This is a genomic window from Leptospira tipperaryensis, assembly GCF_001729245.1.
In the GTDB taxonomy this organism is placed as follows: domain Bacteria; phylum Spirochaetota; class Leptospiria; order Leptospirales; family Leptospiraceae; genus Leptospira; species Leptospira tipperaryensis.
The window spans coordinates 173015-229312 of record NZ_CP015217.1; the positions used below are offsets into that span (position 1 = coordinate 173015).

Below are 56298 nucleotides of genomic sequence, written 5' to 3' on the forward strand. Positions count from 1 at the left end.
CAGGAACTCAGTCCTCAGCTCAAGACGATCAACGAGAAGTTTGCGAACGATCCTAAACTGCGTCAGCAAAAAACGATGGAGCTCTATAAGAAGAACAACGTCAATCCGGTCGGGGGTTGTCTTCCGATGGTGATTCAAATTCCGATTTTTATCGCGCTTTATACCGCTTTCTCTGATACAATTGATCTCTGGAATTCTCCGTTCTTATGGGTAAAAGACCTTAGCGAACCGGACGTAATTTGGACTTCTCCTGCGATTCCATATTTTACACAAACCGGACTCGGTTTAAATCTTCTCGCACTTCTGATGGTTGGAACTCAGATCTTCCAAACAAGAATGACTTCAGTTTCTATGGATCCGAATCAGAAAATGCTAATGTATGTAATGCCCGTGATGATGTTATACATCTTCTGGAACATGCCTTCCGGTGTTACTCTTTACTGGACTTTCCAAAACATTCTTTCCATCGCTCAGCAGTGGATTACCAATCACTTGAAAAAGACCGAGGAAAAGAAAAAGGCAAAAGCCTGATCTCGCAACGAACTCATTATCGAGGATAAACACATGGAAAATTACATCTTTGAAGCAGAGGCCAAATCGAAGTCCGAAGCCGAAGATTACACTCTCAAAACCCTCCGACTGAATTCGGACGAGGTTCGTTTTGAAACCGTTGATTCCGGAAAAGGCGGCTTTTTCGGAATCTCACAAAAAAAGCCGGCAGTAGTCCGGGCTTACGTTACTTCTCGGGATCTTCCCGCGGAGAAAATCATTCACGGGGTCGTTCTCACCGTTCTTAAAAAAATGGGAATCGAAGCCGAAGTGGTAGGAATGGGCGACGTGGATGGAAAAATCTACGTTGAAATCGCAAGCAAAGAATCCGGTTTGGTGATTGGAAAAAGAGGAGCTACGTTAGACGCTCTTCAGTTCATCTTCAACTTGATGGTGGATTCTAAAATCAGACACGGAAGAAAAATCGTTCTGGATATCGAATCCTACAGGGACAAAAGAGAATTATCTTTGGTTCGTCTTGGAAAATCCGTAGCGGCAACCGTTGCAAAAACCGGTAAATCCAAACTTTTAGAACCAATGAATCCTTTTGAAAGAAGAATCATTCACATGGCTCTTCAAGAAAACGAGAAAGTATTCACGAGATCCGAAGGGAACGGAACTTACAAAAAAGTAAGAATCATTCCTATGAAAGACAAACACAAATACAAAGACGTTGCTGAGAAAGGTCCTAACAACGACCTTCTCGAAGAAGCGAACTTTGAATGATACGATAGCAGCTATATCAACTGCTTCCGGATCCGGAGCCATCGGTATCATCCGAATCTCCGGGCCGGGAGCCCTTACGATTTCTTCCTCATTTCTTTTTTCTAAAAATAATTTTCTATCTCCTGATAAAATCCAACCTCGAGTTGCGATTCAATGCGTGTTCCAAGTTGGAGATAGAAAAGTAGATCAGATTTTATTTTTTTACTTCAAAGCTCCCAATTCTTATACCGGAGAGGATCTCTGCGAATTTCATTTTCACGGTAATCCGATTTTGTTAAGAGAAGCGTTAGACGCCATCTTCAGGGCCGGCGCCCGTCCTGCGAAACAGGGAGAATTTTCTCGCAGAGCATTCTTAAATGAAAAATTAGATCTGACCGAAGCGGAAGCGATCGGTCGTTTGATCTCGGCTCGTTCCCGTTTTGAACTCGAGCTCGCTCAAAAAAATGTTTTTGGCGAAGTCTCTCGTTTTACTTCCAACCTGAGAAGCCAGCTCATTTCTCTCAAAGCGGAGTGCGAGGCAGAGATCGATTTTTCAACCGAAGATCTTACATACGAATCCTTGGAAGAAAGAAAAGCAAGAATCGAAAAAGTCAGAACCTTGTGCCAGGCCGTGATTCAGAAATCGGATTCCGCAGAAAAATTGATTCAACAACTTAGAATCGTTCTCTATGGGGAACCGAATACGGGCAAATCGAGTCTGATGAATTTGATCTTAGGAAAGGATCGTTCCATCATTTCCGAAATTCCGGGAACCACCAGAGATTATATCAGTGAAGAAATTTTACTCGAAGGCATTCCAGTTCGACTCGTCGACACTGCCGGTGTTCGTGAGACCGAAGACACGATCGAAAAACTCGGAATCGAAAGAAGCGAGAAAGAATTTCAATCCGCAGACATACGACTCGTCTTGGTAGATACTTCAAAAAAAGAAGATTGGAAAGAATTTATCGAAAAGAATCGGATTCGTCTTCAGGGTTCGATTCTTGTCGCGAACAAGATCGACATCCGTGATTCTTCCTGGGATCCGAATCTTTTCGAGAGTATAGAAGACGTCACTCTTTGCGAAATTTCATGCAAGACAAAGGATGGTATCTCCATTCTTCTGAGCGCGATCAAAGAAAGGGCGGGAAGTCTGGGTCATTCCGAAGATTATGTCCTCTTGGAAGAAAGACAGAGATATCATTTTGAAACCATCGTTCGTTGTCTAAACAACACGTTACATCTGATCGCGGAGGGCGCTCCTGCGGAAATTTATATCAAAGAAATCGATTACGCTCTCTCCGAAATCGGAGAAGTAAACGGCCGAGTGGACACCGAAGAAATTTTAGGGAGAATCTTTAGTAAGTTCTGCGTTGGCAAATGAAATGTTATGGTCTCACGGTCTGAATTCAAAAATATGGGAAATATCGTATGAGGGAAAAATCACTACAGTATCACTCGCTTCATCCTAAGGGAAAAATAGAAGTGGTTCCAACGAAACCAACTCTGGATTCTTATGATCTTTCCCTCGCGTATTCTCCCGGTGTCGCTTATCCTTGTTTGGAAATCAAAGAGACGCCGGATCTCGTTTATGAATACACAAACAGAGGAAATTTAGTCGGTATCATCACAAATGGAACCGCGGTTCTCGGTCTCGGCGATATCGGAGCCCTTGCCGGTAAACCCGTGATGGAAGGCAAAGCGGTTCTCTTTAAAAAATTTGCGGGCATAGACGTGTTTGATATCGAAGTCAACACAAAGGATCCCGACGAATTTATCAACGCCGTGAAACTTCTCGAACCGACTTTTGGTGGAATCAATCTGGAAGACATCAAAGCTCCCGAAAGTTTCTACATAGAAGAAGAACTCATCAAAAAAATGAACATCCCCGTGTTTCACGACGATCAACACGGAACCGCGATTATTACCGTTGCCGGTCTTCTCAATTCTTTTGAAATCACCGGTAAAAAAGCCGGAGACGTTAAAGTCGTTATCTGCGGAGCCGGAGCTGCGGGAATTGCAATCGCTGAACTCATTCAACATATCGGAATCAAAAAAGAACAAATCTTTATAGTCGATACGAAAGGTGTGATCCATCACAATCGTACCGATCTCAACGAGTCGAAGAGAAGATATGTTCAAAAGACGGATTCTACAACTCTCAAAGACATTATGAAAGGCGCGGATATCTTTGTTGGAGTTTCAGTTCAAGATATGGTCGACGCCGACATGGTTCGTTCGATGGCTAAAGACCCTGTGATTTTCGCATTAGCAAATCCGGATCCGGAAATTCCATATCAGGTCGCCAAAGCTGTTCGTTCCGATCTAATCATGGGAACCGGAAGAAGCGATAATCCGAATCAGGTGAACAACGTATTAGGTTTTCCTTTTATCTTCCGTGGCGCTTTGGATGTCAGGGCCCGCCACATCACTCTCGAAATGAAACTGGCTGCCGCTCGTTCTCTCGCGGAACTTGCTCGTTTGGAAGTTCCGGACGCAGTAAGTCAGGCTTATGGCGGAGTGAAATTTCAGTTTGGTCCGGAATACTTGATTCCGAAACCTTTCGATAAACGAGTTCTGTTTCACGTAGCTCCGGCCGTCGCAGAGGCGGCGGTTGCCAGTGGATCCGCTCGGATTCCGTATCCAGGAAGAGAAAAATATCTCGGATTTCTGGAAGGAATAATTCGGAGCTGATTTTTTTTCTCACTTTCGAAATCCGATATTTATAAAGATACGAGACTTTTACGAATTTCTAAAGTCTCTTAACAATATACCCTGAATTGGGTACGGTGGATTATGTCCAAATCTGAAAATCAAGTCCCTACTCCCGAAACCTCCGCTATCAGTACGGAGGATACTCAGGATATGATCACCGATCAGGAACTCAAAGTCCTGATGCTTCAATTTAATCCGGGAGCTTTTAAAGATATCGATTTGGTGGAGAAGGGGGTTGAGAATTATTTTCTTTTCAACAATTCTCCATTTGCGCTTACAAAGATAGAACAGCTTCAACACCTTAAACTTCAGGATCTTAAATTCCTCGAGGAAAGAAGAGGAATTCAAACCTATCAGTATCTTCACTTTCAAAAAGAAGTCAGAGAACTTCAGATTACGAACGTAATCATTCGACCAGCTTCCTTAAAGGCCGATCAGATCGTAAAAGTAAAACGAGGATGTCTTTTACAAAGCGTCGCCTCGATTTTAGAAATGCTTCACGCAAGAGATCAGTTTATTTTAAACGTTTCTAAGAATTCTGAAATCGAAGTATGGGTTCAACAAAATTATATCAACGTTGACGATAAGGGAATGCCGATCAATCTTTCGGATTCTAAATTTCTCGAAAAGTCCATGCAAAATTTGGAATCTCTTTCACTTGAATCTCTTTTGAGTAGATTGCAAGTAAGAGGCGATCTTTTTAGTAATATCTTTCAATTGTTGGATCAAAAGCCCGGAGAAATTTTAAATCAACTTTCGATTATAAAAGTAGAACCCGAGGTCTTGCCGGTTCTCGAAAAAAGAGGATCTCGTTCTCCTCTTTTACAACTTCATCCCCGCTTTCATCTTTTTCAACCTTCCTTAGACGAACTTTTGAGTTTTAGACACGCGAAAGAAAAAGACGAACAAGGCAGAACCACCGAATTAGAAGTGATCTTTGAATTGTTTACGGTCATTGGCCGCAAAATTCTTCTACAAATCCTGCCGACCGAAGAATCGTCTTGGATCGAGCTCACTGGAAATGGACAGGCCGAACGATACGCACAAGAATTAAAAAAACATCCTGCGTTTATGTCCGGAAAGAATTGGGTCGGCGGCGGAGATTATATCAAAGCTTACGAAATTTTGATTCAAACGATTCGAGCCCTTTCCAATCTAAAAAAAGAATCTCTAATCAATCTTATCACGGGCGAAAATCTATTTCGTTTTAAAGAATCTAAAGAGCCCGTTCACTTTGATCTTTCTAATTTCGAAGTCGACGAGGTCGCACTCAATTCGGTGGGAATGAGTCGTAACGAATTATTCAAAGAAGTATTGGAACGGATTCGGGCAAGAGAAGACTTTTTAAAGAAAGAACGAAAAGGTCCGGGCGGCGACGTGATCGGTCTGCAAATTTTAGCGAAGAGTATGATCTTACGAGCCTTTACGGAAATTCGTCCGAGAAGAACTTCGATTCATAATCTTGTAAGACAAAACGGATATTCAAGAGGAATTTACGAATTCTTAAGAGAAGTTTCGGACGTTAAAGACGGTCAAGTCGCCGTAGACGAACAGATAAGACTCAGCAAAGCGATCGCAGAATGGGAAGAGGATACTGAAAAAGAAAGAATCCGTTCGGAACGCGCTTCGAAATCGATCATAGAAAGAATCATCGAATTTATATTGAGCCTTTTTGGAATTTCAGTCGCTCCAAAAGAAAGGGAGATTTCGAATAAAGGTTTTGTTCGAAAAGATCTGAAAGTTTCCGATCCTGATAATCCTCCACAAGATTCTTCTAAACTTAAAAAGAAACTTTCTTTGGGTGTGATCGTTGGACCGAAAGAAAAGGAAATGATAGTCCCCGCTCGACTTCAGAAAGCGATTGATTACGTGGATCGTAAAAACAATGGTTTGATTTGGCTCGACGAAGTTGTGGTCGCAGTTGCCTCACCCGAATTCGGAAAAGACAAAGTGGCCGACCTCATTTACTATGACCAGAAGCGGAGATATCTGGAAATCAGAGCGATGAATCAGGTTCGGCACGTTTTTATTCGAAGAGAATTAGAATCGGATCCTACTTGGATTCAATCCACTCTGGATTACCTCGATAATGTTTCCGCAAAAAAACCTGAGTTTTCCGCGCTTGCGGACACTCTGAGACGATTTCGAGAAGAATGACGATTCTTATTTGATTTTAAATCATATTAGAATTTATTTAAGAACCTTCTATCTTCTTCGGAAAAATAATATTCTAATTAACTTGTAACCATTCGGAGGCTTCATGAAAACCAGAATCGAAACGGATTCAATGGGTGAAATCGCTGTAGACGATTCGAAATATTGGGGTGCACAAACGGAACGTTCCCTTCATCACTTCCATATCGGGAACGATCGATTTCCAAGAGAAATGATTCGTGCTTTGGGCGTTCTAAAAAAATCCGCTGCGATCGTAAACGCAGAGCTCGGATTGTTAACCGAAGAGAAAAAGAATCTCATTATACAAGCTGCGGATGAAGTTATTTCGGGTAAGTTGGACGAGCATTTTCCTCTTTCCGTTTGGCAAACCGGATCCGGTACTCAAACGAACATGAATTCAAATGAAGTCATTTCAAACCGGGCGATTGAAATTGCAGGCGGCGTAAAAGGTTCGAAAAAACCAATTCACCCGAATGACGACGTAAACAAAGCTCAATCTTCCAATGACACATTTCCTACTGCAATGCATATTGCGGCGGCGGAACAGTTGAATCAAAAGTTGATTCCCGCACTTGTGCAACTCAAAGATACTTTAAAAAAGAAAACGGAAGAATTTCAGAATATTATAAAAATCGGAAGAACACATCTTCAGGACGCGACCCCTTTGACCTTAGGACAGGAATTTTCCGGATATGTTCAGCAATTGGAATACAACATTGCAAGGGTGAAGGCGGTCCTTCCTTCCGTTTATAGGCTCGCGTTAGGCGGAACTGCGGTTGGAACCGGTCTTAATACACATCCTCAGTTTGCCGTAAAAGCGGCGGCGCAAATTTCAAAAGAAACCGGACTTCCTTTTGTCAGCGCCGAAAATAAATTTGAAGCGTTAGCCGCTCACGATTCTCTTGTTGAAGTAAGCGGTGTGTTAAAAACGATCGCCGCTTCCCTGATGAAAATCGCAAACGACGTACGCTGGCTTTCTTCCGGTCCTCGTTGCGGGATCGGTGAGATCAGTATTCCTGAAAACGAGCCGGGTTCTTCGATCATGCCTGGAAAAGTGAACCCGACTCAATCCGAACAAATGACGATGGTTTCGGCGCAGGTAATCGCAAACGACGTTGCGGTCAACATAGGAGGAGCGTCCGGAAACTTTGAGTTAAATGTCTTCAAACCTCTGATTATCCATAACGTTTTGAATTCGATTCGACTTCTTTCCGATTCTTGTGTTTCTTTCGAAGAACACTGCGCGCGCGGAATCGAACCGAACAAAGAAAAACTCAACGAACATTTGAATAATTCCCTGATGCTCGTTACGGCTCTCAATCCTCATATCGGTTACGACAATGCGGCTAAGATTGCGAAGAACGCTCACAAAAAAGGAAGCACTCTAAAGGAGTCCGGAATTGAATTGGGGCTCTTGACGAGTGAGCAGTTTGATCAGTGGGTTCTTCCGGAAAAAATGATTTCTCCTTCTGTAGATTGAATTTAGAATCAAATTGAAACTTTCGTGGAAGCCCGTTTCGAAAGAGCGGGCTTTTTATTTTTTTCTAATGTTGGTTCTTATTCCCCAAATTCAGAATCGATAATAAAGACTGGGCTGAAACTTGAATGTGACCAATAGAATTCAAATGAAAACAAGGTAATTCTGAAAAAATAAAAATAGAATATTTAAAAATATTAATATAGAATCGAGTTCGTCTTGAAATCGATATCGAAACCAATTTCAAAACGAACTCTATTGATCCTTTACTTTTTTTCCGAATCCTTATAGATAAGAATTAAGAAAAACCAGAGACAGGCGGCGAACGCTCCAATAAAAAACCAAACGAAGAACGTCCAAAAGACAGTATATCCGAATACTAACGTCATTATTTCAAATGTTTTCACGGAGCGACTTCCCATTCTTTTGTTTCGTCTTTAGGCTTCGCGGACGATTCTCCGAACCAGCGGACAAATTGATAAACGTAATTTGCGCGAAAGAAATTCATTCCGTCTTCGAGACAAACCTCTTTGAGGATCGCGTCGGCCGATTTGCGATAAATCTTGCGATCTAGTTTTTCCTCCCGCATCAACTGATAGAGAGCGTCGTGAATGAGCGAACCTCTCATGAAAGTTTTTGTATCGAACGTGGGTCCGCTCGGGCCGTCCCAGGCGTAACCGGATTCGATTTTTAGAATACCATCGGAAGAAAGTTCCACGAAAATTTTGACCTCCGGGATTCCGATCTGAAGAGGGGAGCTTACTCGTATCGAAGTCTGATAATCATAGTTCTTCATCAGCTGATACTTGTAGTTTCTAAGATTTTTAAAAGTGATCTGATTCATCTTGTTCCTCCTTTTCAAGATTTAAGAATGAATTGAAGAGTTTCTTTTTGTTTCCGAGATTTTCTCGATCGTTGTTTGAGAAACTCCTAGTTTCTTTTTTGCAAAGAGAGTCATCGTTGCAATGTTTACCATTCCGAACTCGTCTAGAACGGCATCGCTGAAATCGTTAAATTCCAAATCTTCAAATTGAATTTTAAGCTGAGCTTTAAACGTCGATAACATTGTATTCTCCTTGTTGTATTTTCCAGATCGAATTTTTGAAATAACGTGCTATGAGAATTTTTACATACTCAGTGCTCTCGGAAATTTCTATAATGAAGTTCAGTTTGTCGATCTTTACGTTCAGACTTAAAACTTCTTTGTAAGTGAATCGTGAAAACCTTTTAGAATATTCGATAAAGGATTTCCAGTCCACTTCTTCCTTGTAAGATTCTATCGACATCATGCGGCATCCTCGACGGCTTCGATTTCTATCTCGGTTTCGTTAGGAGTTATATAAAGCCGTTCGGATTCTTCATTAAATTCAATGCCGATCTTTTTCATCGCTTTGAGAGGTTCCGCTAGAATTAGTTCTTTATTAAGTTCTAATTTTACGCGGACATAAACTCCTCCCAACTTTGAAATCAAAGTATTGATTCTTTTCAGGAGGCCGTTTTCAGAAAGAATCCTTTCAAGGAATTTTGAGCTCCCTCTTGTTTTTACCGATGCGGGAATCTTTCTAAGTTTTAAAACTCCCGTGGTCAACTTGCAGGTTTTGTATTCAGGGTCAGGAAAGAGCTCTTCCATATTATGATCTACGAAATATTTGATTCCGGAAGCTATGTGCTGGATTTTAAGATCCAAAGGTAAGACCTCATCCTGAAGATTCAATTGAAGCTTGCTGATTTGGTCGTCGGTCTTGCTCTTGATCCGATCTCTTTCTCGTTTGATCTCTCCGAGCGACTGGATTGCTTGCGTAAGGTCGGCGCGATGTTTGTAGTTGTTATCAGGCAAATCTATAAGATGCGTTTTTGTGTTTCTTGGCTTTGACATACAATTCTCCTATTTTGAAGTCATCTCGACTGCTACACCGTTAGTTGAAGACGGTAGAACTTTCGCCGTTGGAATTTTTTTTACGGAAGAACTTTTTTTCTTTCCGGTATTTTTAGTTTTACTCGTTTTCTTTTTTGATTCTTTCATAACCATTTCTCCTTTTGAATTTACGATATCGGTTCGATATTTTTTAAATCTCGCGGTTTCCGTCTTACAGTTTGAGTTTTGCCAAATGGATCCGTAGTGATTCTTTGTTTATTTGATTCGCTTATCGATCTCTTTAATTCCGCTTTTACGAAGCGACTTTAGTTAGGAATATAAAGCTTTCTTAATTTATTATTTATTGCGCGCAGATAGAATTAAGAACGCCGGAATACCAAATTGCAAATTCCCTTATTGAATCCGGATCCAAAGACTGCCCTTGTTTTTCTCTTTCCTTGTCTTCTTGATAGATTTTTCGAATCGTTTCAATGGGAAGCTTCCAAGATTCTTCGATCGCAATCACATAACGCGCAGTATTACGAATACCCTTGATCACCTCCGCTAAGTGTTCCCGGTAAAGGGGACCCGAAGTTTCAACGGGCTGATCGTTGGAATCGAAAGAATATTTGAAGGCGATATCCCTAAGATTCAATTTGGATTCGATAACGACTTGTTCCAAACGTTGCGATAAGGATCTTCCTCTTCGCCAAAATCTTTTGTAGTGAACGATTTCACCGTTCACGATAAATCTTTTCGGTTGAATAGAATTCATTTTCTTTTACGCGATTGCGATCTCCTTTTTACAAACAACCTTCCGAACGTATGAAGCGCTTATAATTCTTCTTCTTTCGATTACGGGGATAACGTGCCGTATCATATAATCCGCCAGTTCTTCGGCTTTCAATTTACGAATCATGTGATCGGGAACTTCTTTCCAAGCCTCTTCGAAGACATCCTTGGCTACGCGAATCGATCTAAGAATCTTTTGTTTTTTAGTAAGATTCATGCGGCGCCCTTCGGTTCTTTTGGAGACGAGAATCGAGAAAACGTAGGATGCAAAGTTCGAATCGTATCGATCATTGGAATCAATTCTTTGAATTTGTCTCTTAAACAATCTTTACAGAGATCCGTTTGAGACAGGGAAATGTTTTGTTTGCATTCGGCGCAGGCTTCAGTTTTCATATTCTAAATTCTCCTTAATCTTTTGTTCGTTTATCCATTCCGAAAATTCTCCTTCCAATCTGTTGTCTTGCAAGAATGCGTCCATGATGGCCGAGCGACTCAAAAGGCTTTCGATAATCTCAAAATGATTTCTTCTGCTTCCGTCCTTTTTGTAGAGTTTTGAAAGAAGAATTCCTCTTCTCAATAATGTGATCCGTTGTCTAATCTGAATCATTCTCCGTATTCCTCCTCTATGATATATTCAAGAATTCTAATTAATTCTTGAATTTTGTTCGGATCATTCTCACAGATCTGAACGATGTCATTCTTAACTAGGAAAAGCGAGGTGACCGCTTTATCCGACATCTCGGAATGATCGTCCCATCTCCAATCGAAGGTGGGAAATTGATCCTTGACGAATTCGGCGATTTGTCCGATCATTTTGTCTTCAATGTCCGCAAGGACGATCGGATCCAAATTATCGCGAAATAAACTTCTTTTTATATCGATTGTAGTCGATTCAACTTCTCTCATTATGCGGCTCTCCTTGATTTACGTTTGTAGGATCTCGGTTGACGATCCATACGAAACGGAACATTCCATTTTTTGAATGCTTCTCTGATCTCAGTGTAAGAATGTTGTCCGTTTAAACTCTTAGAAAGATAGTCGTAGTTGACTTCAGCCTCTCTTGCGAATTTCGCTAAGGTTTTCATTCGAAGTGTGATACAGATGAAATCCTTACACTCGTCTCCATTCGTGATGATCATTAAGCCTCCTTTTTGTGATTGCGATTTCGCTTCCGTCTGCGAGGTTTGGGTAGTGCGATTGACCGAACCCCGTTCCGAAAGCGAAATGAATCTGGGCGGGTCCAGTCCCGCCTGAAATGACCATACGTTAAAAATGTATTTTGGTCAAGTAAAAAATACGGTAAAAATGTATAAAGCGGATAAAAAATTTCCTGAGCGGTTGAAGAAGCTTATCGAAACGTTGGGATTGTCTCAGGCGGAATTTGCAAGATCGGTCGAGTTAAAGCCCGCGTTTATCAGCGATCTTATCAACGAAAGAGCTAAAAGTTTCTCACAAGATTCTTTATTACGACTTCGAATGGAGCACAGCGTAAACCCGCTTTGGCTGATAGCAGGAGAAGGGGAAATGTTGATTTCCGACGCAGAGATGAAGTCGGATCGTGAAACCGATCGCTATCGAACGATCTTACGAAAGATAAGAGCGAGACCGCAAATTGAAGAGTTATTGGAAAATCTTTTAGAAGTTCCGGATTCAGAATTAGAAGCGTTAAACGTAGTAATTGAAAAATTCCGCCGTAAGAAATAATTATTTTTTTTCGAGAGTTGCGAATACTTTGCTTACGATTTCAAGCGCGTACGTATGTCTGAGAACTTGGATCGGCTCCGGAGATACTTGAAAGTCGTATTCGAACTTTTTAAGAGTCTCTTCCACTTCCCAAAAAAGATAATCGCGTAAATCTTTCGTAGTCTCCAAATTCTTGCTCCAACAATGTCGCTATATATATGTTTAGTATATTTTTTACCCCTGACAAAATCCATCCTTAATCCGAAAGTGTGGCTCTTTTTTGTTCACTTTGAATCAGTTTTTGGAAATTCTATGAAAAGAATCCTTGTATAAACCAAAATGACAATAATTTCAATATGTCTCATTATCAGCTAAGAATTGGCATTCGTAAGAATCCGCATTCTATCCGAGCAGACAAGTTCTGAGTTTAGAAAAAAATTTTGAAAACGAGTTCGTCCGCTTTTGAGTTTCCTCGAAATCATAGAAAACCTTTCTATTCTTAAATAATAACTCCGCTTTGTTCTATGCAATTGACGACGAAAGAAATGGGACCTTATCTTTAGAAATAGTAAATTGCAAAATTAGAATATTCTAAAAATATACTATATTTTGCTTGAATGGAATTTTCTTTTTGGGACCCAGCTTTACTCTATTAATAACTACTTGACAAAATGAGCGGTATCAAAATAAACCTGGTTTCTATGTCACAGATAAAAGGTAATATAAGAAACGGTTCTTTATTAAAGAGTGTTCAACCCGCTCTTGCGATAGACGAAAGGACGCCAAAGGAAGAACAAGAACTATTAATTTCAAAATATAAGAATAATGTGTTAAAAACAAAGGAAGCGGCTAAGTATCTAAATCTTCCAGTAAGAACGTTCACACAATATGTGATCGATCATGAAATTCCTTTCATACAATGGAGCCCGCGAGTTCGGAGATTTTTTGTTTCCGATCTTGATAAGGTTGCTCTTTCTTTAAGAACGAAAAAGCAAATCTATTAAACCGAAATCGATTTTCGGTCCCAATTCCCCGTAGATCTTTTTCCCCACTGCTCACAAAAAATAGCGGCAGATTCGACGGATAAGATCGTGTTAACACCTTGGAGGCGAATGAAATCCGTGTTATTCTCTCTTCACAATCGGAAGCGATTGAGTAGCATTTCAGCCCGCCACCGTGCGGGTCATTTTTTTGAGAGGAAGAATGGAGAATTCAAAATTGAGTCAGATTAAACTTGGGATCAAAGATTTTCTCGTGATCCTCGGTTTTCTAATCTCCGCCGTATTTCAATATAACACGATGTATAAGGACCATGAAATTCGCATCGTAAAGATCGAGACCGAGATGACCTCCATATCCAAGGACTTAGCTGAGATTAAAGCCGATGTAAAAGATTTAATTAAGCTGACTTCTGCAAGAGGAAGGAAAAGCGAATGAAATTTCTTTGGCACGACGACCGAAGCGGAAGAAGATCGGATACGACTCTTCGTACTTGGATTGTTTTCTTTTTAGTAATCTTTTATTTGATGGCGCTCTGCGTTTTGTCCATCGTCTCTCCGGATTCTTTGAGAGCATTACACATGGATCTCATTCAATGGCTCATTATTTTTTACGGAACCGTTGGGAGTTTATATCTGGGTAAACGGGTGAACGAAGATCTAAATTCCAAAAGTAAAGTTTTTGAGAATGTTTTGAATAAGGTCAACGAGCCAAAGGATCCGGATTCTTTCGGAAAATACGACGTTGAAAGTAGGAAGTTATGAGTTCATTTCTTCTTTGGTGGAACCTACTTCCACTCAAAACAAAAGTTTATGCAATTCTAATATTTGGAACTTTGCTAGTTCTGACTTTCGTAAGAGGTAGAGCCATCGTTTCCCACATCATTTATGGAGGAGAGTATGATGAAGTTCAAGAAATTCAATTGTCTCCCGGCTCTGATTATGATTCTGATTGCGTGCCAGAGCCAAGGAAATCGTGTCCGTGAGCAAAGAAATGACGAGTGTAAGGGGAGTTTTCGTTCTAACGGTTTTAGTTTGGTTAAACCCGTTGAAACCGGAGGAACGCCGGCGATACAAATCAACGATGAATGGTATGTGACATCAAAAAGATACAATGCCTATCGTCTTCACGCAAAAGATCTTTCTCGTTGTCTTTACAGAGAACAATGCGTTCGAAAATGGACCGAGTGGGAAAGGGATTGCGCGGAAGATCGAATTAAAATTTTAGAATCAAGTCTACTTCCCGGTATTTTCTCGATCCGTAGTAGTTGCGTTATCAATCAACCAGTTTGTTAAACGAAGAGGAAATAAAAATGATCTCTCATATATCTCATCCGATTGCGCCTTGGAACCCTCAGAGAAAGGATCCTACCACACCTCTTCTTTTTCTTCGCGACTATCAGCAGTGTATGGGAAATGTTTTTCAGGACTTTATCGTCTACATCGGTTTGATTTATAGGATTCCGGATTTTATTCGTTTAACAACTTACAACTACTACGCTCTTTTAGAAGATTGGGTGATTAAAAATCGTAAGAACGTTTACGATTCTTTTGATCATGCGGAACACTTCAATCGATTGATGAATGCGAATGAAATTCCGTTTCGAATCGTCAAAAAGAAGGGTGATAAGTATGAGCTTTGCAAGTATTTTGAAGTCGGAAACTATCCTTGCGGTTTAGGAACGTTTCTCACTCCCAAAGGACATATCATTCGAGGAATTGGAATCGTGGAGTCGAGTGAAGGCAAGAAATTCTTAAAAGCCTCCGATCCTTATGGAATTGGACCTCGTTATATCGATCCTTACGGCCACATGATTCAATACGATTTAGATGAATTGTTTGAACTCGGAGTTCCAAGCATATTTTATCTGGAGAAAATCTTCGATCAGATCTAAATCAAAACAACGGAAGTTTGTAGCATAATTTTGGTGAAATTATTTCCCTCTGAGATTGCAAATTTTAGAAGGGCTTTTAGACCATAGCTGCATTCTTTCGGGAAAAGATGTGATCGAAGTTCTTTAAAATCGATTTCAACTCCCACTATTATAGATTACGAAGTAATATTCCATTTTTCTAATTTTTAAAAATTAAATCGGATCGGCCCGAAACGATCTTTCGATTCTATTTTATAGAATCTGAAATTAAATTTAACAATTCTCATTGTTTCAAAATCAAAAATAGAATTTCCGACCTCTAAATTCCTTAGCGGTAATGTTTCAAAAAAGAGCGGCAGATGACGTAGGTTCGCGCCTTGTTATATTGAGAATATATCGTATTCTTCTCTCATATCCGAAACACCGATCGTTCGAAAAGGAACGAAGATCTGAATTCTTTTGATTCGTGTGTTAGAAGTTGAATACGTTCGTACAAAGTGAGTAAACTGAAAAATTAAATGATGAGATCCAGTCATATAGATTATTTAAAGTCTTTGATCGATTCGATCAAAACAAAGCCGGAGCTTCCCGCTACGGAACTGGTATCCTTATTTCCGGAAGATAAAATTCTTCTTGTGGCGCCGATAACGGCCGATTATCCGAGTCTGTTTCCCTTTTGTCTCATTCAACTTTCTCCACTTACATCGATTCCAGACGGCAGGAGATTCCAAAAGTTATCTCCTGCCGTCTTAAGCGGTATCAAAAATCTACGTTATCTGAAACGTCATTTCTCACAAGAGTTTACGTATTCGCTTAGTTTTTGGATGCAAGATTCTTCTAAAGACGTTTTGTCTACGGGATCCGTTGGATCCGACGTAAGTCAACTTGGGATTGTAGATCAGATTCTTTTGTATATTGCAAATCATCAAAAATACAAAACGTCTCAAGATGTAACTCTGGAAATTCGAACCGGGAATGCAACGGTGGTCGTCGATCCACTCGAAAATCTCGGCTATTATAAATTAAATGTAGAGGTCGTTTTTCAGGACGGACTTTTTGAAATAGAATCGGTTCCTACTCTGGCTCAGGGAATCTTTGAAATCGAAGAGCCAACTGAAATTGGAACACCGGAGGAACAATGAAAGCAGTTGAGTTTATTAAAAAGTACGAATTGAGTTCCGCACTTGCGGCGGGATTTCTGGATCATCTTCGGAGAGATCCGGAAGAAGATGTGAAAGAGGAAATTCTTAAGAACGCGTTTCAAGAATTCTCAGGAATCAATCCGGACAAAAACAAAAATGGAAAACAATCGGAAATCAACGAAAACGCGGATGAAAAATCGAACGTCAAAACAAACGATTCGATTTCAATAACTCAAACAATGAAGTAATCAATATAAAGAGCGGATCATCCGCCAATTCTACTCAGTTGCTCTTAATATTAGGAGCGAATCATGTCAACAGGCGATGTGACAACCTATCATCAAGATGGTGGGATCAACTTCAACGACGTTAAACCGGATCGCGTTGGTTCCAAAGTTGGAACTGCGGAGAACGGTATAGCGAACAGGATCTATGTCATCAATAACACACCTCAGGCAAAAGACGTCTTTGGTCGAGGAGAACTTGTAGATTCTTTAGAACAATTCTTTGAGGAATTCGATGAAACAAAAGGTCAGAAGCCGGTTCCGGTTCTTTGTGTTCGTCCTGAAAACGACGTTGCAGGAATCGCTGCTGCTCCGGTGAAAGTAGGAACCGGTGAAGCCGTGCTTCCAACCACAACGGGTACACCAACGGGAAGCAGAGTTGTAATTTTGAAAATTACTAAGGCGGGCGCTTCCGGTGTTGCAGAGTATCGTAAGTCCGTAGATGGAGGAGCGAATTTTTCCGCGCCTCTTATTACTCCGGCAAGCGGTTCTCCTATTTCATTGGATGCAGGCGTTACTGCAACTTTTACAGATGCTTCAACCCCCGCAAATACCTTCAAAGTAGGGGACGTTTACACTTTTACTATTACGGGGGCAAGCGCGTCTAACGCGTCTCGTCTTACCGCGATCGAAGCTCTCAAAAGAGAATACGGAGCTTATTGGATTCACGTATTAGGACCCGCGACCAGAGCCTTTGCCATGTCGTGCAACGTGATTCTCGAAGAAATGGAAACAGAACATCACCTACCTTCGTTTATTATTTTGGAAGCTAGAGGTAAAAATCAGAGCGAAACTCTTCCTGAATACTTTCAGTTTATCCAAGACGAGTTTGATCCTTTTGCTTCTCCAAAAGGTAGAGTGATGATCGCGGTTGGAGAAGCTCGTTATATCAAAGGAGGAGTCAACGCCTCCGGTGGTTATTTCGCGGTTAAGTCGGTAGGAGATTCCATTGGAGAATGGAGAAACTTCGCTACTATGGCTACCGCAAAAATTGCAGCGGCTCCCGTAAACGTTTCCATCGGTTATGTGAAAGACATGCGCTCCTTAACTTTTTCTGAAATTCGTTATTGGGATGAAGGATACAGAAACTATATGGATCTTCTTCACGATATGGGGCTGATGGTTCTGAAACAATACGACGACTACGACGGAATTTTTATTGCAAGAGATAAAATCAAGGCCGCGAGCGCTTCGGATTTCAAAGAACTTCCGGAACGTAGACGTGCTGATAAGATGCATCGAATTCTTTATCGTGAGTCTCTTCAATTCTTAAACATGGATACCGAAGTGGATTCCGGATCCGGCGGATTGGATTATTTAAAAACTTACATCGATTCAAAAATTTCAGCGGAGATGGAAGCTCCCGGGAGAAAAGAAATTTCAGGACATGAAATTATTTTGGACCCGGATAAAACTTTCAATACGGACCGCATTCTCAAAGCGAAGTGCAAGATGTTTGTGAGCAACAGAACAAAAGCGATAGAGTGGGAAACATCTTTCGCTACACCTAAATAGGAGTTAACAATGGCCTTAGAAGTAGTAAAAGAAAACTATAGCTTTACAAATCTTGAATTAAAGCTCTTCGGGTTTGACATGGTGAATTTTTCATCTTTCACCTTCGATCACGCGGTTGAAATCGAATTAACCTATGGTAAGTCCGGCGAGATCGTCGGCTATACGACCAAGAATTACAAACGAAGCATCAGCGCCGAAATCTATTTCGAAGAGCTGGATCGTTTGATTCTTCTTGCCGCTCCGTACGGTGGGTTGATCGAAAAACTTCCTCCCGCTCCGTTGACGGCGATCTTAAAGGCGGAAGGAAGACCCGACTTTAAATACATCGCTCCCGCGGTTAAGATTACGAAATACAACGCTGACGTAAAAAGCGGGAACTCAGGGGCGATTGCCGTTCCATTGGAAATCGCACTTTTGTCGATTCCAGTGATCACTTTCGCATAAGAGATTTTTAATGTTCGTTTAAAAACTAAGAATAAAAGGAAAAAAGATGAACCCGTTAATCAGTTCAATTCCAGCTCTCAAGGAAGCGTTTGAAAAACTTCCACAACCATATCAGAGCATCGACGATGATTTTATTGCTCGAAACAAGGACGCCATCGAATCCATTAAATCTCATTTTTCGGATAAAGGTGGAGTTCACGTTCTCGATGCCGGCGAAGGAAGAAAGATCATCTGCAGAGTTCCCAATAAAACTCAGGTGGACGAAACCCTTGAGAAAGCGAGAAAGGAAAAGCAAACCGATGTCGCACAACGTTTGACGGGTCAGTGTTGTCTCTATCCGAGTTTCGAAGTAGTGAACGAGTGGGCTCAGGATTCTCCGGGAATTTTTATTCCCATCAGCAATAAGTTGATTGAGCTGACCGCGACCACACAAGAAGTAACTGCAAAAAAGTTATAGGCGAGAAGCTTCGACTTCTTCGATCCGGAAATGGTGCATTGGAAGTTCTTCTGATGTATTATTTCCCCGGGAGAAAGATCGAGTTTCCGGAAGACGGAGACGAACGCGACGAATACGAAAGTCAACTGGCTGCGGAATTGGAATTCATCCAACAGGTTGAAATCAATACTCTACAACGGGCGATTGTAAAAGCGTTTAACGGTGATTAAATTTTATTGGAGGCGGGAAATGGCGGATACGGACATCAATAAACTCAATTTAGTATTTACTATCAAAGATCTCGCTTCCAATAAAATCAGCGAGATCAACGAACAATGGGATCAAATGAGCGCTAAGATTGGAGAGAATAAGAACAATGTCGATAAGCTGAATTCTGCAATCGAAAAAATCAATGTCGGAAGCCAGCTGATAACGCTGGGAATATCTCTCGGAAAATTCTCCATGGAACTTCTCCATTCAAGGATACAAACTTCAAAGCTGGAAGGAAGTCTTAGATCGCTCGGGATGACTAGTAAAGAAGTTTCTAATATTTCAAATTCAGCATATTATCTGTCCGGTAAAACCGGGATTCCGGTGGATACAATATTAACCGGCGTAAAAACGATTAAGTCGGCTTTCAAAGATCTCAATAAAAGTGATCTCAATCATCTTACTTCCAAAATAGCGATGGCAAGCGTTGCTACAAAGGAAGATTTTTCGGTAATTGTTAATGCACTGATAAAAAGTGGAAAGAATCTCAAGAACTTTAACGGTGAAATTAACGGCCTTGACTTCTCCAATTTAGATCATCTGAAGGTTTACGAAGATTCTTTACAAAGTTTTCCCACACAAGTTCAGCGTCTCAGTAATAGTTGGGAAAATCTCAAGAAAAAATTCGGTGGCGGGCTTGAAACTTCTAAGTTCGGCAAAGTCTTCGAAATATTAAGCGACGGAATAGAAACGATAAATGAATTACTTGCTGCAAATCCAAAGCTCGCCGAATTTGCCGGGACATTTATGATGTTAGGTAGCGGCGCTTTGATAGGAGTCGGAGGAGTTCTCTTACTCAATGGGGCGATTCTTGCCCTCAAAACTCTGGCAAGCGCGGGTTTGATCACAAATCCATTTGGTTGGATCGTCCTCGGTGCGATGGCGGCTATCACAGTGATTGCGCTGATTGTCTCTCAGTGGGACAATATTAAAGCGGCCGCTTCCAACGCTCTTAACGTCGTATTAGTAAAATTTGATTCATTTGTAAATTTCCTGAAAATTGGATGGAATAAGATTAAATCGACTTGGTCGGAGATGCCCGACTGGGCGAGAGGATTGATTGCCGTCATCGGTCTCATTATTACCGGACCTATTAAGCCGATGATAGTTGCAGGTATTCTAATATACAAATATTGGTCTGATATAAAAGCCGCGGCTCTTTCCGTTTACAGCTATGTAGCAGGGCTTTGGAATAATTTTTCTAACGTGGTATCCGCGATTTGGTCGAATATTCTCGCAGGCTTCGATAGCGCTTGGAATACGATTGTAAACTTCGGAGATAAGATCGTTCAAAAGTTCCAATCTATTTGGAATGCAATTCCATTATCTGCTAAGAAGGCGGGGATGGATTTATTAAAGGCGTTAGGGTCCGGCATTTTAGCCGGAATCAATTTCGTAGTTACTCCGATTAAAAATGTTTTAGCAAGAATCGGCAGATTTCTTCCACATTCTAATGCGTTGGAAGGCCCTCTTTCCAATCTAACGGGTTCAGGAAAATCCTTTGTCGAGACGTTCGCGCTTGGAATTAAGAATGGAAAGAATACAATCCCTGTAACTATCAATCAAGTTATGACCGGTTTTGAAAATAGTTTAGGGATGGCAAAAGATTCCGGTTTGTCTTTTGCGAAGACGGTCTCCAGTGGAGTTTTATCCGGAATTACAACATTAAAAAATGCTGGTGAGAATTTATACAGAAAAGGATTGGATGTCATCTCCAACCACTCCGACGCAAAAGAAGGACCTCTCGTAAATACATCCGGTTATGGCCGCGCATTTGTCAACACCGTAGCTCACGGTATCGAATCCGAAACTCCTAAGATGAATCCAGTTCTGCAAAGATTCAATCAGGCTCTGACTCCGGATTCGAAAGGAATTGTTAAGCGAACATTAGAAAATCGTGAAACATCGGAAATCGTTTCCGGAAATTCCAAATCGGGAAGTAATATCAGTATCGGCTCCATTGTTGGTCAGTTGATTGTCGGCGATAGAAAAGCAAACAAAAAGAAAATCGGAGAAATTCTTATCGAAGCTCTCTTCGAAGAATTGGATCGTTATGAGGAGATGGAGTTAGCATGATCGGAGGAATTACACCACCCGCCACACCCGCAGGATACATTCCTCCGGAAATTATCACCGGGGATACGGATCGTTTAGTCATAGGCTCGGATATTCTTAGCGAATATGAGTTTCCTTCAGCGACAAAAATTAAAGTGAGTCAGGAAAAGAAAATCGAAGTTACCTCGATCCCCGGAGGGAAGGGAACCGTGAAAGAGCTTACGGGTTACGGGGATTGGAGAATCACCGTTGATTTTACGATTCTCGCCGCGGTCTACGGAGCCGGTCTTTTGGCGGCTCCTTCGAATCCGTTGGTAAAAACGATGATTCAAAAAATGAAAGAATTAAAAAAACTCTGGGAAACTGATGAAACTCTCTATTTGAATCATTCGATGTTAAACGCATTAGGAATTAAGAATGTAGTTTGCGAAACTTTTAGCCTTCCTGACGGACCGATTCAGTATAGCCAGGAAGTAAATATAACTTTCTTATCGGACGAGGAATACGATCTCGACCTCGCTTCCTTGGATTCAAAGAATCAAAATGTGGAGTCTTCTTTATGAGTCAGTTTTACGTTTTGAAGAATTCGGATACTTTACAGAGGCTCTCCGCTAAATTTTACGGGAAATGGGAGTTGTGGAGACTCATCTTGGATAAAAATTCTCAAGTCGAGGATTGGAAAAATTTAAAACCGGGAATTAGAATCGAAATTCCAGATCCGCTTACTGAGGACGTATTTCATACGATTCAAATCGGCGACACATACGAATCGATAAGCCTTCTTTATTATGGCACCGAACATTTCTCGGGAAAAATTCGCGAAGATAACGAAAATATACAGCCGTATGAAAACATAGGTTCCGATCTTTTTGTCGGCGCCCTTATATCGAGCATCGAACTCAAGAGTGCGGTTAGGAGGAACTCTTTTTAATGTTAGCCTTAATCCAAGAATTAGAAATATCGAATACTAAGTTTCCGGCTGTGACGGAAGTTACTCTTGAGTCTTCGAGAGAGATTCCTACGGACACTCTTATTGTAAAACTTCCGAAATATAAAAATCTTAAAAAAGATTCTATTACGAAGTTTGCAAAAGTCACCTGGCGGGCAGGATATTCTGAATACGGCCTTATTTCGGAATTTAACGGTTATGTCCTTGAGATCAGTCCTAAAATTCCACTTGAACTGAAATGTGTGGACCCATTCTTTTTTTGCCAAAGAAAAATTATGGATCGAGATTATCATCAAAAACCTTTGATGACTTTTCTGAAGGATTGTATTCATCCTCAAATTAAATCCGACATTACGATTGTTGTCAGAGATTCGGATATCGATCAGACCGTCGATATCACTTGTGCCAAGAAGACTGCACGTTATGCGTTATCTATTCTTAAAAAAAATCAAGGAGTCGATATTTTTTTCCATGATTGGAAGTTGATCGTTCAGAAGGCGTATGTGCATCCGAATTTATCAATTCAATCGAAGGCAAAGAAAGATAGCGACTCTTCCAAAACATATCCGATTTTTCGATTTGGTTTTAACGTTATTGAAGACGACCTTATTCCCAAAGAAAGTAAGCCGTTTCAAATCGTAGTTCGCGGAGAAAATCCGAAAACGGGACAAAGCTACAAAGGAACTCATGGAAGCGGGGAGGCAAGATACTTTGAAATCGATGGGTTAGATTCTCAAGAAGCGACGAAAAGGGCAAAGGAAATTTACGAAGAAAAATGCGGCTCCGGCTTTGACGGAAAATTCGTAACGTTCGGTTTTCCATCGGTAACACATTCACAAATCATAAATATTCAAGATTTGGAAGATTCTTCCAGAAGTGCGAAAACTTTCGTAAACAAGGTGATAAAAAAATTTAATATCAACGGTTATAGACAAGAAATTTATCCGGGTTTTTACCACGAGCCTCCTAAAACGAGCGCCGCAAAATCAAAACGTAAAAAATAATAGGAAGGCAATGGCAGAAAAAACTTTTATACAAGCGATTGTTCAAGCCTGGAAAATCGGGTTTCCTATGCATTTTCCAAAATCCGGAATCGTAGATTCAATTAACGAGAGCGATAAAATTCTTACGATCAAATCGGGCGGAGATTTTATCTACAATGTTACTTGGATAGAACCTGTAATTCCAAGATTAGGATCAAAATGTCTTCTTGTCGCACGCGATAATCTCGATAAACGTTATACGGCGTTTGCCTTTGAAAAAATAGATTCTCTAAAAACTAAAATTGCAGATCAAGTCGAGATTGAAATTAAAGAAAGCAAGGTTTATATCAATTTTAAGAATTTAATCAAAATTACTTTGGATGAAGAAGCCCTTTCTTTGGATTTGGGTTCAAAAAAACTTAAGATCAAAGGGGACATTGAACAGGACGGAGACTTTAAAACTAAAGGTAAAGTCGAAGCTGAAAAAGAAGTAACAGCAAAATCTAATTCTTCGGAATCAGTCGGGCTTACTACTCACTTAACGGATTATACCGATACTCCGATCGGTCCGTCCGTATCTAACAAACCGAAGGCGGGCACCTGATGATAGACTTAGCGAATGATCCTGTAGTTTTTGGAGATCTTACTTTAGACTCGTCTAATGACGATTTAATGGTCGATTCAAGTTCGATTCGATTGGTTCTTTCCGAGATTCGAGAGATGTTTGAGATGACGATAGCCGATGATATCGATTATCCGGAAATCTACAGTAGACAGAGAGCGGCGGCCAATTCTACGGAGTACGCGGATCAAGCTGCGCGAATTCGAGACGCGGAAAAATTTCTAAAATTTCATCCTGCAATTGATGCGCGTTCGATAGACGTAAGTTTGAATTCTGAAAACCGGATTTTAGTGAGTTTTTTTCTCAAAACAGGAGAATCCTTAAAAGGATTTGTGATGAGCGGTTCATAAAGTTAAATAATATAATTTTATTATATTCTAAATCATTCCTAAACGGGAATGAAATTTTGTTCTATTTATAGGAGCTTATAGATGAATTTAAATACGACAAAGGAACAGGTTCTTAACGATCATTTACAAATGGTGAAGGCGTCCGGCGCGTTTAAGAATCATACATTTAGTCCAACTTCGAAAACATTCTCTTTGATTAGGGCGCTTTCCAATGCAGTCTTTCTTTTCATTGATTCGGATTTAGTTTCTGTTCAGAAAGCGATTCATCCTCATACTGCGGAAGACGACGCTCTTCACGAACATTTGATTCGGAGAGGGATGCAATGGAAACCGGCGCTTCCGACCATTCTTAAGGTAAGAATCGGTTCTTCCGTTCAGCCCGCGATGGATCGGGAAATACCTCAGACTCTGATCGTAACAACTTCCGGTCCGGAAGATCAAAAGATTCGATTCTTTTTACAAGAATCACTGGTTCTACCGGCTGGAATTCCGGCTGACGCTCAAGGAAAGTATTCGATCGAAGCTCTCGTAGAATGTGTGTTAGACGGTCCTATCGGTAACGTTGTGCCGGGCTCGATTGTTTTGATCGAAAATCCTCCGGAGGGAATCGACTACGTTGCAAACTTGGAAACAACTCCCGTTCAACAAGGTCAGTTTAGAGAAACGAGAACTTCCGTTCGTTCGAGACTGATGAACGCGGAAGGTGTATCTTCCAAGTGGACTCCTGCTTGGTATATATCCGAAGCTGAAAGTTTTTCATTTATCAAAAGAGCTATTTTTAAAAGCGCAAAAATTTTAAACACCGACGGCGAAGTAAAAATTCTTCTTCAAGGATCCGTGGGCCCATTGTCGAATTCTCAATTGATTCAAGTGAAGGATCACTTTAACGCGGAAGAGAATGATCCGGGTGGAGTCGCCCATGTTCTAGTAGAAAACATAAATGAGACCGTGATTAATAAAACCGTAACCGTAAAGTTTTCATCTTCGGATACGATTCCAAGCCAGTCCGTTTTGGATCAGATCAAGGAAGAATACTTTCTGTCACTTTCAGAAGGTCAGGACTTTATTGACGCTCAATTAAAAGCTCTGTATCAAGCTCTTCCTAATTGTATCGATGTGGAATTCAATCCGCTGGGGAATGTGGATGTGTCGGCCGGTTCTTTGGCCAACGTGGGGCCCGGCTTTCAGGTGTTAGGTGCCGTCTATGTCTGATCATTTTTACTTTGATTTCAATTCTTCCGTTTGGAAAAATCAGAGAAGTCTAATTCGAAAATTAGGAATATCAAGTCTTTGGTATAAGATTCTAAAATCTTTGCTTTCTATCTTAGAAGAACGCGCTACAAGATTGAGCTGGTTGTATCGACAGATGTGGTTGGAAACTAGCGACGGTTTCGGACTGATCCTATGGGGGGCTCGGTATAAGATTGCAAAGCTCCCTGGAGAAACCGATGAGTCTTATAAAAATCGGCTTCTCTTGGCGAAGACTTTTAAACTTTCGATCGCATCCGTCTCTTCCAAGAGGCAAGTCATCCAATATTCTACGGAAGTCGACGTGAACGAAATTCAATACTCAAAAGTTTACGAAAGCGAAGATGCAAAAAATTGTTTCGTTATGGGAGGGGCTTTGGATGGGAGAATGATGTCGCGAAAATATACGCTTTATCGATATCGATTTTTATTTCCAAAACTCTCTACCTCTTTTGATAGAGAAGCGTTGATTCGATCTATGGAGAATGTGAATATTGGAGGAAACGTCTGCGAATTGTGGGAGGATCAAGGTTCTTTCGAGCCTTTTATAATGGGAGGAGCTCTTACGAATCAATTTCATTCTAGACGAGCTGAAAAAATCAGAGAATATTTAATTTATTAAATATACAAAGAGCGGAATATTCCGCCTACGCTACTCAGACGCTCCAACAAGGAGCAATCATGGAAAAAATATATGTTTACTCTTCCGTGTCTTTGGATGAGTTTCCATTGTCGAACTTGCATGCGATACAGTTAGAGGTCGAATTGTTCAATCGCGATAAGAGCGAAATCGAAAAGAAAAAAATCTATCAGGGGATTTTTTTTCCTCCGGAAGGATTAAAATTCGAAGCTGGAGAGTTGAAACCTTTTTCTCTTTCCGAAAAAGCGGATCGAGGGTTGATATCCGTTCCGGAAGATCAAAAAATAGAAGACGATAAACTTGTTCCAAAAAATCCGCTTGAACTTCTTCAATGCGGACTCCTAACGATTTCAGAATACAAAGAGAAGAAAATACAGCAGATCAATTCTAAGTTCGATGCAGCGATGGAGAAGATTCTTTGTCGTTATTCGAAAACGGAGCCTCTTTTTTGGCCGATTCTTTCCACGCAAGCAAAGGTTTGGATTGAAGCGAATTTAGAAGAGAAAGAAATTTTAAAACATACCTTAGTCGCACTTACAAGCGAATCAATGAGCGAAGAAGACGATGATATTACAGAACTTGCAAATACGATTCTTACTAAATCTGGTTCTTTTGAAGCCTATAACGGAATCTGCAAACGTATGAAGAAGGAATGGATTACACAAGTAAAGAATAATACCAAAACGAATGTGACAGTTCTTTACGATGAATTGGAATCCATTGCGATCGAGTATCCTGTTTTTGAAGGAGCAAGTAATGGATAAATTATCAGGAATAGAATTTCCGAACGTAGGTAAAAGAGTTTTTCCGGAAGACTGGAAGAAGGAACAAGAATCTAAATCACAGGAAATTATCAACCGAGATCTGGATCTTTTGGGATGCGGAATCCAGAAGGGGGGTACGATTGTTGTCGGTTCCGATTCTAATCGAGTGGATTTGATCGACGTTCTCGTTGCCTATGACGTCGACGGAAAGCGGATTGAAGTGGCTCCTATAACTGGGATCCCGGTTCCGGATAACGCAAGCTGTACGCTCGTTGTTCGTCATAAGTTTCAAGAAACTGAATATGATAGCCCTTCTAATCTTCCAAGCGATGGGCCGAATGTTTGGAGAGATAATTCTTTCGAGATCATTGCAAGACAAGGATCTCTTGCGGTAGGTGACATCCCTCTTCGTACGATATCTTCGAATGTTTCCGGCGTAGTAACTTTAGGAACAGACCTCAGAGTTTGGAGAGGAGTTGCTACAAACAATCTTAAAGACGGACAAGTTACTGAAGAAAAGCAGGCAAGCACGGTTAAGTCCGGTTTGGTGACGGACCTTCACGTAGATCTCATTGCAGCTATCAACCCCGATGCAAACAATCCTTTGAAGTTAGTAAAGGGAATCAACCAAGCCTATCTATATTCTAAAAACTTTACGGATGTTACTTTCAAACAAGAACGAAAATTCTTAGGTGAGATGTTTTGGATGGATGATTTGAGAACTCCGTCCACAGATTTTCCTGCGTTTTGTTTGGCTTCTCCGGATCAATTGATCAATGCGAGTGGAACCGGCGGAATGCCTGATTTAGTGAGTTACTGGCTGGACAAACCTTTTCGTTACGATCCTCTTGGAACCAACGTAACGGACTTTGACGCGATCAGCTATACAATCGCGAGTAACGTTCTTACCGTTACTTTTGCAAACACGACCGCGTGTCAAAAGATGATCGACGCACTTGCAGAGGATAATCTTGTTCACGGTTCTTTTACAAATTGGATTACGGGAACTCTTCTGCAAACTATCGGTGGTGTTCCTGCAAACGCGACTCTTGCAATTACGGCCCTTTCTTCTACGAGCAGGACCATCAGTTTTTCCTGTGCCGCCGCGAATTCCAGCGGGTCACTTTCAGGAGTGAAAGTAAGGTTCTACAAACACAGACTTCCTGACGTTTCCGCTGGAGCAACGATTGCAAATCAAGTTAGACACTTCGCAGTTCAAGGGAGAGGTTTTGTTTCCGTAATGGATTCGGATTCTGACTGGATCGGTGGACTCAGGAGAAGAGATCGATTCCAAGGGCACACGGTGAAGGGACAATTTGAAATGGGTGCAGTTGGTGCCTCAGGATCTACCGCGTGGGTTTTCACAGGCAATGATAAATCTTGCGGAGTTCCCGTTGCTTACGGATCTTTTGGAACACCTCGCTTTGGAAACACCACCGACGCTAGAGGTCTTTCCGGATTTCCATACATATTTGTAAGAAGAGTTTTGTGAAAGAAAAGTTGGTTTAGTTTAGAATTTAGTACACAGAGCTATATTCAGTATTTCGCATAAACAAATAAAATATAGAAAGAGCGAGTAAATTCGCCCTGCTACTCAAAGGCCTCCCCGTTCGGAGCAACAGATATGAATCGAATATACATTTACTCTTCTTTTTCCAAAAAGGGGTCTTCCTCTTTGATTGTGCATTTTGCAGATGAAGAAATTCTTCGAGTAAAATCGAAATTACCTCTGATTGGACATTCTGTTTTTGAAGGAGTGAATCATGGATAAGTTATCAGGAATAGAATTCCCGAGCGTAGGTAAGAGAGTTTTTCCGGAAGATTGGAAAAAAGAACAAGAATCTAAATCACAAGAAATCATCAACCGTGATTTGGATGCGTTTGGGGCTGGTGTAGATATCGGCGGAGCGATTGCAGTTGGAGCGACTTCAAATCGAGTAGATCTAACCGATACTCTGATCGCATATGATGAAAATGGAAAACGAATCGAGATTCCCCCTACCGCTGGAATATTAGTACCTTTGAATGCAGTTTCCACAATCGTAGCTCGTCATAAGTTTCAAGAAACGGAAACAAACAATCCTTCGAATCTACCGGATGACGGCCCGATTGTCTGGAGAGATAATTCTTTTGAAATTATTGCGAGGCAAGGTTCATTGATCGTAGGCGATGTTCCGCTTCGATCGGTTTCTACAAATTCTTCCGGAGTAGTTACTCTCGGAACTGATTTGAGATTCTTTCGCGGTCTCAAAGGCCACCGTATTCAAGACAATGAAATTACCGAAGCCAAACAAGCGAACTCGGTTAAGACCGGCTTGGTTACGGACCTTCATTCGGATATTATTGCGGGAGTCAATCCTGATATAAACAATCCGTTGAAGTTTGTAAAAGCGATTAATCAGGTTTACCTTTTCTTTAAGAATTTTACGGATTCTATTTTCAAACAAGAACGAAAGTTCTTAGGCGAGATGTTTTGGATGGATGATTTGAGAGCTCCATCCACAGATTTTCCTGCGTTTTGTTTGGCTTCTCCGGATCAGTTGATCAATGCGAGTGGAACCGGCGGAATGCCTGATTTAGTAAACTACTGGCTAAACAAACCATTCCGTTACGATCCTCTTGGAACCAACGTAACGGACTTTGACGCGATCAGCTATACAATCGCGAGTAACGTTCTTACTGTTACTTTTGCAAATACGACCGCGTGTCAAAAGATGATCGAGGCACTGGCGGAAGATAACCTTGTCCACGGCTCTTTTACTAATTGGATGACAGGAACTCTTTTGCAAACTATCGGTAGTGTTTCAGCAAACACAACTCTTGCTATTTCCGGGATTTCAACCGGGAGTAGAACGATGAGTTTTACTTGCGTTGCTTCAAATTCGAGCGGCTCCTTATCCGGTGTTAAGCTGAGATTCTATAAACATCGTCTTCCGGACGCGATCCCAGGAATCACTGTGACCAATCAAGTCAGACACTTTGCGATGCAAGGAAGAGGTTTTGTTTCGGTGATGGATTCGGACGGTGAATGGATTGGTGGCTTAAGAAGAAGGGATCGATTTCAAGGGCACGGACACGAGCTTTGGGGTGAGATAGGAAGTGCAAATGGGACTTCAACAGTCCACTTCAATACTTCGTCTGCAAATACAGCAAGATTATTTTCAGGCGGTGGCGCAACTGGTCAGCCTGTAAGGACTGCTAATACGGATGGAACTAATGGAGCAACACGCATTGGAAAAACTACCGACGCCCGTGGACTTTCAGCTTTTCCTTATGTGTTTGTCAGAACTGTCCTATAAAGTGAAACTGATTTGAGTTCAGAAGTCGCATATTTCGCTTTTCAGCGGTGCGCGTAAATATACTTTTGTGAAAATTGAATAAATCGTTATCGGATGTTTAGCAATGTATCAACAATATGGAAAACCAAGTGCTCCGCTTCTGCTGCAGAAAAAATCTTTCATTGAAGAAAACAGTAAGCATTTAAATAACCAGCGTAATATAGCAGCCGTTTATATTCAGCAACCTATCCGCGAGAATTGCAAGAATTGCAACCATGTGTTGATGGAAAAAAATGATTTTATAAAAGACCGAATAGCATATAAGATATGCTCAAATTGTTCCCATCTAAATGGTGCAAATGAAGATACTAATGAATTTTGCGAAACTGCATATTCAAACGATGATGGGAAAAATTACGCTGAAAATTATGATTCTGAGAATATTGAAAGTTATAATTATCGAGTTGCAAGTATATATGTCCCCAAAGTTGAATTTTTGATCACTTCACTCCGCAGCGATAATGTGGACCCTTATAAATTGGAGTTTTTGGATTTTGGAGCAGGTTCTGGATACTTCGTTAAAGCTCTGGATTCAGTAGGATTAAAGAATGTTTTTGGTACTGAAGTATCTAAGGTGCAGGTTAGTTTAGGCAATAAAATGATTGGCAGAGACGCGTTAAGGATTCATAATTTACAGGATACAGCGGAGGCACTATCGAAAACTTCCGCAAACGTAGTGTCCATGATCGGTGTTTTAGAGCATTTACAGGACCCAAGGGGTGCGATTCGTGCAATTCAGAAGAATGATAATATTAAATATTTCTTTATTTCTGTTCCTTTATTTAGTTTGTCGGTGTATATTGAGATAATATCTAAAAACAGATTTCATAGACAATTGCACGGCACACATACTCACTTATATACGGAAGCATCAATTGAGTATTTGGCAAAAGAATTTCAATTTGATATTATTTCACAATGGTGGTTCGGAACCGACATGGTGGATTTATACAGAAATATTTATATAGACTTAGAAGAAACTGGGGGATCAGATTCATTACGTTCACATTATCTAAGCATGATGAAGTCTATTTTAGATGCAATGCAGCTTGAGATCGACAAAAAGCACTATTCCTCGGAAGTACATGTTCTATTTAAAAAGTGTGCCATCTAATAAGCTCCAAATCATAAAAACTTAAGAGATTGATAACTTCCTGATTTTTTCGCACATTTAAGAATGAATGAGAAGGCTCTCCTTGCCGATTGAGTTTGTAACGAGCAAATTAAAAAAAAGAAGAACCCCCCATGAGGGCAGAAGAAGAAAAAGCGCACTTGAAAGTAATCCAAGTGAATGAGACCCAGCTCGGGGAAAGACTTGAGCGAACTCGTAAGAGGTTCAGTGGAAGAAACCCTGAACGCTCTCTTAGATGAGGAAGCAGATAAACTCTGCAAGGCCTCGAGGTATGAAAGAAATCCGGATCGAGTAGATACAAGAGCCGGTTCATATAATAGAAACTTCGAAACAAAAGCCGGGAAAGTAAAGATAAAAGTTCCCAAACTAAGAACAATTCCGTTCGAGTCGGCGATCATTGATCGATACAAACGAAGAGAGAGTTCGGTGGAAGACGCTCTCATGGAGATGTATCTCGCCGGAGTTTCGGTTCGAAGAGTCGAGGACATCACCGAGAGTCTCTGGGGAACCAAGGTCTCACCTTCAACGATCAGCAAACTCAATCAGAAAGTTTTTGTTCAAATTGACGAATGAAGAATCAGACCTCTCACGGATGAATATCCTTACGTTTACTTAGATGGACTTTACTTGAAGAAGTCCTGGGGTGGAGAAGTTCGCAACGTAGTGATTCTTGTAGCCATAGGAGTGAACTTAATCATCTCAGACAAATGTCTTGGATTAGTAGAATCGATTCCTTATTTCTTTCCTGAATCTCAATGGCAAAGATGCATGTCCATTTCTACAGAAATGTATTTGAAAGGCTCCAAGAAGTTCCTTCAAAGTGATTTTGCGAATGTTGAAAGCGATTCATTCTCAAGAAGACAAAGAAGAGGCATTGAAGAAGTCTAACTTTGTTGTTGAGCGATTAATCAAAATGAAATTGAAGGAAGAGGCTAAAGTCATCTCCGATAGAATCGAGGAAACTCTCTCTTAAAGGGATTTTCTTTCGGAACATTGGAGAAAGATCCGAACAAACAATCCTTTAGAAAGAATCATCAAAGAGATCAAGAGAGGAACAAAGGTCATAGGAGCCTTTCCTGATGGGAAGTCGCTCTCATGTTAGCTACTGCTCGTCTCAGGCATGTTGCATCCACTAAGTGGGGAACTAAAAAGTATGTTGACATGGAGAAGTTGAAAGAGTTAAAAACTTTAAAGCTCATGGCTTGATCCACTGAGGAGACCTTCTCTCAAGTTCTCATTTGTGCGAAACTTTAAGGACACTATCCCTTAATCCCACTTGTGACATTCATAATAACGTCGAAAATTTTTATTTTAAAAGAAGAAAAAGAAACTTGTATAATCTGATAAAATTTTTCAGCGTCCATGATTTCAAGATTGGGTAGAGAAATTCTAAATAAACCAAATTCAAAATATTCTAAGCTTACATTTGGTTTTCAATAACCAAAATAAAAAAGGCGATGATTTCTCATCGCCCTTTTGAATCAGATTTCTGATGGATCGACTTATTGTTGTGGAGCGGAAGTTGCGAAACGGAAGGTTACTCTTCTGTTTTTTGCATCCTTAGCATCCAAGCCGGAAACAGACTCGGAAGAACCAGCGCCTTTCGTAGTAATACGATTCGCAGGGATTCCTTGTTTGATCAGGGCTTGTTTCACAGCATTTGCACGAAGTTCAGAATAAAAAATGTTACCTTTTTTATCGCCTTCTGCTTGCTCAGGTCCCACCGCGTCAGTGTGTCCCGTAATTTCGAGAGCGTAGCTATCAGGAAGTTTTCCAAGACCTTCTTTGATCACTGGAGCGTTTACTTTTGACCACTCGCTGAAATCGCCAGCGTTTACGTCTGCTTTCTTATAGCTAAATCCTGGACGAGTTAATCCGTCTGGATATCTGAAGTCTTTCAACTTATCGTTCAAAGAATCAGCAATTGCTTGTGGGGAGTTTACATCAACGCTTCTGTTTGCTGCAGCGCCCTGCTCTTGCTGAGATGGCTCGGGAGCGGCGGATTCCTCTTTTTTTTCAGCGGAGGAGCAAAGAGTGAATGAAAATGCAATTGCACCGAGCAGAATCAGATTCAAAATCTTTTTGACCATGTTTCTATCCTTCCTTAAGATCTAAGGGGTTTTGGGTTTCAATGTGTCATATTAAGGCTTAGGAAGGAAAATGGAAACTGTTTTTTTAGAGTGCTAAAAACGCGTGCAGTAAAAATCTGGATCCTTTCCCCCAATTCAATGAACTTAGAACTAAAAGCAGAGGTCGCAGAAGAATTTTCCGGAAATCGTCTCGATCGATTTCTGAAACTCTTTTTAGGAGACGAGGTCTCCCGCGCATCCATACAAAAATGGATAGAATCGGGATATGTTCGCAATCAAGACGAAAAAATTCAGGACAAGAGTTCTCTCAAAGTAAAAGAAGGGGATCAATTTTCGATTTCAGTTCCTCCAAGACCCCCATTGAATCTGGAACCGGTTTCGATGTCCTTGCCGGTTATTTTAGAAAGAGAAGATTTTCTCATCATTCATAAACCCGCAGGAATTGCGAGTCACAGTGGACCGGGCGATCGTTCCCCAAGTCTCGTGAACGGACTTCTCTATCACTTCAAGGATCTCTCAAAGGCCGGCGGCGAGGCGAGACCGGGAATCGTCCATCGTTTGGACAAACCAACGGAAGGATTGATTCTCATCGCAAAGAACGATCGAGCTCACGGAAAGTTATCCGAACTCTTTCGGAAAAGAGAGATCCAGAAAAAATACTACGCTTGGGTGCAAGGCCATCCTCCGGAAGAATCGGGAACGATCGATCTTCCGATTGCTCGACATCCTGTGGAAAGACTCAAGATGACCATTTCCCCAAAAGGGAGAAGGTCAGTGACTCATTATAAAGTTCTAAACTACATCAATTCCAGAACGGGACGAAAATTCAGTTTTGTAGAAGTGGGACTGGAAACGGGAAGAACTCATCAGATTCGAGTTCACTTTCAGAATCAGAGATGTCCGGTTGTGGGAGACTTATTGTATTCAAGAGCGGGAGCACAGTTCGAATCTTACGGACTTCTTTTATTGTCTTACTTCTTAAAATTTAAAGATCCGTTTACGGGAGAATTGATCGAAGCGACTCTTCCTTTGACCGAACGATTTCTTAGATTTGAGAAGAATGCTCCGATGATCTGACTTGTATCGTTTTTGGATCTTTTCTATCTCGCAGGACGGGAAAGGTTTCTCTGTATTCTAAAATCGATTTCTTTTCGGCTTTGTAGAATAGAATCGTTTCCAATTCTTCCCCCGCGTCCGTAAATTCTCCGTTAGGCGCCACCGCGAGCGAATGTCCGTTGTGATGAACACTTTTGTTGTAACCGGCTAATCCTATGCGATTGACCCCAAAAACGTAAGCCTGATTTTCAACGGCTCTCGTCTTGAGAATCAATTCCCAGTGATGAATTCTGGGAATCGGCCAGTTTGCGTGAATCGTGAAAATATCGGTTTCTCCCGCTACTCTTCGGAAGATTTCCGGAAATCGAATGTCATAACAGATAAACGGAGTGATTCGAAAGCCGTTTAGATCGTAGCTTATAATTTCGGAACCGGAAGAATAATGTCTGTCTTCTCCACCGAAAGTAAAAGGATGTATTTTAGAATATCTTAATACAATGTTGCCGTCGGGTTTAACGACACTGACCGTGTTGAAGGGTTTTCCTTCCGGATTCTTTCGAATCCAGCCCGCGCAGATATAGGCTCCCGTTTCTTCGGCGATTTTTTTCAAAAAGGTTTCGGTCGGGCCTCCGTCGGGTTCGGCGATTCTTTCCGAGCGCATCGTAAATCCGGTTGCAAAGGTTTCCGGAAGAAGAATCAAATCCGGTTTTTCTTCCTTCTTCTTATCCAGAGTGGAAAGAATTAGGTTTCGAACGTGATCGTAGTTTGCTTCTTGATTTTCCCAAGAAAGATCGCACTGAACAAGCGCAACGTTCAATTCTCCTGGATTCATTTTTTCACCCCTTTGGTCACGATTCTAAATCTCTTTCGTGTTTTCGAATGATCGGCTTTTTAGAAATTCTATGATATCTGGGTCGGATCGTAATTTCCGTAAAACCGAGATTCTCCCTTCCGTTGAGTGCAAACTCGAATGCGTTTAAAACTTCTTCGACGTAAAGAAAAGAACCCGGGTCTTCATCTTTTCCAAAATCGAGACGATCGTAAAATTCAGTATCTACGATATCCGGATTGATACTTACTAATTTGACTCCGGATTTTCGAATCTCCTCAAACAAATTCAAACCGAAATGTCTGAGTCCGGCCTTTGTTCCGGCGTAAGCAGCGCCTCTTACGGATTCTTTGATTGCGGCGATCGAATGAATTTGAAAGATCCAACCTTCATTCTTCTTGAGATCTCTTAACAGCAATTTGGTGATTAGAATGGGGGAAACAAAATTCACGAGAAGCATTTTTTCCAATTCTTCGATCGGGATTTCTTCGTGCGGAGAAAAATTTCCAATGCCCGCGTTGTTCACAAGAATTTTCAAAGGAGGTTTTTCTCTGAGAAGACCGGAAAGTTGAGTCACTTCCTTGGTTTGAGAAAGATCCATTTGGATATGACGATATAAGGAAGAATTCTTTAAAAGAGAAGAGTTCGGCAACGATCTTGCGATTCCTATAACTCGATATCCTTTGGAGATTAAGAATTCTGAAATCGTTTGTCCTATTCCTTTCGAAGAACCGGTTACGATTGCGGAGAAGCCGTTCGGTTTTGAAGTTTCATTCATTTGGATTCCATCTCGCTCGCAACCAACCTATGAATTTTTTCTTTGGAAACAAATCGAACCAATTCTTTTTCAACTTCTGCAAACATTTCTTTTTCTAATTCTTCCGGATAAGATTTGATCGAATCGTGAGTTTCCATAGGCAAATAATATAAATAAGAATCCGGTCTTCGTTTTTTAGAATTCTTAAAATAATCCGAATTCATTCGAAAAACTCCTAGGCTGATTTCTCTCAATTGGTTTCCGTCGATCTGATTAAATATCTCCTGAACAAATTCGGAATAAACTTTTTTCCAATCCGGAATCCCCAGAATCGGATCCAAACAAAGACGAACTTGCCAACCCGCATCCAGGGCTTCTTTGATGTTTTTTAATCTCGAGGAAAGCCTCGGAGTCAACGGTTCGTGTTCGGCTATTACGGACTCCGGAGAAATGGTCCACGCGAGAATGATATTTTGAGTCGGTTTCAATTGAGAGATCGATTTGAAGTTCGCACTTTTGGTTCTCAATTCCACGATCAGATCCGGATTTGAATTTGCGAATAAAATCCATTCTTTACAATATCCTAATGTATTTTCCAAGGCCAAAAGGTCGGTATCATAGGAGATGCACAGATAAAGAGGTTTGGATAATTTCAGTTGTTCCTTGGTTTCCCGAATATAATCTTCGTTGTTTACAAAGACGACCAAGTTTGCGGAAGAATACATTCCTTGGAGATAACAATACGAACAGTTGTAAAGACAATTGAGAACCAGCGCGTTGTAATAGAAAAATTGATAACCGAAGTCGGGAGCGACGCCCGAGCCGGAATATAAAAACTGTTCCTTTCTTTTGGCCAGAATAAGCTTGGGGCTTCGTTTTTGAGTTTGAAAACTCTGAGAAGACGGGTTGAAAACTTCTTTGTAAGAATCGATCGGGATCACGATCGATTCCGGAAACTTCGAAAGAATCTCCTTTGTCTTTGGATGATTCTTTGCGGATTCTTCCAAATAAATATGAGAAAACCGTTTAGGACTGATAAAATTGTCTGAGCGCATACAATCCTTTTTTGCCTTCTTCTCTTGTTTTCACTTTGTCTTCTTCCGGATGAAAATTTTGATTCAAGAATGTAAGTCCGTCGTTGGAAGAATTTCTGGTTTTAATCTTATAACCTAACATACAATCTTTCAATTGAATCGTTTCCGTTTCCGATAACCGGAGGAATTCGATTAGATATTGAAGCGTTTCCAATTCTTTCTCATCGAGAAGTATTTTTTTTTCGGGAACAATCGGAATCGTTAGAATCGAAAGAATTTCGGGAAGCGCGGTTTGAATTTTTTCCGAGACGATATCGGTAAGATCCGAACCGGAAGAGGATTCTAATTTTGTAAAATGATCCGAAACCGTTTTGACGATCCGGATTTTATCGGATGTAAAAAATTTTTTCGAGGCTTGGAAAAAACCGAACGCCTCCATGTCGACTAACGTGTTTTTGTGATCGGAAGATTCTTTTTCGAAAACCGGTCTGTCTACGGTTACAAGAGTCGATTCTTTCAGAGGGGATTTGAAAAGAAGATCAGGATAAACGTTTTTTCCAGAACCCCAGTCCGTGACCTTGTGTATTAAAAAAGATTCTCCGATGGAAGCGTATTCTTTTGGAGAACCGCAGATTCCGAAATTAAAGATCCAAGAAGATTCTTGAATCGTGTTTTCAAATCGGCTTAAGAGGAAAGAGGTTGCGATGGCGGAGGAAATTTTCCCGATTCCGGAGACGGTCAACGTATAATTTTCATTTTGATAGATCGGAAACGCTGATTTTTCCCTAAGAATTTTAAGTCCTAGAAATTCTATCAAAGGTTTTGCTTCCGGGAAAAGCGCTGTGGAAATAAAAATCATCTTTCTTTCTTGATACCTGGAAGCAGAATTTGGGACAAGAGAGAAATCACTTTCCAATTGGAAAAGGAGACTTTATGGATCTGATCGAAAAGGTAAAAAGAGAATTTTGGCCGAAATTAAAATCCGTGGTTTCCAAGATTCCGTTTACGGAAGATCTGGTAGCGCTTTATTATTCTATGATGGATCCGGAAACTCCTCTCAGAACCAAGCTCATCATCGCCGGAGCGCTCGCCTATTTTATTTCCCCTTTGGATGCAGTTCCGGATTTTATTCCTGGCGCGGGATTTCTGGATGACGCTGGCGTGATCGCGGCCGTACTGGCAAGTGTTCAATCCGCAATTCGTGCGGAGCATCGCGAAAGAGCGAGAAAGAAGCTGGAGATAGAATGAGCTTAGAAAACGAAATCAAAATCAGATACGAACATTTCCTAAACTTTGTTCCAAAGGTGATGGAATTTTTAGCAGAGACGCAGGAAGAGAGCGATCTTGGTATCGCTTACAAAGGAGAAATCGATTTAGTTACGAAAGCCGATAAAGGCTCGGAGGAAAGAATCATTTCTGAAATTGAAAGAATGTTTCCTGCGGACAGCATTCTCGGTGAAGAAGGAACCGATAAAAAAGGGACTTCGACTTTTAAGTGGATCGTCGATCCGTTAGACGGAACCGTAAATTATTCGCATCGTCTTCCGTTGTATTGTCTTTGTATCGGTTTGGAAAATCAGGAAACCAAAGAAGTTGCGATGGGGATCGTTCCATTTCCGGGCACCGGAGAAGTTTACCACGCTAGAAAAGGTTTCGGAGCGTTTAAAAATAAAAAGCAGATTCACGTTTCCAAGACGAAGGACCTAAAACAATCTCTTTTGTGTACTGGTTTTCCTTATGATCGGGAAAAAAAGATCGATCGTCTGATGTTCTATTATAGAAATTTTTTATTGAAAACTCGAGGTGTGAGAAGAACCGGATCTGCCGGTGTGGATCTTTGTTGGACCGCGGAAGGTCGATTCGACGCATTTTGGGAAGAAGGTCTCAAACCTTGGGACGTAGCTGCTCCTTCGGTGATTCTCAACGAAGCCGGCGGAAAGTTGTCAACCTATGATGGAAATATTTTCACACCTTATATTCCGAACTTGGTTGCGAGCAACGGAATTCTGCACGAGAAGATGTTGGACGGAATGAGCGAATATATTCACGATTTAACTTAGAATTTGACGATAGGTTTTTATGGATCGAAAAAATATATTATAAATTTATGATATTTAAAGAATAAAAAAAAGGCCCGGAAGTTCGAAAACGCAGGATATACCGTATTTTCTTCCAAATCGGACTTTAAGTCCGGTTCAAGCATTTTTTAGAAAAGATTTTGTCGGAAGTACGTCCACGAATGTAGAATCCACAAATTCAGGGGAATGGTTTAACTCTTGCTGCAAATCCTGCTTATAAATCGAAAACAGTATATTATAAATTTATAAATCTTTAAGGATGAGAAAAGACCAGAAATTCGAAAACGTAGGATATGCCTTATTTTCTTCTAAATCGGACTTTAAGTCCGGTTCGAGTACTTTTTAGAAAAAACTTTGTCGGAACTACGTCCACGGCAAAGTTTTCATCTTAAAAAACGAATGGACTTCGCGTATTAAATTCCAGCGTATTTTTTCTGAATTGTTTTATCGATCAAACGTAGAAGTTTTTCGCGAACGACTTCCGGATTAAAATTTTGTTCGACGTAACGTTTTCCGTTCTTACCCATTTCTAAAGAATCTTTTGGATGTCCGAGAATATAATTTAAAGTCGCCGAAAAACTTTTTTTATCCGAATAAAACAAGCCGCCGTTGCTTCTAAGACAATGTCCTTTGAGAACGTCCGATTTTCCGTTTACGAGTACCGGCTTTTCCGCCAGCCAGGCTTCCATGAGGACGATGGAAAAACTTTCCAGAGGAGAGGAATTGATCAGACAAGTGCAGTTGCGAAGAAGTTCGATCTTTCTTTTTTCTTCAACAAAACCTAAAAATTCTACATTCTGATTTTCTAATATTTTTGCGGGAATTTTGGACGCGATCTTCCCAACGATTTTGAGTTTATGAGGAAGTTCCGAATTCTTTTTCCAATCCAAGAACCATTCCGTCATTTCCAAAAAACCTTTTCCCAAGTCCACGCGCCCAACATACAATAAGAACGGATCTTCTTTTTCAATTTTAGAATTTTCTTTCAAGGAAAGATTTTCCGAAATCGATACGAACGCATTCTTATCCAAGTTTAGATTCATTCCCGTAACCGAATATGTGTTCGGAGTAAATCCAAGAATATTTTGAAAGACTTCTAATTCTTCCGGAGTATTGAACGAATACGAACTCAGATCTGTAAGAACTTCCTTATAGATTGGAAGATACGCCGGAGCTTCATCATGAAAGGTAGGAATGATAATCGACTTTTCCGCAACCAAAGGAGAACCAAAAACAAGAGGATAATAAAGATAACTCACAAAGAAAAAAACTTCGAATTCACTTTTTCTCGATTCGATAAACTGGATCATTTCAGGAACGTAAGGGCCTTGTTCTTCGATCCAGTGATTTACATTTTCTCTATTTTGAAGGGAAGGTTCTTCTAAAATCTTTTTGGAAAGACGATTGAACTTATCAATATTTCTATTTTTTTCTACGGTAAACTGAAGAATCTTATACGTTCCTCCAAGAGAGGATGTCCGTTCTTCGATACAAATCGGCTTTGATAGATTGTTTCCTTCTTGTAATAGATAGTTTTCACGGATGGGAATCGAGTTTTTCCAGGAAACATAGTCAAGGCTTCGAGTTGTTAAAACTGTGATTTCAAAATCCTTCGCCAAGAGCTCGACGAATTGAAAGATCAGCTTTTCGGATCCCCCCGAAACTTGATCTGAAAAGATCGGAGAAACGATCGCTATTTTTTTAAGAGAGGTTTTCAATCGCTTTCCTAAGAACGGATTTCGATTCTATATTCTTAAATTCATCCAGACGTAAATTTTGTCCGTTTACGATTTGATTTTTAAATTCCACGTCAGTCAAAATCTTATTGAGTAAGACCGCCAAATCCGGAAATTTTTTTTCCTTAAAAAGAATTCCGGCTCCGTTCAGAGTTTCGGGGACGGCGCCTCCGGCGAACGCAAGAATCGGGATTTTATGAACCATCGCTTCGATCAAAGGAACACAAAATCCTTCGTGTTCGCTCATCGAAACAAAGACGTCCGCTTCTTGATAGAGATTATTCAATTCGTTGTCTGAAAGAAATCCAGTGATCAGAACATTCTTTCTAAGATCGTAAAAATCCAACATTCTTTCCAATTCCTCTCTATAAAGAAAAAGTTCTCTGGAACTAAATCCCGCGAGATAGAATTGAAACTGATCCGAATATAAAGTTTTATATGCGTGAGCGAGGCGTATGAGATCGTCTTGTCTTTTGTTTGGAGTGATACGTCCGACAAAAAGAATTTTTTTGATCGGGGAAACTACCTTTTCCGTTTTTGCAACGGATTGGGATAACTGATAAGTAATCGGAAGAATCCCCACATTCTTAAAACCCAATTCTTCCAGTTCCGCTTGATTGAATTTGGAAACGGCAAAGACGAGATCAAAACGATCTTTCATTTCCTTGAGTTCTTCCCGTCCTTTTTTTAAGAGATAACTCATCTTGAGATCGTAAGATTCTAAAAAATGAAAGGGTGTGACGTTATGATAGATAAGAATTCTCGGAGATCGAAAGCTTCTCAGAAAATCAAAAATTCCGGAATGAATCGAATGATGATAGAATAGAATATCTTTGGAAGATTTTTTATAGGTTTTGTATTTTTTTACGAAGGGCAGCTTGGAAGCTCCGATGTTTTCGGAATAAATATCTCCCTTATATTCCAATTCTCTTAAGTAGTTTCGGATCTCCAGCATTTCATTGCTGATCGCATCTCCCGGGTTGAAACCCGCTGAAAATTGTTGAACGGATCTCATGCCAATATCCGTTCTTTGAAAAGAGTTTCAAAAGGAAAACGATTGTATCCTTCGATGACGGTTTTTTCAGTTTGTGAAATTTGTTCCCTGAGATTCCTTTTTTCGATGAGATTATCGATCAATGCTGCGAGCAAGGTCATGGATTCGGAAGACTTATTTTTAAAAAGAATTCCTCCGTCTTTCATCGTTTCCGGGGTTGCGCCCGCAAAATATGAAATTACTGGAATTCCGGCGCCGAATGCTTCCAATACTGGAATGTTAAATCCTTCGTGTTCGCTCATACAAACATAGAGATCCATCGAGTTTAGAAACGATTGCATCTCAGAGTCGTTTGCGTTTAATCGAATTTGGACGTGCCCCATCAGGCGTTTTTGCAATACGAGCTTCTTAAGAAAAATATAATATTCTTCGAAAACGGGAGAAACGTTTCCACAAATCAAAAGTTGAACGTTCTGTCTGAATTTAAGAACTAATGGAAGAAGTTCTAAGAGGTCTTCCATTTTTTTATTCGGAGAAATTCTTCCGATAAAGCCGATCGTAAATTCCCTTTTGTCTTTAGGAACCGCTTCTCTGATTTTATATTTTCTCACGATCGGCAATACGAGTGGATTTTCAATTCCAAGAGATCGTAAAAATTCCGCGTTGAATTCCGAAGAGGGTAAAAACAGATCGGTTTCATTTTTGAGGGAATACAATTCTAAAAGGGAACGTTTTTCTTCCAACTGGAGCGTGTTGTAAATTTCAGAACTTACAAAATTCTTAAAATAGGCGGCCGGCGTAAAACTCTGATATCGGATAATTTTTTTTCCGGGAAGGTCGCGAAACCAATCCAGAGGATAACCGCACCCACCGTAGTTTAGGATGTGAACGTCTTCCCGTGTGAATTCTTCCACGATCGGATGCACTTGGACATCGAAATTTTCTTTTGATAGATTCTTGAGACAAAGAATCGCATTCGGAATTTCTAATGTTTTTAATACGCCGGAGATTCCTTTGATGTCGTTTCCGATTCCGTCTCCGTCCCGGAATTCTGTAACGTGCTGATAGACTTTCATTTTCTAAACGATAGAATGGTAAATCCGTCTTCCGATTTTTTTTCTATTATATTCCGAAATCCTAGTTGTCTTAGATAATCTCGAATCAACGGTTCCTGGATTTTTGTGAGTCTCAGAGGCAAAAACGGAGAAGGGTAGTTCGAGTTTTCATTGGAGAATCGAAAACGAATTTCGGTGCCGGAAGAAACGCTACGACTCAAAGAGCGAAGTGCTTTTTCTATCAACCAATGTGGATGAATCGATAAATTCTCAGATATTATAATTTTAGAATATTGTGAACAGTCTTTGGGGATGGAACCCGGTTCTTCCACGCTGATATTGGTAGTAATCGAAGTCCGAATAAATTCCTCACAAGAATGGTTCCAAGTAACGGAATCAAACTTTGCGCCTAATTTCAAAAGTTGTTTTAAAATTTTTCCCCAACCCGGAGAAAGAACCAAAACGTTTTCGGAAGGTTCGATCGATTCCAACAAAAACGTTTCACTTTCTTCGATCGTATCTTCGGAATAAAGATTTTCATTCGCCCAGAGAAATTCCGGCCGCACTTCTTTTCCGATCGCTTGATTCCATTCTAAAAATTCCGAATAGAAAGATTCCATTTTACGTTTGAGGTTTTGATTTTCCGAACGGATTAAAATCAATTCGTGTAAGACGCTGTAAAAAGCACGTGTTCTGTTCTCGGAAAGTTTTTTATCAAGGAAAGAATAAAATTCAGCAAAACGGATCAATAACCATTTCAAAGGTCCGCGCACAAACCAAAGTTTTGGATTGGAGAATTTAGGAGCTGCGATTCCTTTTTCAAAAAGATGAGCTATTTCAGCGGGATCAAAATCTCTATAACCTTCGGGGCTCGGAGGTGAGAATTTCCAATGAGTGAGTTTGTCGATATCTTCTTTTGTGGAAGGATTCTTTTTAAGTTTGGATTCTATTTCTTCCATAATTTCCCGGACGTTGATCCGGGAATCTCTGATTTCGAATAGTTCCTGAAATTTATCTTCCATGCGCAAAGGGTGAGAGAATTTTATTCGATTGTTTTTTATTCATTTTCTAAAACAACAGTATTTTTACGGAAAAGCAAGAATTCTATGAAATGCCTTATTACAGGAGCGGCGGGGTTTGTAGGTGTTTACCTGCTGAAAGAGTTAAAGGATTCTTATTCTGATTTTTTAGGGATTGGAATTCAACCCGGACCGAATATCGAAGACGATCCTGAGCTTCCGAGAACATATCGTTCTACAATTTGCGATATTCGGAACGGAAATCAAGTTCAAGAGATCATTCAAGAATTTTCTCCCGATGTGGTCTTTCATCTCGCCGCCCAACCCTTTGTTCCCCGCTCCATTGAAGATCCAGGTGAAACGCTTGAGATCAATGTTCAAGGAACGTTGAATATTTTGGAAGCCCTGCGCGGCTTAAAAAAGAAAGTTCGTTTTGTTTATATCTCCTCTTCTGACATCTATGGAAACGTTTCCGAGTCGGACCTTCCGGTTTCGGAATCCGTAATTCCGGCTCCGTTAAATCCGTATTCTTCTTCCAAGTCTTGCGCGGAAATTTATTGCCTTCAGTATCACCGTTGGATTCCGGAGATCGAAGTTGTGATCGCAAGACCTTTCAATCATACGGGGCCGAGACAAAGTTTAAACTTTGTGATTCCGAATTTTTGCGCCCAGGTTTGGAAGACCGTCAAACAACCCGAAGACGAAAGAAAAATATTGGTAGGCGATCTTACCTCCACTCGAGATTTCTTGGACGTGAGAGACGTCGTACACGCGTATCGTGTCCTTTCCGAAAAAGGAAGACCCGGCGAGATTTACAATATCTGTTCCGGGAAGGAAGTTATAATTCGGGATGTTTTGGATCAGATCATCGCGGCGTCAGGGAAACAGATTCCGGTCGAAGTGGATCCTTCCCGTTTTCGTACAGCGGAGATGATACGTTTATCCGGAAACAATCTGAAACTTCAGAAGTTGGGATGGGCTCCCAAGTTCAGCATGGCCGATACGATTCGCGACGTGTATCAATGGGTTGGAACACAAGTTTAAGAATATCGTGAAATTCTAAAGAACGGATCCTTTCCACGTTTTGATTCCGCTTCCTTCGATCGGAAAAGGATCTCCCAAATATTTTGGGTTTGTCTTAAATAAATTCATATCCACCCAAGCCAAGGTTCTGGCAAAAAATTCCCGAAAACGACTGAAAGGTCCGCTTGTATAAATTCTTCTATCAGCTTCAAAGGCTTGAAACTTAAGTCCGATTTTGTTTGCAAGAAACGCGGCTCTTGGTTGGTAGATTCTCTGACTTACAAAGATCAGATCCTTGACTTGAAAGATTTCTTTTGCACGAACCAATGTGTCTAACGTTCGAAAGCCTGCGTGGTCGACGAATATATCTCTTTCATTTACTTCGTTTTTAAGAATGTAGAGAAGCATCGGTTTTACTTCGTTATAATAGATCGAACCGTTATCGCCTGAGAGAAGAATCTTACGAACCTTTCCTTGGTGATACAATTCCAACGCGCAATCCAATCGATCTTTCAAAACCGGAGACGGTTCGTTTTTGTAAACCGACGCGCCGGGTACAACGGCAACGGTCGCGGATCTTGCGGATCTGTGATTTTGGAATTTTTCTGTGTGAAGATATAATTCTTCAAAACTGAAATCGATTGCGATCGGGGCGGCGATGAGAAGGAACAGAATAAATCCGGACCAGACATAAAATTTAGGGTTTTTAAAGAATTTTAAGCGAAACACCGAGTTGTAATCCGTCAAAATCAGGATTGTTTTTTTAAGGGCTTACAAGCCAAATTCAAAGACAAAACCCCTTTTTTTCTTTCCACCGGATCGGAACCGGTAAAAATTTTCGAAACAGGAAACAAACCTTTGGGCTACGGGTCTTATAATTTGAGCAAATACCTCATGAATCTCCTGAATTCAATTGTCAGAATGACCGTCGCCGGTTGCTTTCTTGCGCCGGCGGTTATTTTTTCCCAAGAACTGATGGGGCTTCGCTCCGGTGCGGATTCTAATACTCCGGCCCCGGTTCGACAATTGGCGCCGATTCGCCAGCTTCGTAGTTTCGGATTGGTCTTTGGGAATGTCGATACGGTTCGAGAAAGATTTGCGCTTTCGGAACAACAACTGGATGATATTTCGAGAATCAACGAAAAACACAAACAGGCGCATTTTCGCTGGCTTCAAAAAATTTCTCCGATTGAGATCGAACTCGAAGGGCTTTTGATGGAGCCTAACGTGGACTTAACTAAGATCAGAAAACTCTTGATTGAAATCGGAAGATATACGACCGAAATTCGAATCAATCAGATTTCTCATCGTCTTGCTATTGAAAAAATACTTACCCAGGACCAAAAGTCCAAAATCAAAGAGCCTTCTACTCGCCAAGAAAACGGATTCCCGGTGAATCTTTTTTCTGTGGAAAGAATTATACTACCAATACAGGGAATCCTACACTGAGGTATTCATGGACCAGAAAGAATTTACCGAGCTAATCGATTCGACAAAACATATCGTGTTGTCCGCGATTAAGAAAAACTTATTCGAAGAATTTCACGACTCGATCGACGACGTCGTTCAGGAAACTTATTTCCGCGCTTACAAAAGTCTTTCCGCAAACAAGTTTCGCGGGGATTCCGCAGTCAGTACATGGCTTTATACGATCGCCAGAAACGAATCTCTGAGAATGAATCAAAAACGTTCCAGACAAACCGCGCTCGCGAGCAAGCTGAAAGAAAAAGTGATTCAAGATCATTCGATCCAAGAGAAGGAAGCCGCTTCGGCGAGTTTCACCGATTTTGAATTGAAAGATCTCTTAGCGATGTTACCGTGGAAATATAAGTCCGTGTTGAGTCTTGTAGGAGAAGGATACAAGGAACAACAGATCGCGGAGAAACTCAGTATTCCGGAAGGAACGGTCAAGTCTCGCGCGTTCCGAGGAAAGCAGATGTTAAAAAAAATATTCGTTGAGAAGTGAGAGATAGGATAAAGACAGTATGAAATCGAACGGATTCGAAAAAGAAATTTCAGACAGGCTCTGTAGTAAGGTTTGGAGTTCTAAAATCTGTGACGGAGTTTATAAAAAACGCAAATGGAAGATGATCCAATTGGCGTTAGTCACATTTTTATCCGCATTCTTTTCGAGTTCCATCGTTTGGCTCGCTTTTTTTGAAACGGATGAAAACAGTATCGCCCGCAATGAACTTCATTCCTGGGTTCAGGAGCAGATCCATGGGACCACCGCAGAAGCGGAATCCAAGGCAAAGAGCACATTCTTCAATGAAGAAGAATCGACTACGATGCCCGTTTCTTTGGATGTAGATACTCTGATCGAGGCTTCCTTAGATCGAAGATAATTCCTAAGTCGAAAGAAATTCGATCCATGTTCGGATCGTATTGATCTCTTTTTGTATTGAAACGTAGATCGTCTTCTGAAAGTTTTAGGAATTCAAATTCCTTTTAGAAATAAAAATCGAACGTAATAGTGGAATTATAAAATTCTAATATTATAAGTGTCTCGGCTGGAGTCCGGCTCGATCCGGAAATAAAATCAAACTTGGAGAATCCAATGTTTTCTTTAAACTCCAGTCTTTCCCCAAAAAAAGACTTACGAAAAATCAAATCCCCTCCGGGATCTTACGGCTTCTTCGCGCTTCGTCATTTGTTTCGAATGAGAAGAGACATCATCGGATTCTTCCAAGACATGAGAAAAAAACACGGAGACGTGGTTTTGTTCGGAATTCGTAAAACGAGAATCTTTATGATTCAGAGTCCGGAAGACATCCGTCACGTTCTGCAAGAAAATAGCGGGAACTATCACAAGAGCGTCTTTTATATCGAGCTCAAAAGAATTCTGGGAAAGGGACTTCTCACATCGGAAGGCGATTTCTGGAAAAAACAAAGAAGGCTGATTCAACCCGCGTTTCATCGTCAGAGAATATCAGAATTTACTCATATAATGGCGGAGGAAACCCAAAACATATTTCGAGAATGGGAATCCAGACAAAAAGAACGAACGCTCAGAGTCGATCTTTCCGAAGAAATGATGAGACTTACCTTTGCGATCGTGGGCAAGACCTTGTTTCGCTCCGACGTAAAAGAATATTCCGAGATCATCGCAAAGAACGTGGAGATCGCGATGCAGGAAGTCACTAAACGTTTGACGATGGTTTTTCCTCCTCCGGTTCATTGGCCTCTTCCTGGAAACAGAAGACTGAGAAATTCGATCCAATCCATGAACGAAGTCATCTACGAATTGATCGATCAGAGAAGAAAAAATCCTTCGAACGATTTGATCAGCATGCTCTTGGAAATTCAAGACGAAGAAACCGGTGAAAAGATGAGCGTCGAACAGGTTCGAGACGAAGCGATTACACTTCTTCTCGCAGGACATGAAACTACTGCGAATGCACTGACATGGGCGTTTCATCTTTTATCCAACCACCCGGAAGTTTTTTCCAAACTCAAAGCGGAAGCGAAGAACGTCTTGGGAGACAAAACTCCTTCTTTAGAAGACGTCGGTTCCTTGACTTATTCGAGAATGGTTTTAGAAGAATCGATGCGTCTTTTTCCACCGGCCTGGACCGTAGAACGATCCGCCTTGGGTTGGGACGAGGTCGGGGGTTTTGAAGTTCCTCCGGGAACGAACGTTTCGATTTGTATCTACACGATTCACAGAGATCCGCGTTTCTGGAAAGAGCCTGAAAAGTTTTGGCCGGAAAGATTCTCCGAAGAAAACTCAAAAGACAGGCCGAAATATGCCTACATTCCGTTTGGCGGAGGCCCGAGAATTTGTATCGGCAATGTATTTGCGATGACGGAAGGAATTCTTATCCTGAGCATGATCGCGAGAAAATACGATTTGAAGCCGGTTCCCGGTCATAGAGTCGAAATGGAACCTTTAGTCACATTGAGACCGAAATATGGAATGTTGATGGATCTGGTTTCCACTTGACCTATACTTCCCCGGAATAGACTCTTTATCTGGAGTCTATTCCCATGGAAAAGGAAATCCGCAAACGACTGGATCGGGTAAAGGAAAAGGGTCATCAAAGACTCACAGTACTTTTGATCCCTCATGGATTCGATAAATCATTTCATTTTCAAATATCAGTTTTTACGATCTTCTTTTTATTTAGCCTTTTGGTTTCGATCTTAGGAATCGCTGTCTTTGGAATCGTAAAATACAACAATACTAGAAAACAAATCAACGCCCTCGCGCAGGTTTACGGTAAATACTTCGACGAGTACATCGAATACTCCGAACAGTTAGAAGGAGTTCAGGATGATTTTCTGGCTCTTACCGAAAGTTTGGAAGAAATCTATTCTCTCGTTGACGGACAAAGAGACGAGATGCTCAAACTTCCGGACGAATCCGACATTGAAACGATCGCTCTCGCAGAATTAAAAACGGAAGAAGCAGCCGACAAAGATTTGATGTTGGGAAGAAGTTATCTTTCGGAAATCTACGGTTATCGTACTGCGAGAGTTTATATGGATAAACAACGTCCTCTTATGGACAGCGTTTATGACTTTCTCAATTCGAGATACGACGTGATGGACGCGATTCCTTTCGGGGAACCTCTTTATTCTTATAACCTAACTTCTTATTTTGGAACAAGGCGCTCGCCTACCACGGGTTATATGGAATATCACGATGGAATCGACCTTGCAAACGTTCCGGGAACTCCAATCTACGCGACCGGTAACGGTAGAGTTCATAGAGTGATCTATTCCAACCGTGGGTATGGAAATCATATCGTGGTTCAACACGCAAACGGTTACTTTTCACTTTTCGGCCATTGTACAAGAATCTTCGTAAAAGACGGGCAGCAGATTCGAAAAGGGAATTTGATCGCGACGGTCGGATCTACCGGAAACGTAACCGGCCCACATTTACACTACGAGGTATGGCTTGGAGAATCCAATCGTACCGATCCAATGGAATTTCTAAAAGTTCCCGTTTATTAAATTCGATTCGAATTCGATATGGCAAAGAAAAAAGAGACAGTAGTCAATTCTCTTTCCGAGAAAGAGGCTAAGAAAGAAATAGCCAAGTTGATGGAAGAAATCCGCCTTCATCAACATTCTTATTACGTAAAGAATAACGCGACAATTTCCGACTTTGAATTTGATAAACTTTTTCGACGATTGCAAGATCTCGAAGAACAATTTCCACAGTTAAAAGATCCGGCTAGTCCAACCTTGATTGTAGGTTCGGATCTGGATAAGGATTTTGAAAAATTCCAACATAAACTTCCCGTTCTTTCACTGATTAACACTTATAACGACGATGAACTTTTGGATTGGGTCAATAAAACCGATCCGGAGGGAATCTACTCCGTAGAATGGAAGATCGACGGAGCTTCAATTGTTCTATATTATGAAAATGGAATGTTACAAAACGGAGTCACGAGGGGTTCCGGCGGAGTCGGAGACGACGTAACGGATAATATAAGAACGATTCGAAATATTCCGCTTCGTTTGCCGGATTCAAAGAGCGTCTATTTGCGCGGGGAAGTTTTTATGACGTATAAAGACTTCGAAGAATTTAATGAGATTTCTTCCGGCAAATACGCAAATCCTCGCAACCTCGCGGCAGGATCCATCAAACAAAAGAATTCTTCCGATACCGCGAAACGACCTCTGAGAATTTTCGCATACGACGCAACGTTTCCGAATCAAACGAAAAAGATAAAGACCCACCAAGAAATTCTTTCCCAACTCGATCAGTTGAAATTCCCTCTGGCGCCCGATACGGTGTACGTGACCGGTTCTAAGATTGCCAAGACGATCAAGGACTTTAAAAAGAAAAAGGAAAGCCTCGGTTTTCCGACCGACGGCCTCGTAATCAAGCTCAATGATATTTCGAAAAGAGATGCGTTGGGTTATACTTCTCATTCTCCGCGTTGGGCTCGCGCCTATAAATTCGATGCCGTGATGAAGGAAAGTAAGATCGTAGATATTACGTATGCGGTAGGTCGTACGGGAAAGATCACGCCAAGAGCGGAAATCGAACCCGTAAATCTTGCCGGAACTACGGTAACGTTTGCCACCTTACACAACCAAGACTATATCGACGAACTCGGAGTCGGGATCGGTGCCATAGTAAGAGTCGCCAAAAGAGGAGAGATCATTCCCGCAGTGGAAGAAGTCGTAACTCCGGGCAAAGACGTTTTTAAGATTCCCGATCGTTGTCCTTCCTGTAAAACGAAAACGATCAAGAAAGACGGTTTGGTGGATTTGTTTTGTCCGAACTCCGATTGCCCGGATCGAGTGAAGAATGGAATCATCTTTTTCTGTCAAAGAAAACAAATGGATATCGAAGGACTTGGGGATAAACAGATCGAGTTCTTATACGATCAAGATTACATTCGGTCCATTGCCGATCTTTACGATCTAAAAGATCAAAAAGAAAAACTTATGGAAGAAGAAGGTTTTGGAGAAAAGAGCGTATCGATTATTCTCAAAGGAATTGAAGATTCTAAACAAAAGGATTTTCGATTCGTACTTCCTTCCATCGGCCTTCCGGAGATCGGTCATAAGGTAACTGAACTTTTGATCGAACACGGAGTCGATTCCATCGATCAAATCCTAAACATTTCCAAAGACGCCGATAAGATAGAGGCCCTTTTGGAAATTCCGGGAATCGGTCCTTCTACGGTTCAAGCCTTTCGTGAAAACTTTGGAGATAAGAAAATTCTAAAGTTGATTGAAAGGCTGAAAAAAGCCGGACTGAAGATGAAGGCCGATCCCATAAAGGTTGCGGATCGGCAACCGTTTGCGGGACAATCTTGGTGTGTGACCGGTTCTTTTGAAAATTTTCAACCAAGAGATAAGGCAATGGATTTGATCGTTTATTACGGTGGAAGAAAGGTGAGCGCCGTGAGTTCAAAAACGACTCATCTTTTAGCGGGCCCCGGAGCCGGATCTAAATTAGAAAAAGCGAATGAACTTGGAATCGCAGTCTATGACGAAAAACAATTCTTGGCATTACTGAAATCGGAAGGAATCAATTTTAAGGATTCGATTTAATTCGGTCCCATTTTTTCGTCGATTTCATCGTTCGTAGTCATCCATAAAATCGAATTCTTTCTCGTATCGGTTTTCTTCTGATCTTACGCTTATATCTTATTCACTGTCCTTCAGGACTTTTAAGATCCTCTTTTGAACCGTCGTTTTTCCAAAGGAGAATTCAGAGTAAGGAATCAACCCGATTCCACACTCTTTCCAAATTCCGAATTTGTAAGTTTTGTGTCTTTAAAGTAAATTGAATCCCTTCCAACAGGATTTCGCTGCTAATTGGCATTTTATTTCTTTCTAAGAATTGATCTTATACTTTTCTAAGTTTTTTGATTGTTAGAAAACCGACAAAAGTCGGTTTTGTCCTTGAGTCGCGCTATGGTCTTTTGTTAAAAATGAACATTCGTTTATTGTGTTTCAATTTAATCGAGTTTCACAAAAAGGACTTGATAGGCTGACTTCGATTTCTATTCTTTCTGCCGAAAGAGGATATTCTTTCTTTGAGGGGAATGATTTTGGAGACTGAGTCTAAATATTTGTATGATCTACTGGAACGTTCGGCGCAGCGTTTTCCAGATAAAGAAACCTTTTGTAAGCGAACTCCGAATGGGATTCAAGGAAGAACTTTCTCCACTCTGAAAGATCAAGTCGACGAAATGACCGCGGGTCTTATCGCCGAAGGGATTACAAAGGAAGATAAGATTCTATATCTTTGTGATTCGAGCGTAAACTGGTTCTTAGCGGATCTCGCAATTATCAGCTCCGGCGCGGTTTGTGTTCCGAGAGGGACGGATGTGGTTGACGAAGATATTCTTTATATCGTAAATCATTCCGAAAGCAGATACGCCTTGGTTCAGAAGGATAAAGATAAGGTTCGACTGATACAACTCGCTTCTCAAATTCCAGGAATCAAAAAGGTTTTCGTTTTAGAAGACGATAACGGAGAACTGAAGTCCGGACTCGATAGCGTATTGAGTTTGATTCATTCGGGAAGAAATTATCTGAAAAGTCATCCGACCGCGATCCGCGATCGTTTGAAGGAAAAGTCTCCCGATGAACTCGCAACGCTGATTTACACTTCCGGAACGACGGGGGCTCCTAAAGGTGTGATGCTCAATCAGACCGGTTGGATTTCGGCTGTGGAGAAGGTCATTCGATTTGCGGGACTCACTTCGGAAGACTCCGGCGTAAGTTTACTTCCTCCTTGGCACGCTTTTGAACGCGCGATTGAGTATTGTACGGTGGCCTTGGGCGTCACATTCTTAATTTCTAATATTACATCTTTGAAGGACGATCTTCGAGATTTTCGTCCGACTTTATTTCCTTCGGTCCCCAGAATCTGGGAATCTCTTTATAACGGAATTATGGCAAAGGTTTCCAAAGAATCCCCTTTGAAAAGAGGGTTGTTTCATTTCTTTTTAAAGGTTGGTATGATTTGGTCGCTTAACAAATCCATTTTTTTTGGATACGACTTTCAAATCGAAAAGCCTTCTTTTCTAAACGATTTTGCGAGAAGGTTCGTCGCGTTTTTGAAACTTTCGTTTTTGTCTCCGCTCAAACTTTTTGCGATCGTAATCTTTTCGTCCGTTCATAAGGCGTTAGGAGGAAGATTGCGGGTTTCAGTGTCGGCCGGTAGCGCACTTCCAAGCGTTGTCGATAAATTCTTATCTGCGATCGGTTTGATCGTATTGGAAGGTTACGGAATGACGGAAACTTCCGCGGTCACTTCGGTTCGAAAGCCGAAAAAGCCTTCTTCGGGAACCGTGGGGATTCCCGTAGAAGGTTATGAGTATCGATTGAAAGATGAAGCAGGAAATCTGATTCCCAAAGGAAGTTCTAAAAAGGGAACACTCTGGCTCAAATCCAAACAAATTCTTATGGGATATTATAAACGCCCCGAACTCAACGAAGTCGTCTTTGATAAAGACGGTTTTTTTGATACGGGCGATATCATGCGCGTGAATTACCGAGGAGAACTTTCATTTGCGGGAAGGGCCAAGGATACGATCGTCCTCGCTGGCGGTGAAAACATAGAACCGGTTCCGATTGAAGATCAACTTCTCAATTCCCCTTTTATCAATCAGGTTATGGTGACTGGACACGAAAGCAAACATCTTGTTGTTTTAATTGTGCCGGATTTTGATAGAATGAAAACAGAGATAGAAGGAATTCCCGAAGATCCTACGCAGTGGAATCAGAATCCAAAGGTTCGCGAAGTTTTTAAAAAAGAAATTTCAACGAGAATTTCCCGCAAGGGTGGATTTAAGGCATTTGAATTGATTCCGCAGAACGCTTTTTATGTTGTGCCTCGGCTTTTTGATCCTGACAAGGAAATGACTCGGACTTTGAAAATGAAACGAAATGAAATATTAGAGAATTTTAAAAAAGAAATAACGGAGTTAACGAAGTGATATGTTGTTTTTAAATCCATACTTAGAAAGTGAAGATAGAGATTTTTATATCACCGTAAAGGAATTCGCAAAAGAAAGAGCGCTTCCGACGGTGGAACAAAGAGACGAGGATTGTACCTGGGACGACGAACTCTGGAAAGAAATGGGAAGTATGGGGCTGCTCGGAATTCCTCTTCCGGAACAATACGGAGGACAAGGAGGAAGTTGTTTTCAATGCTGTCTCGCGCAAGAAGCGTTTAACGCCGGTTCGATGGACTCGGGCTTCGGACTTTCCTGGGGCGCTCACATGATCATCGGAACTCTTCCGATTCTTTTTCAAGGAACGGAAGCTCAGAAGAATAAATATTTACCTAAACTTGCTTCTGGAGAATGGATCGCGGGTCTTGGTTTGACCGAACCCGATTCAGGATCCGACGCCGCGGGTATGAGAACCTTCGCCGAAAAAACGCAAGGCGGATTTATTCTCAACGGAAGTAAGATGTATATCACGAACGGCCCGATCGGTCAGGTTTTTATCATCATGGCCCGCACAACGAAGTCTCGAGGCCCGATGGGTGTTTCCGCATTTATTGTAGAATCCAACATGAAAGGATTCCGAGTTTCTAAAGTATTGAAGAAGTTAGGCCATAACACTTCTACGACCGCAGAACTTTCCTTTGAAGACATGTTTGTTCCCGAAGAAAATTTACTCGGCCCTCTCAATTCCGGTTTTCTAAGAATCGGAAAAGCAACCTTAGAATGGGAAAGAACCGTTCTTCTCGCGGCTTTGATGGGAGGAATGGAGAATGCCGTAGAAAGTTGTCTTCAGTATGCATGGCATAGACATCAGTTCGGCAAACCGATTCTTTCTTTCTTTGCGATGAAAGAAAAAATTGCAAGGACTTGGGTTTATCTTTGTGCGGCCAGAAGAGTTATCTACTTTGTAGCCCGTAAAAAAGATTCCGAACCCGATGTAAGTCTTCCGATGGAAAGCTCGATCGTAAAAGTTTATGCTTCCGAAGTTTGTGAAGAAGTCGCGTCAGACGCGGTTCAGATTTTCGGCGGAATGGGATACATGAGAGAAGTTCCGGTCAGCCGATTTTACAGAGACGTCAAACTCGGAACCATCGGCGGTGGAACTTCGGAAGTACAAAGAAGTATTATCTCCGCAAGTTACGGAGGATATGATAAATTTAAGAATATCATTGAAAGCGCGGTTTCGGAAGAAACTCGAATCGCTTCCGAGAAAAAAATAAAAGACACACCTGTTGCAAGATTGATTACCAAACTCGATAAACTCGTTCGGACCGTGGGAGAAAATCCGGAAAGAAAAAAAAGACAACCTTTTGAATTCGGTTTCGCGGATTTATTAACTCTCACGACGATTCTTAAATTGAGCGTCTGGGATTTGATGGAAGATAGCAATCACTATAAGGTTGCGGATAAAGAAAGAGACATTAAAATTCTTGCATATTATCTGACGGCTCGTTACATCCGAGGAATCGTTTATCTTAAAGAATTGGATGAACAAGGCGTTAGTGATTTTCTAAAAGCATTCGGAGATTTGACCGTACCGGAAAAAGAAATCGAAAATTGTATCGAATTCTTAAAAGAGGGAATCCTCGGCGCAACTGCGGTTTCGGTTTAAATCAACGGAGAATTTTGAATGTATCAAAAAGGAAAATCTTACGAGGAAATCCAAATCGGAGATAAGGCGAGTTTTTCGAAAACGATTACGGAAACTGATATCTATCTTTTTGCCGGTATCAGCGGAGATTTTAATCCGCTTCACGTGGACGAAGAATATGCAAAAACTACGATGTTCGGAACCAGAATCGCACACGGAGGGCTTGCGGCTTCCTTACTAGCTCCCGTTTTAGGTATGAAACTTCCGGGCTTGGGAACCGTCGCATTGGAGACCGTAACCAAGTTTCGAAAACCGGTTTTTCCGGGAGATACGATTACGTGTACGGTGGAAGTGAAATCGAAAGTACAAAGATTGAAGATGGTAGAGATGAAAATTCTCTGGACCAATCAAAAAGGGGATACGATCGGAAAGGGAGAATGTAAGGTTCTTCCGCCCGAATCGAATTCTTAATTTTTAGAATTATTAAAAACGAATCCAAAAAGGCAAATTCATGAATCCTGTTTTACTAGGTATTAGCGATTCCGTCGCGAGCGATTTTCCGGAAGAATATAAGGAATGGTCCGGAGAAAAGAAAGTATTAGAA

The 56298-nt window shown here is 41.0% G+C and carries 64 protein-coding genes and 2 pseudogenes (2 of these 66 only partly in view); 45 read left to right on the forward strand and 21 right to left on the reverse strand.

Annotation, left to right across the window (positions count from 1 at the left end; all coding sequences use genetic code 11):
- From yidC to fumC, 6 genes are all read left to right on the forward strand, one after another.
- Positions 1-531, forward strand: partial view of a membrane protein insertase YidC gene (yidC, locus tag A0128_RS00815; RefSeq protein ID WP_069605793.1) — the final stretch only. 1353 nt of this gene lie to the left of the window's left edge; the window shows 531 of its 1884 coding nt (coding positions 1354-1884); its start codon lies off the left edge, out of view; it ends in the stop codon at positions 529-531.
- A 33-nt stretch (positions 532-564) separates the two neighbouring features.
- Positions 565-1275 (forward strand): RNA-binding cell elongation regulator Jag/EloR, encoded by a 711-nt coding sequence (gene jag / locus A0128_RS00820; protein ID WP_069605794.1) that lies wholly within the window; start codon positions 565-567, stop codon positions 1273-1275.
- Positions 1268-2638, forward strand: coding sequence for a tRNA uridine-5-carboxymethylaminomethyl(34) synthesis GTPase MnmE (gene mnmE / locus A0128_RS00825; protein ID WP_069605795.1), 1371 nt, complete (start codon positions 1268-1270; stop codon positions 2636-2638). Before jag ends, mnmE begins: the two co-directional genes overlap by 8 nt.
- Positions 2639-2685: 47 nt before the next feature.
- Positions 2686-3948 (forward strand): malic enzyme-like NAD(P)-binding protein, encoded by a 1263-nt coding sequence (locus tag A0128_RS00830; protein ID WP_069605796.1) that lies wholly within the window; start codon positions 2686-2688, stop codon positions 3946-3948.
- Between the two features lie 102 nt (positions 3949-4050).
- Entirely contained in the window at positions 4051-6126 is a 2076-nt protein-coding gene (locus A0128_RS00835) for a hypothetical protein (protein WP_069605797.1), read from the forward strand.
- Between the two features lie 103 nt (positions 6127-6229).
- On the forward strand, positions 6230-7624 hold the full coding sequence (gene fumC, locus A0128_RS00840) for a class II fumarate hydratase (protein ID WP_069605798.1): 1395 nt from the start codon (positions 6230-6232) through the stop codon (positions 7622-7624).
- 400 nt (positions 7625-8024) lie between these two features.
- Here the strand turns inward: fumC and A0128_RS00845 are convergent, their stop codons facing one another.
- From A0128_RS00845 to A0128_RS00890, 10 genes are all read right to left on the reverse strand, one after another.
- Complete coding sequence (locus A0128_RS00845; protein ID WP_069605799.1) at positions 8025-8465, reverse strand: hypothetical protein; 441 nt, start codon at positions 8463-8465, stop codon at positions 8025-8027.
- Positions 8466-8486: 21 nt separating this feature from the next.
- The gene (locus A0128_RS00850; protein ID WP_069605800.1) at positions 8487-8687 is read right to left on the reverse strand and encodes a hypothetical protein; all 201 of its coding nucleotides are present in this window, start codon (positions 8685-8687) and stop codon (positions 8487-8489) included.
- Entirely contained in the window at positions 8671-8910 is a 240-nt protein-coding gene (locus A0128_RS00855) for a hypothetical protein (protein ID WP_156781743.1), read from the reverse strand. Before A0128_RS00855 ends, A0128_RS00850 begins: the two co-directional genes overlap by 17 nt.
- Positions 8907-9497: a host-nuclease inhibitor Gam family protein gene (locus tag A0128_RS00860; RefSeq protein WP_069605802.1), complete on the reverse strand. Its 591-nt coding sequence runs from the start codon at positions 9495-9497 to the stop codon at positions 8907-8909. Before A0128_RS00860 ends, A0128_RS00855 begins: the two co-directional genes overlap by 4 nt.
- 340 nt (positions 9498-9837) lie before the next feature.
- Positions 9838-10251: a hypothetical protein gene (locus A0128_RS00865; protein ID WP_069605803.1), complete on the reverse strand. Its 414-nt coding sequence runs from the start codon at positions 10249-10251 to the stop codon at positions 9838-9840.
- 6 nt (positions 10252-10257) lie between these two features.
- Complete coding sequence (locus A0128_RS00870; protein WP_069605804.1) at positions 10258-10485, reverse strand: hypothetical protein; 228 nt, start codon at positions 10483-10485, stop codon at positions 10258-10260.
- Entirely contained in the window at positions 10482-10661 is a 180-nt protein-coding gene (locus A0128_RS00875) for a hypothetical protein (RefSeq protein WP_069605805.1), read from the reverse strand. Before A0128_RS00875 ends, A0128_RS00870 begins: the two co-directional genes overlap by 4 nt.
- Positions 10651-10875, reverse strand: a complete 225-nt coding sequence (locus A0128_RS00880; protein ID WP_069605806.1) for a hypothetical protein — start codon at positions 10873-10875, stop codon at positions 10651-10653. The genes A0128_RS00875 and A0128_RS00880 overlap by 11 nt, the downstream gene beginning before the upstream one ends.
- Positions 10872-11174: an LIC13344 family protein gene (locus tag A0128_RS00885; RefSeq protein ID WP_069605807.1), complete on the reverse strand. Its 303-nt coding sequence runs from the start codon at positions 11172-11174 to the stop codon at positions 10872-10874. The genes A0128_RS00880 and A0128_RS00885 overlap by 4 nt, the downstream gene beginning before the upstream one ends.
- Positions 11174-11407 carry a hypothetical protein gene (locus A0128_RS00890; RefSeq protein ID WP_069605808.1) on the reverse strand — a complete coding sequence of 78 codons (234 nt, stop codon included), beginning with the start codon at positions 11405-11407 and terminating at the stop codon, positions 11174-11176. The genes A0128_RS00885 and A0128_RS00890 overlap by 1 nt, the downstream gene beginning before the upstream one ends.
- Positions 11408-11573: 166 nt before the next feature.
- On the opposite strand from A0128_RS00890, the gene A0128_RS00895 reads away from it, so the two are divergent.
- Complete coding sequence (locus tag A0128_RS00895) at positions 11574-11972, forward strand: helix-turn-helix domain-containing protein (RefSeq protein ID WP_069609019.1); 399 nt, start codon at positions 11574-11576, stop codon at positions 11970-11972.
- Here the strand turns inward: A0128_RS00895 and A0128_RS22230 are convergent, their stop codons facing one another.
- Complete coding sequence (locus A0128_RS22230) at positions 11973-12140, reverse strand: hypothetical protein (protein WP_173662765.1); 168 nt, start codon at positions 12138-12140, stop codon at positions 11973-11975.
- Positions 12141-12652: 512 nt separating this feature from the next.
- Here A0128_RS22230 and A0128_RS00900 point away from each other — a divergent pair.
- The 24 genes and pseudogenes from A0128_RS00900 to A0128_RS01010 all read left to right on the forward strand — a co-directional run bounded on the left by A0128_RS00900 (position 12653) and on the right by A0128_RS01010 (position 32201).
- The gene (locus A0128_RS00900; protein WP_069605809.1) at positions 12653-12955 is read left to right on the forward strand and encodes a helix-turn-helix domain-containing protein; all 303 of its coding nucleotides are present in this window, start codon (positions 12653-12655) and stop codon (positions 12953-12955) included.
- Positions 12956-13154: 199 nt separating this feature from the next.
- Positions 13155-13388 carry a hypothetical protein gene (locus tag A0128_RS00905; RefSeq protein WP_069609020.1) on the forward strand — a complete coding sequence of 78 codons (234 nt, stop codon included), beginning with the start codon at positions 13155-13157 and terminating at the stop codon, positions 13386-13388.
- Entirely contained in the window at positions 13385-13714 is a 330-nt protein-coding gene (locus tag A0128_RS00910) for a hypothetical protein (RefSeq protein ID WP_069605810.1), read from the forward strand. The genes A0128_RS00905 and A0128_RS00910 overlap by 4 nt, the downstream gene beginning before the upstream one ends.
- Positions 13715-13849: 135 nt before the next feature.
- Positions 13850-14245, forward strand: coding sequence for a hypothetical protein (locus A0128_RS00915; protein WP_245667181.1), 396 nt, complete (start codon positions 13850-13852; stop codon positions 14243-14245).
- A gap of 17 nt (positions 14246-14262) precedes the next feature.
- Positions 14263-14844 carry a hypothetical protein gene (locus A0128_RS00920; protein WP_069605812.1) on the forward strand — a complete coding sequence of 194 codons (582 nt, stop codon included), beginning with the start codon at positions 14263-14265 and terminating at the stop codon, positions 14842-14844.
- Positions 14845-15344: 500 nt separating this feature from the next.
- Positions 15345-15965 carry an LIC10173 family protein gene (locus A0128_RS00925; protein WP_069609021.1) on the forward strand — a complete coding sequence of 207 codons (621 nt, stop codon included), beginning with the start codon at positions 15345-15347 and terminating at the stop codon, positions 15963-15965.
- Positions 15962-16213, forward strand: a complete 252-nt coding sequence (locus A0128_RS00930; protein WP_069605813.1) for a hypothetical protein — start codon at positions 15962-15964, stop codon at positions 16211-16213. Before A0128_RS00925 ends, A0128_RS00930 begins: the two co-directional genes overlap by 4 nt.
- A gap of 63 nt (positions 16214-16276) precedes the next feature.
- A complete protein-coding gene (locus A0128_RS00935; protein WP_069605814.1) occupies positions 16277-17764 on the forward strand; it encodes a DUF2586 family protein in 1488 nt (495 codons plus the stop codon).
- A 9-nt stretch (positions 17765-17773) separates the two neighbouring features.
- Positions 17774-18208 (forward strand): hypothetical protein, encoded by a 435-nt coding sequence (locus A0128_RS00940; protein WP_069605815.1) that lies wholly within the window; start codon positions 17774-17776, stop codon positions 18206-18208.
- 46 nt (positions 18209-18254) lie between these two features.
- Positions 18255-18665: an LIC_10177 family protein gene (locus tag A0128_RS00945; protein ID WP_069605816.1), complete on the forward strand. Its 411-nt coding sequence runs from the start codon at positions 18255-18257 to the stop codon at positions 18663-18665.
- Between the two features lie 38 nt (positions 18666-18703).
- The gene (locus A0128_RS21970) at positions 18704-18874 is read left to right on the forward strand and encodes a hypothetical protein (RefSeq protein ID WP_156781744.1); all 171 of its coding nucleotides are present in this window, start codon (positions 18704-18706) and stop codon (positions 18872-18874) included.
- A 19-nt stretch (positions 18875-18893) separates the two neighbouring features.
- Positions 18894-20990 (forward strand): phage tail tape measure protein, encoded by a 2097-nt coding sequence (locus A0128_RS00950; RefSeq protein WP_069605817.1) that lies wholly within the window; start codon positions 18894-18896, stop codon positions 20988-20990.
- Positions 20987-21532: a DUF6046 domain-containing protein gene (locus A0128_RS00955; RefSeq protein ID WP_069605818.1), complete on the forward strand. Its 546-nt coding sequence runs from the start codon at positions 20987-20989 to the stop codon at positions 21530-21532. Before A0128_RS00950 ends, A0128_RS00955 begins: the two co-directional genes overlap by 4 nt.
- The gene (locus tag A0128_RS00960; RefSeq protein ID WP_069605819.1) at positions 21529-21900 is read left to right on the forward strand and encodes a LysM peptidoglycan-binding domain-containing protein; all 372 of its coding nucleotides are present in this window, start codon (positions 21529-21531) and stop codon (positions 21898-21900) included. Before A0128_RS00955 ends, A0128_RS00960 begins: the two co-directional genes overlap by 4 nt.
- The gene (locus A0128_RS00965) at positions 21900-22922 is read left to right on the forward strand and encodes a hypothetical protein (RefSeq protein ID WP_069605820.1); all 1023 of its coding nucleotides are present in this window, start codon (positions 21900-21902) and stop codon (positions 22920-22922) included. The genes A0128_RS00960 and A0128_RS00965 overlap by 1 nt, the downstream gene beginning before the upstream one ends.
- Positions 22923-22932: 10 nt before the next feature.
- The gene (locus A0128_RS00970) at positions 22933-23505 is read left to right on the forward strand and encodes a hypothetical protein (RefSeq protein ID WP_069605821.1); all 573 of its coding nucleotides are present in this window, start codon (positions 22933-22935) and stop codon (positions 23503-23505) included.
- The gene (locus A0128_RS00975; protein ID WP_069605822.1) at positions 23505-23873 is read left to right on the forward strand and encodes an LIC10183 family protein; all 369 of its coding nucleotides are present in this window, start codon (positions 23505-23507) and stop codon (positions 23871-23873) included. Before A0128_RS00970 ends, A0128_RS00975 begins: the two co-directional genes overlap by 1 nt.
- A gap of 81 nt (positions 23874-23954) precedes the next feature.
- Positions 23955-25085, forward strand: coding sequence for a baseplate J/gp47 family protein (locus A0128_RS00980; protein ID WP_069605823.1), 1131 nt, complete (start codon positions 23955-23957; stop codon positions 25083-25085).
- A complete protein-coding gene (locus A0128_RS00985) occupies positions 25078-25743 on the forward strand; it encodes a hypothetical protein (protein WP_069605824.1) in 666 nt (221 codons plus the stop codon). Before A0128_RS00980 ends, A0128_RS00985 begins: the two co-directional genes overlap by 8 nt.
- A gap of 59 nt (positions 25744-25802) precedes the next feature.
- Positions 25803-26525 (forward strand): hypothetical protein, encoded by a 723-nt coding sequence (locus tag A0128_RS00990; RefSeq protein ID WP_069605825.1) that lies wholly within the window; start codon positions 25803-25805, stop codon positions 26523-26525.
- Positions 26518-27825, forward strand: a pseudogene (locus A0128_RS00995) (hypothetical protein); the annotation flags it as partial. The gene A0128_RS00990 and the pseudogene A0128_RS00995, both read left to right, overlap by 8 nt.
- A 463-nt stretch (positions 27826-28288) precedes the next feature.
- Positions 28289-29824, forward strand: a complete 1536-nt coding sequence (locus tag A0128_RS01000; protein ID WP_069605827.1) for a hypothetical protein — start codon at positions 28289-28291, stop codon at positions 29822-29824.
- A gap of 103 nt (positions 29825-29927) precedes the next feature.
- The gene (locus tag A0128_RS01005) at positions 29928-30977 is read left to right on the forward strand and encodes a class I SAM-dependent methyltransferase (protein ID WP_069605828.1); all 1050 of its coding nucleotides are present in this window, start codon (positions 29928-29930) and stop codon (positions 30975-30977) included.
- Positions 30978-31108: 131 nt separating this feature from the next.
- Positions 31109-32201, forward strand: a pseudogene (locus tag A0128_RS01010) (transposase).
- 296 nt (positions 32202-32497) lie between these two features.
- Here A0128_RS01010 and loa22 read toward each other — a convergent pair.
- Complete coding sequence (gene loa22, locus A0128_RS01015) at positions 32498-33085, reverse strand: OmpA family outer membrane lipoprotein Loa22 (RefSeq protein WP_069605829.1); 588 nt, start codon at positions 33083-33085, stop codon at positions 32498-32500.
- A gap of 138 nt (positions 33086-33223) precedes the next feature.
- Between loa22 and A0128_RS01020 the strand changes: the two genes are divergently transcribed.
- A complete protein-coding gene (locus tag A0128_RS01020) occupies positions 33224-34162 on the forward strand; it encodes an RluA family pseudouridine synthase (protein WP_069609022.1) in 939 nt (312 codons plus the stop codon).
- Here the strand turns inward: A0128_RS01020 and A0128_RS01025 are convergent.
- Genes A0128_RS01025 through A0128_RS01040 form a run of 4 tightly spaced genes read right to left on the reverse strand, consistent with a single transcriptional unit; the run spans position 34131 to position 37620 of the window.
- On the reverse strand, positions 34131-34973 hold the full coding sequence (locus tag A0128_RS01025) for a carbon-nitrogen family hydrolase (RefSeq protein WP_069605830.1): 843 nt from the start codon (positions 34971-34973) through the stop codon (positions 34131-34133). The two genes, A0128_RS01020 and A0128_RS01025, sit on opposite strands and share 32 nt — an antisense overlap.
- A gap of 16 nt (positions 34974-34989) precedes the next feature.
- Positions 34990-35748, reverse strand: a complete 759-nt coding sequence (locus A0128_RS01030) for an SDR family oxidoreductase (RefSeq protein ID WP_069605831.1) — start codon at positions 35746-35748, stop codon at positions 34990-34992.
- Positions 35745-36782, reverse strand: a complete 1038-nt coding sequence (locus A0128_RS01035; protein ID WP_069605832.1) for an SPL family radical SAM protein — start codon at positions 36780-36782, stop codon at positions 35745-35747. The genes A0128_RS01030 and A0128_RS01035 overlap by 4 nt, the downstream gene beginning before the upstream one ends.
- On the reverse strand, positions 36754-37620 hold the full coding sequence (locus A0128_RS01040; RefSeq protein ID WP_069605833.1) for a 5'-methylthioadenosine/S-adenosylhomocysteine nucleosidase family protein: 867 nt from the start codon (positions 37618-37620) through the stop codon (positions 36754-36756). Before A0128_RS01040 ends, A0128_RS01035 begins: the two co-directional genes overlap by 29 nt.
- Before the next feature lie 74 nt (positions 37621-37694).
- Here A0128_RS01040 and A0128_RS01045 point away from each other — a divergent pair, with 74 nt between their 5' ends.
- Together A0128_RS01045 and A0128_RS01050 are read left to right on the forward strand one after the other, a co-directional pair.
- Positions 37695-38009, forward strand: coding sequence for a YkvA family protein (locus A0128_RS01045; protein ID WP_069609023.1), 315 nt, complete (start codon positions 37695-37697; stop codon positions 38007-38009).
- Positions 38006-38821 carry an inositol monophosphatase family protein gene (locus tag A0128_RS01050; RefSeq protein WP_069605834.1) on the forward strand — a complete coding sequence of 272 codons (816 nt, stop codon included), beginning with the start codon at positions 38006-38008 and terminating at the stop codon, positions 38819-38821. The genes A0128_RS01045 and A0128_RS01050 overlap by 4 nt, the downstream gene beginning before the upstream one ends.
- Before the next feature lie 431 nt (positions 38822-39252).
- Here the strand turns inward: A0128_RS01050 and A0128_RS01055 are convergent, their stop codons facing one another.
- Genes A0128_RS01055 through A0128_RS01070 form a run of 4 tightly spaced genes read right to left on the reverse strand, consistent with a single transcriptional unit; the run spans position 39253 to position 43646 of the window.
- Positions 39253-40557, reverse strand: a complete 1305-nt coding sequence (locus A0128_RS01055; RefSeq protein WP_069605835.1) for a glycosyltransferase family 4 protein — start codon at positions 40555-40557, stop codon at positions 39253-39255.
- A complete protein-coding gene (locus tag A0128_RS01060) occupies positions 40541-41590 on the reverse strand; it encodes a glycosyltransferase family 4 protein (protein ID WP_069605836.1) in 1050 nt (349 codons plus the stop codon). The genes A0128_RS01055 and A0128_RS01060 overlap by 17 nt, the downstream gene beginning before the upstream one ends.
- Entirely contained in the window at positions 41587-42645 is a 1059-nt protein-coding gene (locus A0128_RS01065) for a glycosyltransferase family 4 protein (RefSeq protein WP_069605837.1), read from the reverse strand. The genes A0128_RS01060 and A0128_RS01065 overlap by 4 nt, the downstream gene beginning before the upstream one ends.
- Positions 42642-43646: an LIC_10202 family protein gene (locus tag A0128_RS01070; RefSeq protein WP_069605838.1), complete on the reverse strand. Its 1005-nt coding sequence runs from the start codon at positions 43644-43646 to the stop codon at positions 42642-42644. Before A0128_RS01070 ends, A0128_RS01065 begins: the two co-directional genes overlap by 4 nt.
- A gap of 84 nt (positions 43647-43730) precedes the next feature.
- On the opposite strand from A0128_RS01070, the gene A0128_RS01075 reads away from it, so the two are divergent.
- Entirely contained in the window at positions 43731-44687 is a 957-nt protein-coding gene (locus tag A0128_RS01075) for a GDP-mannose 4,6-dehydratase (RefSeq protein ID WP_069605839.1), read from the forward strand.
- Between the two features lie 15 nt (positions 44688-44702).
- Here the strand turns inward: A0128_RS01075 and A0128_RS01080 are convergent, their stop codons facing one another.
- Entirely contained in the window at positions 44703-45395 is a 693-nt protein-coding gene (locus A0128_RS01080) for a SanA/YdcF family protein (protein WP_069609024.1), read from the reverse strand.
- Positions 45396-45560: 165 nt separating this feature from the next.
- On the opposite strand from A0128_RS01080, the gene A0128_RS01085 reads away from it, so the two are divergent.
- From A0128_RS01085 to A0128_RS01130, 10 genes are all read left to right on the forward strand, one after another.
- Entirely contained in the window at positions 45561-46115 is a 555-nt protein-coding gene (locus A0128_RS01085; RefSeq protein WP_069609025.1) for a Spy/CpxP family protein refolding chaperone, read from the forward strand.
- Positions 46116-46122: 7 nt separating this feature from the next.
- Complete coding sequence (locus A0128_RS01090; protein ID WP_069605840.1) at positions 46123-46632, forward strand: RNA polymerase sigma factor; 510 nt, start codon at positions 46123-46125, stop codon at positions 46630-46632.
- 19 nt (positions 46633-46651) lie between these two features.
- The gene (locus A0128_RS01095; protein WP_069605841.1) at positions 46652-47011 is read left to right on the forward strand and encodes a hypothetical protein; all 360 of its coding nucleotides are present in this window, start codon (positions 46652-46654) and stop codon (positions 47009-47011) included.
- A gap of 212 nt (positions 47012-47223) precedes the next feature.
- On the forward strand, positions 47224-48609 hold the full coding sequence (locus tag A0128_RS01100) for a cytochrome P450 (protein ID WP_069605842.1): 1386 nt from the start codon (positions 47224-47226) through the stop codon (positions 48607-48609).
- 44 nt (positions 48610-48653) lie between these two features.
- Entirely contained in the window at positions 48654-49625 is a 972-nt protein-coding gene (locus A0128_RS01105; protein ID WP_069605843.1) for a M23 family metallopeptidase, read from the forward strand.
- A gap of 18 nt (positions 49626-49643) precedes the next feature.
- Positions 49644-51689 (forward strand): NAD-dependent DNA ligase LigA, encoded by a 2046-nt coding sequence (gene ligA / locus A0128_RS01110; protein ID WP_069605844.1) that lies wholly within the window; start codon positions 49644-49646, stop codon positions 51687-51689.
- A 503-nt stretch (positions 51690-52192) separates the two neighbouring features.
- Positions 52193-54088: an AMP-dependent synthetase/ligase gene (locus A0128_RS01115; RefSeq protein WP_069609026.1), complete on the forward strand. Its 1896-nt coding sequence runs from the start codon at positions 52193-52195 to the stop codon at positions 54086-54088.
- Between the two features lies 1 nt (position 54089).
- Positions 54090-55715 (forward strand): acyl-CoA dehydrogenase family protein, encoded by a 1626-nt coding sequence (locus tag A0128_RS01120; protein ID WP_069605845.1) that lies wholly within the window; start codon positions 54090-54092, stop codon positions 55713-55715.
- An 18-nt stretch (positions 55716-55733) separates the two neighbouring features.
- Positions 55734-56165 carry a MaoC family dehydratase gene (locus A0128_RS01125; protein ID WP_069605846.1) on the forward strand — a complete coding sequence of 144 codons (432 nt, stop codon included), beginning with the start codon at positions 55734-55736 and terminating at the stop codon, positions 56163-56165.
- 40 nt (positions 56166-56205) lie between these two features.
- On the forward strand, positions 56206-56298 hold the beginning of the coding sequence (locus A0128_RS01130) for a thiolase family protein (protein WP_069605847.1). 1431 nt of this gene lie beyond the right edge of the window; 93 of the gene's 1524 nt are visible here — the first part of the coding sequence; the start codon lies at positions 56206-56208; its stop codon lies beyond the right edge, outside the window.

Bases quoted from the DNA above. Each gene is read 5' to 3' on its own strand.
- jag (WP_069605794.1), top strand. From the start codon at position 565: ATGGAAAATTACATCTTTGAAGCAGAGGCCAAATCGAAGTCCGAAGCC.
- A0128_RS00830 (WP_069605796.1), top strand. From the start codon at position 2,686: ATGAGGGAAAAATCACTACAGTATCACTCGCTTCATCCTAAGGGAAAA.
- A0128_RS00835 (WP_069605797.1), top strand. From the start codon at position 4,051: ATGTCCAAATCTGAAAATCAAGTCCCTACTCCCGAAACCTCCGCTATC.
- fumC (WP_069605798.1), top strand. From the start codon at position 6,230: ATGAAAACCAGAATCGAAACGGATTCAATGGGTGAAATCGCTGTAGAC.
- A0128_RS00845 (WP_069605799.1), bottom strand. From the start codon at position 8,465: ATGAATCAGATCACTTTTAAAAATCTTAGAAACTACAAGTATCAGCTG.
- A0128_RS00850 (WP_069605800.1), bottom strand. From the start codon at position 8,687: ATGTTATCGACGTTTAAAGCTCAGCTTAAAATTCAATTTGAAGATTTG.
- A0128_RS00855 (WP_156781743.1), bottom strand. From the start codon at position 8,910: ATGATGTCGATAGAATCTTACAAGGAAGAAGTGGACTGGAAATCCTTT.
- A0128_RS00860 (WP_069605802.1), bottom strand. From the start codon at position 9,497: ATGTCAAAGCCAAGAAACACAAAAACGCATCTTATAGATTTGCCTGAT.
- A0128_RS00865 (WP_069605803.1), bottom strand. From the start codon at position 10,251: ATGAATTCTATTCAACCGAAAAGATTTATCGTGAACGGTGAAATCGTT.
- A0128_RS00870 (WP_069605804.1), bottom strand. From the start codon at position 10,485: ATGAATCTTACTAAAAAACAAAAGATTCTTAGATCGATTCGCGTAGCC.
- A0128_RS00875 (WP_069605805.1), bottom strand. From the start codon at position 10,661: ATGAAAACTGAAGCCTGCGCCGAATGCAAACAAAACATTTCCCTGTCT.
- A0128_RS00880 (WP_069605806.1), bottom strand. From the start codon at position 10,875: ATGATTCAGATTAGACAACGGATCACATTATTGAGAAGAGGAATTCTT.
- A0128_RS00885 (WP_069605807.1), bottom strand. From the start codon at position 11,174: ATGAGAGAAGTTGAATCGACTACAATCGATATAAAAAGAAGTTTATTT.
- A0128_RS00890 (WP_069605808.1), bottom strand. From the start codon at position 11,407: ATGATCATCACGAATGGAGACGAGTGTAAGGATTTCATCTGTATCACA.
- A0128_RS00895 (WP_069609019.1), top strand. From the start codon at position 11,574: ATGTATAAAGCGGATAAAAAATTTCCTGAGCGGTTGAAGAAGCTTATC.
- A0128_RS00900 (WP_069605809.1), top strand. From the start codon at position 12,653: ATGTCACAGATAAAAGGTAATATAAGAAACGGTTCTTTATTAAAGAGT.
- A0128_RS00905 (WP_069609020.1), top strand. From the start codon at position 13,155: ATGGAGAATTCAAAATTGAGTCAGATTAAACTTGGGATCAAAGATTTT.
- A0128_RS00910 (WP_069605810.1), top strand. From the start codon at position 13,385: ATGAAATTTCTTTGGCACGACGACCGAAGCGGAAGAAGATCGGATACG.
- A0128_RS00915 (WP_245667181.1), top strand. From the start codon at position 13,850: ATGATGAAGTTCAAGAAATTCAATTGTCTCCCGGCTCTGATTATGATT.
- A0128_RS00920 (WP_069605812.1), top strand. From the start codon at position 14,263: ATGATCTCTCATATATCTCATCCGATTGCGCCTTGGAACCCTCAGAGA.
- A0128_RS00925 (WP_069609021.1), top strand. From the start codon at position 15,345: ATGAGATCCAGTCATATAGATTATTTAAAGTCTTTGATCGATTCGATC.
- A0128_RS00930 (WP_069605813.1), top strand. From the start codon at position 15,962: ATGAAAGCAGTTGAGTTTATTAAAAAGTACGAATTGAGTTCCGCACTT.
- A0128_RS00935 (WP_069605814.1), top strand. From the start codon at position 16,277: ATGTCAACAGGCGATGTGACAACCTATCATCAAGATGGTGGGATCAAC.
- A0128_RS00940 (WP_069605815.1), top strand. From the start codon at position 17,774: ATGGCCTTAGAAGTAGTAAAAGAAAACTATAGCTTTACAAATCTTGAA.
- A0128_RS00945 (WP_069605816.1), top strand. From the start codon at position 18,255: ATGAACCCGTTAATCAGTTCAATTCCAGCTCTCAAGGAAGCGTTTGAA.
- A0128_RS00950 (WP_069605817.1), top strand. From the start codon at position 18,894: ATGGCGGATACGGACATCAATAAACTCAATTTAGTATTTACTATCAAA.
- A0128_RS00955 (WP_069605818.1), top strand. From the start codon at position 20,987: ATGATCGGAGGAATTACACCACCCGCCACACCCGCAGGATACATTCCT.
- A0128_RS00960 (WP_069605819.1), top strand. From the start codon at position 21,529: ATGAGTCAGTTTTACGTTTTGAAGAATTCGGATACTTTACAGAGGCTC.
- A0128_RS00965 (WP_069605820.1), top strand. From the start codon at position 21,900: ATGTTAGCCTTAATCCAAGAATTAGAAATATCGAATACTAAGTTTCCG.
- A0128_RS00970 (WP_069605821.1), top strand. From the start codon at position 22,933: ATGGCAGAAAAAACTTTTATACAAGCGATTGTTCAAGCCTGGAAAATC.
- A0128_RS00975 (WP_069605822.1), top strand. From the start codon at position 23,505: ATGATAGACTTAGCGAATGATCCTGTAGTTTTTGGAGATCTTACTTTA.
- A0128_RS00980 (WP_069605823.1), top strand. From the start codon at position 23,955: ATGAATTTAAATACGACAAAGGAACAGGTTCTTAACGATCATTTACAA.
- A0128_RS00985 (WP_069605824.1), top strand. From the start codon at position 25,078: ATGTCTGATCATTTTTACTTTGATTTCAATTCTTCCGTTTGGAAAAAT.
- A0128_RS00990 (WP_069605825.1), top strand. From the start codon at position 25,803: ATGGAAAAAATATATGTTTACTCTTCCGTGTCTTTGGATGAGTTTCCA.
- A0128_RS01000 (WP_069605827.1), top strand. From the start codon at position 28,289: ATGGATAAGTTATCAGGAATAGAATTCCCGAGCGTAGGTAAGAGAGTT.
- A0128_RS01005 (WP_069605828.1), top strand. From the start codon at position 29,928: ATGTATCAACAATATGGAAAACCAAGTGCTCCGCTTCTGCTGCAGAAA.
- loa22 (WP_069605829.1), bottom strand. From the start codon at position 33,085: ATGGTCAAAAAGATTTTGAATCTGATTCTGCTCGGTGCAATTGCATTT.
- A0128_RS01020 (WP_069609022.1), top strand. From the start codon at position 33,224: ATGAACTTAGAACTAAAAGCAGAGGTCGCAGAAGAATTTTCCGGAAAT.
- A0128_RS01025 (WP_069605830.1), bottom strand. From the start codon at position 34,973: ATGAATCCAGGAGAATTGAACGTTGCGCTTGTTCAGTGCGATCTTTCT.
- A0128_RS01030 (WP_069605831.1), bottom strand. From the start codon at position 35,748: ATGAATGAAACTTCAAAACCGAACGGCTTCTCCGCAATCGTAACCGGT.
- A0128_RS01035 (WP_069605832.1), bottom strand. From the start codon at position 36,782: ATGCGCTCAGACAATTTTATCAGTCCTAAACGGTTTTCTCATATTTAT.
- A0128_RS01040 (WP_069605833.1), bottom strand. From the start codon at position 37,620: ATGATTTTTATTTCCACAGCGCTTTTCCCGGAAGCAAAACCTTTGATA.
- A0128_RS01045 (WP_069609023.1), top strand. From the start codon at position 37,695: ATGGATCTGATCGAAAAGGTAAAAAGAGAATTTTGGCCGAAATTAAAA.
- A0128_RS01050 (WP_069605834.1), top strand. From the start codon at position 38,006: ATGAGCTTAGAAAACGAAATCAAAATCAGATACGAACATTTCCTAAAC.
- A0128_RS01060 (WP_069605836.1), bottom strand. From the start codon at position 41,590: ATGAGATCCGTTCAACAATTTTCAGCGGGTTTCAACCCGGGAGATGCG.
- A0128_RS01065 (WP_069605837.1), bottom strand. From the start codon at position 42,645: ATGAAAGTCTATCAGCACGTTACAGAATTCCGGGACGGAGACGGAATC.
- A0128_RS01070 (WP_069605838.1), bottom strand. From the start codon at position 43,646: ATGGAAGATAAATTTCAGGAACTATTCGAAATCAGAGATTCCCGGATC.
- A0128_RS01075 (WP_069605839.1), top strand. From the start codon at position 43,731: ATGAAATGCCTTATTACAGGAGCGGCGGGGTTTGTAGGTGTTTACCTG.
- A0128_RS01085 (WP_069609025.1), top strand. From the start codon at position 45,561: ATGAATCTCCTGAATTCAATTGTCAGAATGACCGTCGCCGGTTGCTTT.
- A0128_RS01090 (WP_069605840.1), top strand. From the start codon at position 46,123: ATGGACCAGAAAGAATTTACCGAGCTAATCGATTCGACAAAACATATC.
- A0128_RS01095 (WP_069605841.1), top strand. From the start codon at position 46,652: ATGAAATCGAACGGATTCGAAAAAGAAATTTCAGACAGGCTCTGTAGT.
- A0128_RS01100 (WP_069605842.1), top strand. From the start codon at position 47,224: ATGTTTTCTTTAAACTCCAGTCTTTCCCCAAAAAAAGACTTACGAAAA.
- A0128_RS01105 (WP_069605843.1), top strand. From the start codon at position 48,654: ATGGAAAAGGAAATCCGCAAACGACTGGATCGGGTAAAGGAAAAGGGT.
- ligA (WP_069605844.1), top strand. From the start codon at position 49,644: ATGGCAAAGAAAAAAGAGACAGTAGTCAATTCTCTTTCCGAGAAAGAG.
- A0128_RS01120 (WP_069605845.1), top strand. From the start codon at position 54,090: ATGTTGTTTTTAAATCCATACTTAGAAAGTGAAGATAGAGATTTTTAT.
- A0128_RS01125 (WP_069605846.1), top strand. From the start codon at position 55,734: ATGTATCAAAAAGGAAAATCTTACGAGGAAATCCAAATCGGAGATAAG.